The sequence below is a fragment of the Novosphingobium acidiphilum DSM 19966 genome (assembly GCF_000429005.1).
Classification (GTDB): Bacteria; Pseudomonadota; Alphaproteobacteria; order Sphingomonadales; family Sphingomonadaceae; genus Novosphingobium; species Novosphingobium acidiphilum.
Window position 1 is genome coordinate 1 of sequence record NZ_AUBA01000024.1, and the last position, 43,679, is coordinate 43,679.

A 43,679-nucleotide genomic window follows, 5' to 3' on the forward strand; every position below is an offset into this window, starting at 1 on the left:
CGTGCCTATCCGCTTAAGGCATACACCCACTAGATATGGTATGATGGGTCCATTGGCCTGAGTAGAGTTCGGCAAAGGTCGGCGCCTCGATATCACTGGCGATCCCAAGGAGGGATCGGAAGGCGTTGAACGGGTAGAAGCGGCGATTGAAGCGGAAAGTGAATTCGTTGAGGTAGGCTTGCAGATGCTTGGCGCTGACGCCGTGGTGGATGCCGTTGAGCCACGCTTTGAGGTTTGAGAACACCAGATGGACGATGGGCAGGAACTCTTCGGACACCTCCGGGTCGCCACACTGGGCGATGGCGTGATGGTCGTAACCGCCGCCCTGCAACCCGCTATAGCCGCTCCAATCATCGGTGATGACCAGCGTTCCCGGCTCGACCGCGCTCTGTACAAAGCCACCAAGGGCACCGGCACTGCGGTCTGCACCGATGGCCAATCGAACCCTTCCGGCATAGCGTCCGTTCCGGCGGCGGTCTTGGCCAGTGCCAGGCTCCCGGTGACGAACTTCGACGGCGGCGACCACCAGCGTTTTGTGGTGGGTTCCCCGGCCTTCGCCGCGCGTTCGCCCGCCGATCCAGGTCTCATCGACCTCGACATGCTGACCGCTCTGCCCGCCGATCCGATCCTGATCGGGGCGCACCATCGCGGCGCGCAGTTTATGGAGCAGGCCAAAGGCCGTCTCGTACCGGGTCAGGCCAAGCTGGCGCTGCAACTGGACGGCAGATATGCCGGTCGTCTGACTCGCAACCAGGTAAGCGGCCCAGAACCACACGCTGAGCGGGATGTGGCTTCGTTCCATGGCCGTGCCGACCATCAGGCCGGTCTGACGGCGACACGAGCGGCACATCAGGATGACAGGCCGAGTGGTGAAACGAAACGGATCGCCGACGACGCCACAGCGTGGGCACGCAAATCCATCAGGCCAGCGAGCTTTTTCAAGCCAGGCCGCGCAAGCGCCATCATCCGGGAAAAGCCGCTGGAACTCGGGGAGGGATTTCGGGAACGGCAGCTTGTCGCGGTCAAGAACGTCCACAATCCCCACCCTTTACAACCGCTTTGGGTGGCGCCAAGCCGCAGGAAAAGTCAGGCGCGCGCCACAAGGCAGCCACTAGATGTAGTGGGTGTATGCGTCAAGCGGATAGGCACGGAAAATATGACGCCAACAGATGTCACTTTCGATATCATGGCCGCAGCAGCAACCATTGGGCGTAATGTTAGAGCCCTTCGCTTGGACGCGAAGCTGAGCATTGAAGCATTGGCTACCGTGAGCGGCCTTGAAATTACGAATATTCAAATGATCGAATGCGCTGAAAAAAGATTTATAGATCTCGATGAAATGAATATTATCTGTTCAGCGCTCGGATGCAAAATGTCTGAAATCATAGATGGCGTCTAATCGGTCGGCTTGTACTTTGCAATGTATTTATAAAGTGTAGATTTTGTTACGCCAAGCTTTTCGGCAACCTCGCCTCGGGTTAAATTTACATCGTCAAGCAAACTTTTCACATACCCGTATTGTTCGGCTGCTAATCGGCGCGGGCGCCCAAGTCTTATGGCCACTTCAAGTTTTCTACTGGTTGTTGCGCCGATTGCATGGCGCCGCTGTTGCTCATAGCCATCAATCAATCGGAACAGATCATTGCTAGGCTCGTTTTTTACAACCAAGTCCTGATACGCTATCACGACAGTAACTCCGCGCCTTGATAAACGCCATAGCGCTGTATTTATCGTTGACGTTTTGAATGGCAGCGCGCTCAATGAATAGATAACAAGCATATCGCCGGTCTTTAATGAGTCGGGCTCTTGTGGATTGACCAAGCGGTTCCATTCGTTCGGGGGCTGTCCCGGAGAAGTGGGGCCCTCTACCACATAACTATCAATGCGCCACTTTTTGAAGGCTTGATGCTGCTCAACTTCAGTAGGTTGGTTTTGGCCTGTAGCCAAATACGCGATACGCCGTGTCATCTTCCAGAGCCAATTCCAGGAGCGATCCGAAGTTCAAAAAGAATAATCGTTACGCGGGGTTGCGAACCCCGTGCCACCAAATGCGTATATAGGGGGTTGCCAGTCGAGTCAAAACCGGATACTTTTTACACTCAAGAGAATTTTTTGAGTTTATCCGATGCACCGCGACGCTTCTGCCGAATTTGGCTTAACCGTGAGATCCGCAGCCAAATTTTCGAATGGGGCAGCGGTTCGCAGCCCCATTATTGGCATGTTTTGGGATGGCTGTAGGATGTGCCGAAGTGTACCGCGCCGTTTGTATATAGTCTGTGCGGTTCTAGCGCTGGGCATGGCGGCTCCGGCGCGTGCAGATGACGACAACACCTATGGTTGCGAGGTTATATTATGCCTTGCTACCCCAGGCAGTCCGCTGACCTATGCTGAATGCGTCCCCCCCATCGAAAAATTCTTCGCGTCGCTGTTGACGGGTGGTGGCATGCCGACTTGCGCGGGCTCTGGCATCACCATGACCCCCGCTGGTGGCAATTTCGGAAATCAGCTGTTTGCCGTGAGCACGCCCGGCCAGGCACAGCCCACCTGGTACTACCTCTACAAAGATTTCAACAATCAGGTGCAGGTGGTCCAGCTGAGCGCTGACCAGGTACAACAGTTGCAGGCATGGGCGCAGATGCTGGCCGCAGATTTATGATCTACGCCGCCGCCACACTGGCCGCCCTTGCGAACCAATGCGCTCCTGCGGTGGCAGTGTCCGCACTGTTGCCGGTTGTTCAAGTGGAAAGCGGTGGCAATCCGCTGGCTTTGCACATCAATCATGGACCCAAGGTTTCTGCCCGTACCCTGGCCGAAGCGGTGGCACTTGCAGATCGGTATATTGCTGCGGGTTACAGTGTTGATATCGGATTGGGACAGATCAACAGTCGCAATCTGGGCTGGCTTGGCCTTGGAGTTGAACAGGCATTCGAGCCATGCACAAATCTCGGGGCGGCAGCGCGGATTTTAATGGCCGCGTACACCCGCGCAACCAGCGTAGCCACAGGACCTGCCGCGATCGCGGCGGCGTATTCGCTTTATAACACCGGATCGATGAGCGCGGGGCTCGCAAATGGGTATGTCGCCAAGGTCTGGCGTGCGGCGGGTAACCCGCAAGCCGTTGCCATGATTGGCCCGACAGATGCACCCGACAAATCCGCAATCTCGTCGTCTGACATCCTCGCAGTCAATGAATATGCCGATGTTTTCGCCCAAGCCAATTCATCATCACATGGTGCAGTTTCACCGCGAGAGCCGAACGCACCAGTGCCAACGAACGCATCACCTGCGCCAGCGCAAGTCCGTTCAATTCTCGATCAGCGAGCAGCGTCCTCGACGTCCACCGATGGCTCGCAGTGGGTGCTTGGCGAGGTACCTGCCAGCAAAGTCATGGTGTTCTGATGTCCAGCGCACACGTCCAATTTGCAATCTGCCTGTATGGGAGCTGCTCATGAACTTCGGTCTTCAGATGTGGCGCGCTCGCCGTCAGCTGCAGATGATCAGCGCGTCTGTCACTCGCCAGCACGTTGCCGGTGATGAGGGGGATTTTCAGCAATGGGCCGAGGAGCAAATAGATTTGGCCCGCCAACAGCCCCCCAGGCCTCGCCCGGCGGCGGTGGCATTGCACTGAAGCTTCCGCGAGTGCGCTGCACGACTTTGAATTTCTAATTTCTACCCAGATTGAACCCACGCAAGCCAGACAGGAGACGAAGCCAATGCGTTCTACCAATTTCCATAGCGTTGTGACCGGATTGCGCGACATTGCACGCAACCCGATGGTCAAACAGGCCGCCCTCGTCGGCGCAGGTTTAGCTCTTGTTGCGCTGGTCGATCCGGCGTTTGCTCAAAGCACAGCCTCCGGATCAGGCTCCGACGCGATCACGTCCGGGCTCAACTCGATCAAATCGTGGCTGACCGGTATCACCTCTGTAGTGGGCATTCTGGCGGTGATGGGTGTTGGCTATATGAAACTCACGGGCCGGATGCAGTGGCCAGCGGTCATTTCGGTAATGGTCGGCCTGGGGATCATTTTCTCTGCGTCGACTATCGTCGGTTGGTTTTCCAGCGGGAGCTGAGGTCCCGATAGATCACCGCAATTGGTTGGTGAGTAGCCGCCTGTCGGGTCCTCCTGGCTTGCAGACATGAAGGGGATTGATGATGTATTGGACGCAATATCAATCAGCGCGCACGTTGGGCGAACGTTTTGCCCGTGGGCTGTTCAACATAAACTACTGGCTGATTGCCTTGGCGATCGCCGGTGTTTTGTTGCAGGCACTGCCGCCTCTCCATCATACTCTGACTGAAAGAGACGTGAATAGCCTCCGCGGAATTTTTTATCTGAGCTTACCCGTTTCATTTTGTTTGTTTGTGGCATGGTTTTTTTTCTGGGTCCGCTGCTTTCGTCACCTCGTTTTTGTTTTATGTTTTGGCTTACTAGCGGTCAGCCCATTCACAGTCACGTTTATAACTGGCATTCCGTACGCTGCCCCTCCTGTCGGACATCACCACCATCACCATATCCAGGCGGAACCTGGTCGATGACGGCCGAGACTGTTCAAGAGCGTCTCGTGGAAGACAAAGTCTATCTGGCGCTGACGCGCCCGGCGGTCTTCATGGGGTTGCCGCTGGAAGCCCTGATGCCGATTGGCATGTTGTGCATGCTGGTCTGGGCGCTGCTGCATAACCCGGTCTATCCGGCGCTGATCTTTGCCGCCTTGTATTTTCCGGCGCGACTGATCGTCCACTATGAAATCAACGCATTTCGCCTGATCGGGCTCTACTGCCAGACCACCTATCTTGCTCGCAATAAGCAGCACTGGGGAGGCGGCAGCTACAGCCCGGTGGCGGTGCGGGGCGCCAAGCGCAAGACGTTCGCCCATGGCTAAGTCAGCGCTCAAATTTGGCGCCCAACTGGCCCGCGAGGTCGATCACGTCAAATGGCTCCCGTATTTGCGCCATGTCGATGACACAACGGTGTCTCTGGAAAGCGGCGCGTTGATGCGTATGTACCGCGTCGAGGGTCGTCCGTTCGAGACGTGCGATCCCGGCGATCTCAACGCCTGGCACCAGAAAATGAACATCGGTCTGCGCCAGATCGGCGATGACCGCTTTGCGATGTGGACCCATCTGGTGCGCACCGCAGTTGATCCATTGCTGGCCGGGGAATTTACCTCCGGCTTTGCCCACCACCTCAACCAGAAATATGCCGACCTGCTTGGTGCTGCGGTTCTTTACGCCAACGAGTTTTACCTGACCGTTCTTGCGAAGCCGTCGCAAGCCGCCGGCTCCGAGCTCCAGCGGATATTTGGACGTAGCAAATCGCAGAACGTAGACGGGAAGACGCTCGCACTGCTCAACGAGAAATGTCGCGAGCTCGAACGCCAGCTGGTCGATTGCAAGCCGAGCGTTCTGGGGTTGTACGACAAAAACGGGGTTGTTTTTTCGCAGCCGATGGAAGTGCTGCACTTCATCATGACCGGGGACAGGCTACCAGTCCCATTGATCCGCGGGCAGCTTGGACAGGCGCTCTATTCGTCGCGGATCATTTTTGGTCGTGAACTGATCGAAGTACGCACTGCGAGCAAATCCAAGTTTGCGGGCATATTTGGCATCCGTGAGTATGTCGCGACCACTCGACCTGGTCAGTTCAACGATCTGCTCAAGCTCGATTTTGGATTTGTCCTGACCCAGTCCTTTGCGCCCGAGGTCAAGGCAACTGCGGTCGACCGGTTCACAAAGAAATACCGGCAAATGGCCTCTTCGGATGATCTGTCGCTGAGCCAGACCGAGGAACTGCTCGTTGGGGCGGATCGGTTGATGGCCAATGACTGGATTTTGGGGGAACATCACCTTTCGCTGATGGTTATGGACACGAACCATACGCGCCTGCTCGACCGGCTTGCACAGGCGCGCGTAGCTGCCGGCGACACCGGCATGGTCATGGCACGCGAAGATTACGCCCTGGAAGCCGCATTCTGGGCACAACTGCCTGGCAACTTTTCCCTGCGAGCCCGTCCGGCGCGGATCACGAGCCGCAATTTTGCCGCGCTCAGCCCGTTCTATACCTACCCCGCCGGGAAGAAATCCGGGAACCATTGGGGTGAGGCGGTCACGCTGCTCAAGACGCGCGCAGAGTCCTCGTACTCGTTCAATTTCCACCTCGACGATCTTGGCCACACACTGATCATCGGCCCGAGCGGGGGTGGCAAGACGGTCTTGCAAAATTTCATGATGTGCCAGTTGGAAAAGACCGGCGCCAAACGGATTTTCATCGACAAGGATCGCGGCGCGGAAATATTCGTGCGCGCGTGTGGTGGCACCTATCTGCCGCTCAAAAACGGCAAGCCAACCGGTTTCGCCCCACTGAAGGCCCTGGAGAATACGCCCAAAGACGTGGCGTTTTTGCAAGGTTTTATCCGTGTACTCGTGACCGACGTGAACAAGCCGTTCACCGTGAGTGACAATCTGGCGATTGACGAGGGCCTGCAATCTGTGATGCGTCAACCGGCGCACCAGCGGACGCTTGGCTCTTTGCGTGAAATTCTGGGCTATGAGGATCCAGAAGGGATCGGAGCCCGGCTAGAACGTTGGTGCGCCGGCGGGACGCTGGGTTGGGCCTTCGACAACAGGGCCGATGAAATATCGCTCGAAGCGAATTTCTGCGGCTTCGATATGACCGATTTTTTGGAAAACGCGGAAATCCGTGCGCCGACAATGGCCTACCTGTTTCAGCGTATTGATGCCTTGCTCGATGGCCGCCGGGTGGTGGTTGATATCGATGAATTCTGGAAGGCATTGGGAGACCAGACTTTCCAGTCTTTCATCAAGGATGGCCTCAAGACCTGGCGCAAGCGCAACGGCTTTTTGATATTTGGAACACAATCTCCCGAAGATGCGTTGCGCTCAGAGATCGCTGCCACCATCGTTGAGCAGACAGCGACGCTGATTTTGCTGCCCAATTCGCGCGCACAGGAAGAACATTATATCGGCAGGCTGGGTCTGACCCGCGCCGAGTTCAAGCTGATCAGGGAGGATTTGACCCCTGAGAGCCGCTGCTTTCTGGTCAAACAGGGTCACGTCAGCGTGGTGGTCAGGCTCGATCTGGCCGGCTTGAAAAATGAGCTCGATGTACTGTCCGGGCGCGAAGAAACGATCAAGGTCATGGAAAATGCAATCAACCGGCACGGCGCCAATCCCGATGCCTGGCTTCCCGCCTTTTATGCGAGCGAAAGGAAAAGCTGACATGAAACAGACCAAGCCTCATCGATTTGGAAAAGCGAATGGGCTGGCTCTGCTGGCGCGCCGATCGCTGCCTGGCTTGTGCGCAGCAGCAGGCATTGTGTTGGTGCTCGCAGCATCAGATGCGCGCGCTCAGGGCATTCCGGTCTTCGACAGTACCAATTACATTCAAGCCCTGGCGACGGTTACGAACACAGCACAGCAAGTGCAGCAGGCAGTTATGGCGGTGCAGACGGCTCAGCAGCAACTGGCGTCGTTGCAGCAGCTTACCAATGTCAATTCGATCGGGACAATTCTCAGCGCCGCGCAAAATCGCGATATTATGAACGGCGTCACCGATCTGACATCCCTTGCTTCGGGAAATACCACCCAACTCGGCGCGATTGGCCAGCAGGCCAAGCAGTTGCAATCAGGCTATCAGATTACCTCCAGCGGCAATTCGACCGTTGACCAGCAATACAACCAGCTGGTTCAGCAGACTACCGGTCAGGTTGCCACGCAGGCCGCCTATGCGCAAAATCTGCAACAGGTGGCCGCGAACCGCACGACCGGTCTGGAGCAGTTGCGCTCAGCACTCGATACCGCATCTGATCCCAAACAGGTCATGGACCTTCAGGCGCGTATCGCGGTTGAGCAAGCGCATCTCCAAAACGATATGCTCAAGTTGCAGGCGTACAAGATGGCGCAGGACGCGCAGAACGCGGCTGCGGCACAGAATGCCTTTGCATCGCGTGCCGCTGCCACCAGCGCGACATTGGCGGCACAGGCGCAGGCCTCAAATCCTTCGCAGCCCGCTGGAAATTGAGCATGGTGCAAGCATCCGTGATCCGCTCCAAAAGAAAGTAAGGGACCATGGCCGCGTTCCCGACTATCTCTGTCTTTTCGTCAATGTACAATGCGTTGCAAAGTACAATCACAACCAGCACATCGTCCTTTGGCAATGGGTTGGCTGGATTGGTTGTTGGGCCGCTGACGATGGGTGCGGTTGTCTATTTTTTGATTTTGGGCTTTGGCGTGATGCGCGGTGTGATCCAGACGCCGCTTAAGGAACTGGCCTGGCAAATAGGCAAAACGGCGCTGGTTTTTATGGCAGCAGGGGCAACGTTTTATTCGAGCGTGATTGTCTCGGGGGTGCCGGCTATTTCTACAGCGATAATCAGTGCGGGCAGCGGGACAGAAGTCAGCAACGCCGGTGCTCTGTTTGACACCTATGTCAACGAAGTTGGCCAGATTGGCCAGGCGATACTGGATCCTGTCAACAAAGAAATTTTACAGTCTCAAGGATTTATGGGTGCGCTCACTGGCGCAGCGATGGTTGCTCTCGTTGATGAAGCCGTAGCGTATGCTTGTATTATCTTGCTATATATCTTTGCCGGCTTGAGCGGACTGATCGGATTTGTGATTATTGCGTTCGCGTTACTTGGGACGCAGATTTGCGTGGCGCTTGCGCCACTGGCGTTTGCCAGTTTGTTATTTCCATCATCTAGATTCTTCTTTGATGGCTGGCTTCGCCAGACACTTAATTATTCCCTATTGAATGTTATTATGTCAATTGTGACGGGAATAATTACAACACTTATAAAAAATCAAATACCAGTTATTTTGCAGAGCTTGGGCGCGACCTCAATGGTTTCGAGTAACGCCATTGCAACTGTCATCATAATGGTAAATGGTGTTATTTTGTATTGCATTGGCACCATCTTCTTCTTCGAAACGCCCAGCATCGCTGCGGGTATCGTCGGCGGGACCGCTTCCGGTGGACACGGCGTGCTTCAGGCCGGGCTCAACAGGGCGGTTTTCGGCAAGCTCGGAGGCCGGAAGCTTGGCGGTGGCGGTGCTGGCGGAAGCGGTGCCAAAGGTGGGAGCATCCGGAACTAGCGGGCGGCATCGCTCAATGGCCGCGCCAAGGGCAATTTTCGAACAGGATCAGGTATGAAGCACTGGCAAATTATCGCGCTCGGGGCACTGGCCCTGAGCGCCTGCACAGGGACTCCGCTCAAGAAGCTGCCGGTGTGTGACGGCAAAAGCCGGCGTCCCGCCAACATCTATGGCAGTGTGCTGCCGAGCTTGCCCGTGCCGATGTTGCCGCGTGAGCAAGGTGTTGACGCGGCCGCAGTGCCGCTCCTCGATGCACAACCGGCACCCGCGGCATCCTCACCTGGCCGTAGCAAGCCTTTGGCGGAGCCGCACAAACCTTCCCCCGAGGAGCCTGACGATGCCATCGCTAATTGAGATCGGTTTGCCCGTTCGATGTGGGCGTCACTCTGCTTCGGGGTCCCGGTGCGCAATTTGCTTTGCTCCCAATGATGCGGGCACCGCCAGGGGGAATCCTGCATGATGAAACGTCCGCAAGTTCATCAAGGTCCTACCGCCGGTGCGAAGCTTGTGACACCGGCCGAGAAAGACGATTATTTCAGGGGCGCTGCCAGTTGGGAAGCCGACCGTGTCCGCAGTGCGCAGCGCAGCGAGGCTGTTGCCTGGATCGTTGCTGGTTGCTCTGGTTTGTGCACGATGGGCGCGATCGTCGCTCTGGTCCTGATGACGCCGCTCAAAACCGTTGTGCCCTATGTCATCAAGGTCGACAAAAGCACAGGCGAGACCGAGATCGTCGACGTGCTCAAAGGGCCGCCAGGCATTTCAGATATGGATGCTGTCACCCGTCACTTTCTGGGCCAGTATACGCGCTTGCGTGAAGGGTGGCTGCCCCAGGCGGCTGACCAGAACAGTTACGCCGTTGGGGCGATGAGCGATCCCACTGAGGCGGCCCGCTATCGCGACGCGATGATCCCATCCAATCCGTCCAGCCCGGCAGTGTCTGTTGGCAACGCTGGGTTCGTCGAGGTTGCTGTCAGATCGGTGTCGTTCCTGTCATCCAGTGTGGCACAGGTTCGCTACACCAAGATCACAACCCGCGGTGCAACGCCCCCGGTCGCAGTCAATTGGGTCGCCACCATGACGTTTCGCTATACGTCAGCGCCGACCAAGGAACGTGATCGGCTTCTCAACCCGCTGGGTTTTCAGGTTGAAAACTGGCGCGCGGATCCGGAGGTTTGAAATGCTGCTCTGGCTCTTCAAGAAAACCTGGACTGTCATGCCACGTGGCGCTGCGCAGCAGATCGCTGAAGGTGATAGCGCTGATATCGATGCTGCGCCGGCGGTTGCATCGGTCAGGGCCTCGCGGCCGCCAAGCCAACTGGTGCTGACCGAGAAGGGTGAGCGCAGTCGGTTTTGGCGGATGATGGTTCGCATTTATGCCCGCTTTTATGCCTTTTCAATCGGCTGCGTGGTAATTGGCGTGTCCGTGTGTTTATCGGCCACTGGAGTTCCTGTCCGTGCTGCTGAGACACCCAAGGTGGGTGCGGCGGATTTTCGAGTCCGCGATGTGGACTATGATCCCGATCAGGTGGTGGTGCTGAGCGGCGCGTTTCGCCATGCGGTAGAGATCCAGTTTGGTCAGGGTGAGAAAGTGAGCCAGGTGGCGCTGGGCGACACGGTTTCCTGGCAAATTGCTCCGGTCGACAACGTCATTTTTCTCAAACCCAGAGAAAAGGCGCAGGATACCAATTTGATCGTGCTGACGCAGACTGCGTTCGGGCCGCGCACGTATCATTTTCAGCTGACCATGCAGCCTTCAGCGACGATTTTTGCCGTGCGGTTCCGCTATCCGGGCGATGCCGCGCGGATAGCGCAGACGGTCGTTGCGACACAAGCCGCGCTCAAGACACAGAGCGCCGAGACCAGTGTCATGCTGCAAGCGCTCGATCATGCGGTCATCGAGGGCCAGCGCAATTTTCGGTATACCAAACAAGGTGATGATACGCTGGCTCCAACCGAAATCAGCGACAACGGCGAGTTCACCGTGCTGCGCTATCCGGGGCATGCGGATATTCCGTCGATCTTTGCGGTCAATGGCGATGGGGCTGAGGAAATCGTTCCCTTTGATATCCGCGAAGACTTCGTGGTGATCCATGCGGTTTACCGGCAGCTTCGGCTGCGCCGCGGCCAGCAGGTGCTGTGCATATGGAACGAGGCACCGCCCCGCAATGATCGGGCATTGCGGACAGGTACGGTGAGCAATGTGGTGGAGCGCGTGGTCAAACCGCGCCCCGCAGATCCCGTTGGCAACAAGGGCGACGGCGCCAGGGTGGACGGCAATGACGGACAATAATGATCATAGCCATGAACAGGGCGAACCTGAAGGTCAGCGATTCCAACAGCATTTTGGCATGGCTGATGGCGATGATGAAGGCGAAGTGCGCGGTGAGCGCTCACGGCTCAATCCAGATGCCGTCCCCGACGAGATCTCGGGACAAAATGCTGCGAAGCTGGGTTCGGGCATCAGCCTGTATTGGCTTGCGGCGGCCAGCGCTGCAGCGTTGATTATTGGCTCTGTGGGTACGTTGGTACTTAATTACTCCAATGCCTCAAAGGTCAAGCCCCAGACTACATCCCAAGGTACTGCCGTCGATCCGAACAAAACCAATAAAGAACCGCCCCCGCCGCCGCCGCCGCCTGGTAATCCGCAATCTCAGATCGCTGGTCTTTTGGGCCCCAATTCAGGCGCCATTCCGCCTCCGGTAAATTGTCCTGGGGTTCCGGCCGGGGTTGCGGTCGGTATCGACTGCAAGCCGCTTCCGCCCGATCAGACGACCATGACCAACACACCGGGCGCACCAGGCGCCGGTAAGCCGATCACGCCTGCGATGCAGCGCGCCGCCGCCCGTCAGCAGATGGCGGATGCCGCCCGCCGCGCCCCCGTCATGGCATTTTCTGCGAGTTATCAACCTGTGCCCCAGGCAGGAGGTTCTTCTGAAGGTATAGTGCCCGCTCCAACATCTGTCCCAACCGCTCGCCCGGTTTTGCCTGTCGCGCCCGCAGCCTTACCTGGTGGAAGCGCTCTTCCTGGCAATGGCCTTTCTGTGGGAGCCACAGATTTCACCAGCAAGCTTGGGCACGCCAGGATCGAGACCGTGCGCGCGACGATGGTGGCAAACCGGTCCTTCCTGCTGGCGGCAGGGACACTCATCCCGTGCACCATGCAGACCGCGATTAACAGCACCCAGGCCGGATTTGTCGCGTGCGTGATCAATCACGACGTCTATAGCGAAGACGGCAAGGTGGTCCTTCTTGACAAGGGCACCAAAGTCCTGGGGCAGTATTCGGGCGGTATCCAGCAAGGGCAAGCGCGCTTGTTTGTGGTCTGGATACGTGCGCTCACGCCGCGCGGTGTCGCAATCGATCTGGGCTCGCCAGCTGCTGATGAGCTCGGCCGCGCCGGCGTTGCGGGTGGAGTTGACAGCCAGTTCTGGGCTCGCTTCGGGGCGGCGCTGATGCTCTCGGTGATCGAGGATGCGACCAACATCGTCGGCCGGTCTGTCGCCAGCTATGGATCGAACACCACGCAGGTTCCCAGTTCAGCGGCGCAAACCGTTTTGCAGAACACGATCAACATTCCACCGGTCCTGAAGAAGAACCAGGGTGATCTGGCGAGCATCTTCGTGGCAAAGGATTTCGATTTCAGTTCGGTCTACGGTGTGAGGCTCCGCCGGTGAAACCCGGGGCGGCACACGCTGGATCTCTGGAGCATGATGCACGCCATCATGCGTCGGATCACGCCAACTATGATTTTCACGCTCTTCCGCTTGCGCCGTTCTTGGCGCGTGACGACGTCAGCGAAATTACCATCAACCGGCCGTTCGAGGTGGCTGTCGAGACCCGAAATGGGTGGGAATTTTTCGAAGTACCCGAGTTCAGCTACGATTGGTTGATTTCGCTGGCGAAGCTCTCCGCCGCGTTGACCAAGCAAGACGTCAACGATGTGTCGGGCGTCTGCTCTTCGGTGCTTCCTGGCGGCGAGCGTGTGCAGATTGTTATCCCGCCATCGGTCGAGGCCGGCACTGTCTCGATTACGATCCGCAAGGCGTCGAAAACCGATATGGATATCGACGATTTTGCCGGGGCCGGGCTCTTCAATGAAGTGCGCGGGTTTGGTGACGGTCGCTCGGGTGATGATGAGCTTCTTGCCTTGCGAGCACAGAATGATTGGCCGGGGTTTTTCCGGACAGCCGTCAAGGCTCGCAAGAATATATTGATCAGCGGCGCTACAGGGTCGGGCAAGACCAGCCTTTCCAAAGCCCTCATCAAGCTGATTCCCGACTACGAGCGGGTGCTGACGATTGAGGATACCCGTGAGCTTGTGGTTGGCCACCGCAACCGCGTGCACATGATGTATTCCAAGGACGCCAAGAGCAAGTCGAAGGTCGGTGCCAAGCAGCTGCTTGAATCGGCGCTTCGCATGCGGCCGGATCGGATTTTGCTCCAGGAGCTGCGCGACGAGGTGGCGTTCTTCTATCTGCGCAATGTCAATTCCGGACACCCCGGCTCGATCACCACCGCGCACGCGAACACGGCAAAGGGCGCGCTGGAACAGCTGACCTTGCTCGTCAAGGAATCGGATGCCGGCAAGAACCTGGCACGCGAAGACATCAGAGCCATGCTGCACAGCCTGATCGATATCGTCGTCCAGATGCACAAATTTCCGCCGGAGAATGGCATGCCTGCACGCTATCGCATGACGGAAGTGTGGCTGATCCCTGATTTGTGAAGGGCCTCTGAAATGGACGCACTGCATGCAGACCCGATATCAGCGTAGCGACTTCTCGATCGGCGAGGCGGTTTTTTTGGGAGCCGCCGCCAGCGCCATTCTTGCGCCGATCATCGGCGTGCTGTTGGTGCTCTACAAACTCCACCTGCTCAACCAGTTTTTCAAGTCAGGTCCAGAGAAATTCCCTGCCGTTGCGCTGATGGTGTGGAAACTGTCCGGGTCTCCCGAGGTCTTTGCACCGCTTGTCATGGGCAGTTGCCTCGCCGCCGTCCTGGGTGTTGCGCTGGGATCCAGCTTGCTGTTCGAGCGCCAGAGTCTGCACGGCAACGAACGGCTCGCTAACAACCGCGATGTCCAGCGCATGGGTTTGTTCGATGCGGATGGGCCGATCCTGGGCTTGTGGAAGAACCGGTATCTGCGCGCGTCGATGCTCAAGGGGCAGCATACCTTTGTCTGTGCACCAACCGGTGAAGGCAAGGGCGTCAGCTTCATGATTCCGAACCTGTTTAGCTGGCCGGGCTCTGCGCTCGTCACGGACATCAAGCGGGAAAATTTTGAAATCACTTCGGGTCATCGCAGCAAGGTGCTCAAGAACCGGATTTACATTCTTGATGTGCTCAATGAGGACGGGCGCAGCCACAGTTTTAATGTGCTCGGCTATATCAATCGTGATGATCCCATACAGGTTGTCAGCGAATTGCAGGTGGTGGCCGGCCAGCTGATTCCCTACACGGATGGCACCAACCCCTTTTTTACGGATAGCCCGCAAGCCTTGTTCGTGGCCATCGGCGCCTATGTCGCGGCTGAATCGTCCATGCCCTGGACGATGGGCTCAATCTACGAAGTTCTGAACGTCGCGCCGGGCAAGGCGTTGCGTGAATTCTTGAGCTTGTGTGACAAGGACGAAGAGGTACGCCGTAGGGCCACCCATCAGGCCAGGGTGATCATGGCTTCAATGGTTATGCTGTTCGAAGCGGGCAACGGGGAGACCGCGCGCAATGTGGCAGCTACGCTCAATTCGCGGATGACGCTGTGGTCGGACGCACGCGTCGACTATCTGACGCAAAAAAGCGATTTTGATCTGCGTGACATGCGAAGCAAACGGATGACCATCTATCTGTCTTCGCCCCCTGGTGAGTTGGTCAAGGTCGCCCCCCTTTACAGTCTGATTTTCCAGCAGCTGGCCGCGCTCAATACGCTCCAAGAGATTGAACGGCCGATGAACTGGAAGGGGCGCGTTAAGTTTGTGCGCGAGCACTGGCGCCATTTTTGCCCCGCCATTGGCTGGCCGCTGCTGTCGCCGTTCTGGTGGTGGTTCCGTGGCAATCCCGCTCGGTGGTGGTCTTTGAAAGGTCGTTATTGGGCTGGTTTCAAGGCAGCTTGGTCGCGTTTCCACATGGTTCGGAGTCAGTGGCACGACCTTAAGTATGTTGCTTCGGAGTTGTACCGCACGGGTCGCCCCCTCTATCTGGACGCTAAAAGCGAGAGCAAGGCTATCCCGGTCATGCTGCTGCTCGATGAGTTTCCTCAGTTCGGGGAGATGCCGTCGATCCGCCGCGGGCTTTCGTTTTATCGAAGCTATGGCTTGCTTATCAATGTGATCTGCCAGAGCCCTGCCGACATCGAGACCATCTACAAGGCCTCTTCCGAGGTCATGATGGACAATCTCAAGATGAAACTGTTCTACGCGCCATCCAGCAGGAAACTGAGCGAGGAAATATCCAGCTGGATTGGCACGTATACCGCCGGGTCGAAATCACGTAGTGACAACCGATCCGCTTTGTTTGCGAGCCCGCAGAGTAACCTGGGTTCGTCGAGTGCTGGCGAAGCGGCGCGCGCGGTTATTCTGCCCCAAGAGATCCGACAACTCGATGAACGTTTCGGGCTATTGCTGCCCGTACGCGGGCGCGCGGTCAAACATCACCGGATTGTTTGGTACAAGGACAAGCGTTTCAACAAGCTTCGAATCGCGCCAGTTCCAGTCAAGGCTTATACCCGTGCACAGTTGGAAGCTCATGCGTTCCGCGATGCGTTTGTCACGCTGACCAGCGGCCTCATCCCACAGGGTGGCCCCCCCGTTCGGCAGGTCATCACCGATATGGGCGAGACCGCTGATTACGCATCAGGATCTTTGGCCGCAAAGCTGAGCAAAATGCAAAAGCGGATTGATTTTCAGGCAGTCCGCGAAAAATTGACCAGAGAATTGGGCCACTATCGTTAACGCAGGAGGTTGGCATGGCTAAAGAGCAAAATATTGCGCTCACTGTACCGATGGAAGACAGGTTTGCCGTGCAGGACGCCGGCGCGGTATTCAATAGCGAGACCTTGTCGTGGATCGTGCCCGAGGGTGCTGACCCAAGGTCGTTTGTCCGCTGGATGTCGGAGGCTGACCGGCAGCGCATCGAGTCAGGCACATCGGCAGCGGCTTCGTCTGGGTCTGCTGACGGCAGTGCTGACGCTGATGGCAAGGATGGCGGTGCAGAGAGGATCACCGCAGCGGAAGTGTTCGATCATTCTGCTCTGCTGGCAGAATTTTCGGACGAGTGCCGGAGTATCGGACTGACTGTACCGGAAGGTGGGCTTGTGGCAGACGGCTCGCGCCACCCGGTAGGTGTAGACGGCCACCGCACTGGCGGAAGCTACACCGTTTCGATGGCAGGTGTACCCAAGCTGTCTGCAATCAATTTTCGGACAAATGCCAAGATTACCAAGTATGCCGACACCAGCAAACTCGATGATCAAACGCTGGCACGCATGCAGCAAGTGTCTCGGGAGACCGCCCAGCGCGAAGCCGCGCGGATTGACCGTCAACGCGATGGTGTGGCTTGGCGTCAGCGCGAAATTCTCCACGAGTGCGCTTCGGAAATGGTCGAAGAGCTTGCAACGGATTACATGAAGCGCAAGGCCATCGCCCCAACGCCCAACAGTTTCTTTTTGGAAATTCCCGATCCGGTCCAGATCGCAGCCGGCATTGCTGCTGCCAAGGCGGCCGTCATTCCGGCGATTGCGCTGCCGGCGCAGAAGATCACTGGTGAAATTCGGATGCTCCAGACGATTTATGATACATCCGAGGAAAAGGGAGTGAAACATTTCCCCTGGGGTGCGCAGAAGGCCGGCACCATGCATGTGATGGCGTCCGAAGGTGTTCATGCACTGCGCGACGCCAAGGTTGCGATTATCACGCAGGGCTATGCCACCGGCAGCAGCTTGTACAAGGCGCTCGGCGATCGTGCGAAGGGCGACAAGCCTGAAGCTGTTGTGGTGGTGGCCTTTGATGCAGCCAATACTGTCAACATCGCCCGCGCAATTCGTGCGGCGCATCCTGATATTGGCATTGTTTTGGCGGCAGACGATGACGTCAAGAACGTTCCCCGGGGCTTGGGCAACATCGGCTATGACAAAGCGCGCGAAGCGGCGCGCGATGTTGGAGGCATAGCGGTTCGCCCGCAATTTTCCCCTGGCGAGCAGCGCTATGAGGAATTCGCTGCGAAGTTTGAGGAATTGGCGGGTACACCCGACAAGGCTGGGCGCCGTCGTGTGCGCGCCAATATTTCGCAAGCCGATCGGGCGGAATACGAGACCCTGCTCGCTGCGGTATCAAGCCACAACGATTTCAACGATGTTGAATTGAACAGTACACTGGGTCTGACCGCCGTCCGAGACCAGCTGGAGCCCGCAGTAGGCCAGGCAATTGCGCTCGCTGAGCACCGTACTGAAGAAAACCGTCAACCGGAGACATCCGCCCCTGAGGGCAAACCGTTACAGGCGCCGCAGACGGTTGACCCGAGCGGCACTTCAACGGTCAGCACCCCGGCACCTTCTGCCGCGAGGACACAGACCAGTTTGCAATCTGGAGCGCCGCCCGCTCCGGTTCAGGTGGATCATTTTGCCAATAGCATTGCTGACGCCGCGCCCCAGACACGGTGGCTGGTCGAGGCGTGGGATTCGCAGACGCAGGTGTTCACTGAAGTGTTGCGAACTGACAGCGCGATCGAGGCCCGCGATACCATCGCCTATTCTGCCGCTGGCATGGGCCGTGTCCTGGAGGTGAACACCGGTAAGGAGATGGCGGAAGCTTGGGGACAGGACGTAAGACAAGCGCCCAGCTTTGATGCGGCGATCGCAGCCGAAAGTGCCGCCAAGGTGGCTCCTGCTTCGCAGGGTCAACCGCTGGGTACATCAGAATCGGACCAAGCGCACAGCGTACAAGAGACTCCGGTCACTCCCCCTGAATGGGTTGTGAGTTCGTCGAACAGCCGGGGTGCTGGCGAGACGATTTTGAAAACGAAAGATCCCGTCGAAGCCTATCTCGCGTTTGAAAAGGCTCTTCGCGAAACGAATGATGGCTCGCCCTCGATCATGGAAAACAAGACCGGCGCTTATGCTGCGGGAACATTCAAACGACCCGACCGGGATAATCCTGAGATACAGATGTCTTCCGAATTTTCTGCGGCATTGCGCCAGGGACTGAAGGCCAAGGGCCGTGAAATCGGACCCGATGGAGAGGAAAGGAATCAGCCCGGCAAACCTGGCGAAGCGCAAGCCGCCGATCATGCACCTGGTATGTTTGATCGGTTCAAGCGGATGTTGAAGCGTGGCGACGGACCGGCGCCGAAGTGGCCTGATCACATGGACCACGATGCCATCCCCGAAGGCCTGCGCAAGAGGTATGTGTTGGTTGCCAATGAAAAGGCGCGGCAGCTTGAATTTCACGAGCCTGGTCCGGCGAACAAGCCGCTGTTTGTATCGGCCGCCCGGAAACTGTCGACCGACGTTGAGACAGTGGGCGTAGTCACGGACATGGTTGCGCTTGCGAAGGAGCGGGGCTGGAAGTCGGTGACGATCGATGGCACCCCGGAGTTTCGTGCCATGGCGTGGCTTGAGGCGCGCAAGGCAGGTCTTGAGGTGACCGGAAATCCGCCTTCACAGAAGGTTTCGGCCGAATTTGAAAAGTGGCGCGAGGCGAACCGCAACAAGGTTGAGGAATCGTTGGGTGAGCGCTTCATGCGGATGAAGCCGGAGGAGCGCCTGAAAGACCCCGAGATGAAGGCTGCGGAAATCAATCGCTCGCTCTTGCTGCAGGATCTGATCATCAAGACGAAGGGCACCGATCTGAACGGGATCGATCTCAATCGGATGGTGACCAACGACGTGGCGCGACTTCTCGATGGGCGACACGAGTTCAAGATACCAACGATCCGTGTTGCCAACGAGAACACGATCAAATTGCCTGACCCGCCGAAAGAAGGCGTAAATCAGCAGCAGGCTGTAAGCCAGTAGACACCGGAGAGCGGGTTTGGGCGCTGTGCGCTCTGATGTGCGCGCGCCTTAATACCCCGGAGAATTATGATGAAATCGATCATGTTTTATGTGAACAAGGGCGGAGTTGGAAAATCGACATTGTCGGTTTTGTTTGCATGGTATTTACGACGCCAGAACCAGCGCGTTTTGTTCATCGACTTCGATCCACAGGCAAGTGCTACAAATATTTTACAGGACTACAAGGCCTCCCCGGTTGAGTATGCAATTCGCACTATACGGCCTGCCATTGAGCTGTTTACACCGCAATCGCGTATTTTCAGTTCCGGGCAGTCTGCAACGGCGTTTGATTTGCTTTCGGGGAAAGACATAAGAACACCACCCACTGACTATCTGCCCTTTGTGGATGCGATCGACGCCATTCCCCCTGGGACGTATGACTATATTGTCGTCGATAGCCAGGTTGCATACGGGACTCTGGTGGAGGCTTCGGGCCTCTTTTGCGAGAATATTCTTCTGCCTTACAAGCCAGGCAAATCAGAATTCGATGCGCTCGATCGCACATTCAATTTTGTGACAGAGTTTAACGCATTGCGTGTCAACATGGGGATGCGTGCGTTGAACCACTGCGGAGTTGCGGTGACTGATTTCGACAACAAATCCCAGCAACAGACTTATCTGGATATGGCGCGTACAAAGTACCCCCGCATGTTGCTCGAACCGGAACTGCGTCACTCGAACCTGATACAGGCGACCAACAATGCGTCTGTTCCGCCATGGCTTGGCCTGGGCAATGGGCAATTTTACAAAAACCGCGATACGATATTGAGATTGATGGAAGAGATCAGGGAGCGCATCTTGTGAGCAGCGATCTGGACGAGCAGCAGTACGACCCGTCGTCTTTGGCTGGAAAAATTGCCGCCATGAAGCGGAGAAAGCAGGCTGAAGGGAATCCCACCGGTTTGCTTGCAGGCGTTGGAGGCCAGTCTGTTGGTAGCGAGCGTATCGTCCATCTGCCGCTCGAAGACATCGAGCCCGATCCTGATCAGCCGCGCAAGGAGTTCTCGCCGGAGCGCCTTGAGGCGTTGGTCGAGTCTATCCGTGAGATCGGCGTGCAAGAGCCGATTCAGGTTGTCAGCAGGGTCGACGGCCCCGGCTATGTTATCCGGAGCGGAGAAACCCGCTGGCGTGCTTCGAAGCTCGCCGGCAAGACTACGATCCCGGCGATCGTGAAGGAACGCCTCGATGCAGCTGAGACGCTCTTGCGCCAGCTGGTCAGCAACGAGCAACGGGCGGATCTCACGGATCTCGAACGGGCCCAGTCATACAAGCGGCTGATGGAAATGGACCCCAAGCGCTTCTCGATCCGCCAGATCGCAAAGCTCGTGGGGAAGAACCATGCGACGATCATTCGTATCATGAAGTGTCTGGAGATGGCGCCAGAGCTTCAGGTCTTGGTCCCGCTGATAGGATGGATGGCCGCCGGTCTACTCCATGACCTGTCAGCAAAGGAGCCGGAGCTAGTCGCAGACTATCTGGCACGCACCCCGCCAGATAAGATAACGAGAGCAACAATTGAAGGGCTGTCAGCCGCGCTGCTGCCAAACACGGACCAGACTGGCGCTCAGGGCGATCAAAGAGAACAAACCGAGAAAGTGGTGCGCAGCGCACCACTTTCACCTTTTGTTCCCCATTCCGCCGAAACACCCGAGACCGTTCAACCGACGATGAAAGACCCCCAAGAGACCCCGCAACCCGCCCCCCAAGCAGGCCTCGATCTGCCCAGTGGTGATGGCACGGAGCGCTCACAACCCACGCGCGCCCAGCCTCCTGTTACAGTGGCCGACCTCGTCGGCACCACCGCGCCAATCGACATCAGCAAGCGACGCGGCCAGGTCACGGTGATGACCAGTGACGGCTACGAAGGACAGCTGCTGTTCGAAACGAGGGTGGAAGCCGGACTTGCGGCAGTGCTCATCGATGGCGTGATCCATCTGCGTGAGTTGGCTTCACTCAAGATCTGCGGCTTCAGACCGTAGCGCGGTTGGTCTCCGGCGCTCTTCGGGAGGCCCGGCAGATCATCTGGCCGCAAGTCAGACACGAGGGCAGGGAAGGGGGCCGCGATGGCCCCCTTTTCCGTTCAATCCCTGGGCGCACTTGCGCGATCACATCTGCGGCCCCTGATCGCCACCGGGACTCTGCTTGGGTGGATCAGGCAAATACGACGCTCGCCGCACTGTCTGGCCGGACTGCCTGTATGCCGGCACTTCCTTGAATTCGTGTCCGTCATTGATCATCCGCGCGACAGTGATTGCCGCCATGTCCTCGATCGATGTCAATCCTTCGCGTACGTCCTCACCAGGCGCCATATTGTTTTCTTCGCGCGCGTAAGCCGCGAAGAGGACACGGGTATCTTCTGCCCTGGCAAACTCTGCAGAGTGCATTTTGCGTTCGTCAGGCGTCATCATGTAGAAGGCTGCACCCAATCCGTCCTGGGCGAAGACGGCGTCAACCTCAGCATGATGCTCACGGACATTTTCAGCGACATACTGACGCCACTCTTCTGCCAGTCGCTGCTCTGCAGCCTCGCGATCGCGCGCCTCCCGCGCAATGCGCTCCTGACTTTGACGCTCGAACCTTCGTGAGGACTCGGCCCACATTTCCTTTTCGCGCTCGTCTTCGGCTTGCCGGCGTGCAGCACGCACGTCTGGATCGCGGGAGATAGGATCGAGGAAGTCGGTTTGAATCAGACTGCGCACATCCGCGGCGAGCTTGTGATCCTCAGGGTCTGAGCTTCGCATCAGGGCATTGGCTAGATCCTGGTACGCATTTGTCACCCGTCGGTCGATGTAACTCGGGCGGTCCCGCCTGACGCGCCGCACGTCCTTGCCGAGGGGAGCCGAGATGCCTTTGCGTTCCCAAGTCTTGCGCTTCCAGTGTGTACGGTCATTTTCACGCTTCTCGACCGGGCCACGAGCGATCTTTGGCGTTGCGTCCGCTGCCACACCGCGCTCGCGCAATTCATGCGCGAAGCTCATGCGCAGCTTGTGCAGATCGGTGGGGGCAAAGGTCAGCTTTTCACCATTGTGACCTGTAGCGCGGACCGTGAGGTGAACGTGGGGCCGCGGCGTATCGGTGTGGAGCACCATGACGTAATCGAAATTTTCACCAAAGTGCTCGCGCGCGACGGCAGCGGCCGAATTGCGTACCGCATCAGCCGGCGTCCCTTCGGGCATCGAAAAGATCAGGGCCCGGGCGTCCACGGCGTTGTCCCGCCGGGGATGAAGGCTGCTACCTTCGTTCTGAAACATCCACTCTTCGGCCAGCGCTTTGAGCTCGCGGTTTGACTGGTAGACCTGGCCGTCCTGGTCGATGAATTCGAGCTTCGAGTTTCGCGACAGGTACGTCATGTGGCTGTAGAGATGGATGGCTCCCCTCTTGGCCCCGGTGATCTTGACCACGACCTGAGGTGCCCGGCTTGTGATCCGGTTGAGCTGGGCGCGTGTTGTGCCTGCGGTAATGGCACGAGCACTTGTGGTAGAACCACCGCCACCCATTCCCCACCGAGGTGATCGTGCATTTCGGCCAGGCCGCGATGTGGGATCCCAATGGAACCACGCCGCTTTCATTTCTGCGTCGGTGAACATGACGGATCAGTCCAGCGGTGATTGGCGCGCAAACGCCATCAAGGTATCATCGGGCACGTGCCAGCGCGCACGTTCGGCCACGAAATGGCCGGCTAGCATCTCCACGGCACTGGCTGTTTCTCGGGCGGCGGTGTGCAGGGCACTGCGCATATCATGGATCGCATCGACATCGAGGACCTGGCGGCGGTTCTGGCTCTGGGCCAGCGCGATCGCGTTGAGAGCATGCTGTGCCTGGTTGATGTTGTTTCCGGCTTTGCGAGCAAGCGCCTCGATCCGCTTCAAGCTTCGCTGGTCATCTCCGACCGGTTCCGGTTTGCTGCCAAGCCAGCGGCGAATAACGGACGTGCACACTTCGACATCTTTGCACCCGAGATCAGCAGCTATCGCGCGAATGGCAAGGCGCTCGGCCGCGTCCACGGTTATCGCCAGTCGCATCTCGGCGGGGCGTTTGACAGCATAGTCATGCTCATGAAGAGCCTTTGCGTCGCGCCGGCGCACTTCTTTCCCCGTGGCATGGGTGACTGAAGCGTAGGCCTCTATCGCGAGCCGCGCCTTCTGCTCCTTGGGAGTTTCACCCAGGGTGTGCCCGTTCTCCCTCAGGTGAGCCCGCAACAGGGCAACTACGGTGGCGGTAAGGCTGGTTCCCCTCTGCGAGCATTCGGATTCCAGCGCTGAGCGCAGGTCATCGGTCAGGCGAAGGCCTACTCTGGAGGTTCGTTCGCGGGTCATTTTGGGGTTCTTTGATTCATTTTGTTCAACATTCGCGCCGCGAGGCATATCCTGTACTAGTAGATTTGATGGTTTTTTGGCCTTACCCCCCTCATCTGTCAAGCACCATTCGAGCGCCTGGATGGCTCGCAGGGGGGAGTCGGTTTGAGGGTCGGGCGGACCTCGATGTTGTGTCTGGGGCAAGGGCAGGACCGAGCTCGCAGAGGGGGGTCGGTCCTGGTCGACCGTGCCGATGGAACGCTGTTCGCAGCGGCACGGCCAAAAAGGTGCTCGGCCCACCGGGCCGGCAACTCTGTGCGCGTCAGTCGGGCAGGGGACCTGCCCGGGTGGTGTTGGCCGCATGGCCAACACCACCGCCAGGCGGCGCAGCGGAGCAAGGCGCTTCAAGGGTTGTGCGCGCGCAGCGTGCACCGGCACCGGGGCGGCCGCGAAGTTGGCAGTTCCGGCACAAAGGCGCGTGCGTTGTGCATAGGCCGGAGCGCCCGTCCCGCGAAGGCTGGCGTAGGCCTGTGTTCAACGCATTCAACATAGAGCCGGCGCTAGCCGGCGACGGCGCAGCTGCGGCAGGCAGCGAGCATGATCTCCCCTCGACCAGGCGCAACGCAGCGAAGCCGGTGGGGCACCGTGTCGCGCGCGAAGCCACGCACACGGGCACCGGCGAGCGGGGACGCCCATGGCACACCGAGCGATGCAGTCGCGGGCGACGGCCCGCGCTGCGGCGAGGGCGTGCCGGGGCGCTTGGCACTCCGTCTCCGATCGCGCGCTCGCAACCTCTCGACCAGGCGCAACGCAGCGAAGCCGGTGGGGCACCGTATCGCGTGCGACGGCACGCGGACGGGCACCGGCGAGCGGGGACGCCCATGGCACGCCGAGCGATGCAGTCGCGGGCGACGGCCCGCGCTGCGGCGAGGGCGTGCCGGGGCGCTTGGCACTCCGTCTCCGATCGCGCGCTCGCAACCTCTCGACCAGGCGCAACGCAGCGAAGCCGGTGGGGCACCGTATCGCGTGCGACGGCACGCGGACGGGCACCGGCGAGCGGGAACGCCAGAGGCATGCTGTGTCGGTTGAACATGGATCGAGGGGCAGCACCAGCTGGTGCTGCCCCGTCGTGGCCCGTCAGTAGGGAATATCGTCGTCGAAGTCGTTGGCGTCGTAGCCGTGGTTGGTACCGGCCTGGTTGGTGTCGCGGTTTTTGCGGAAAAGTGTTCCGATCCGTTCTGCGACCAGGTCGACGGTGTATTGCGTTTCGCCGTTCTTTTCGAACCGGTTCTGGCGGACGCGGCCGGTGATGTGGACGAGATCGCCTTGCCCGATTTTTTCGGCACGGTCGTGGAGTTTCCCGAACAGCGTGACACGATTCCAATGGGTGTCGTCGGCCCACTGGTCATTGACCTTGCGGGGATAGTTTGCGGCGACTTCGATGAAGCTGACCTTGTCCAGCTGGGTGATTTTGCCCACCCGGCCGATGATGCGAAATTCTGCGATGTTCTGCATGGTGCGTACCTTTCCTGATTGGTGTCGATGCTGACGCACTTCGAGGGGGCAGCCGGTCGACGCGGGCAAGCTGAAAAACGGAGGGTCCACACAGTGGAAACCGTAGGCCGCTTGCGGCCGGTTTTCTGCTTGAGGGCGAGCATGCTCGCCCGGCCCGCACTAGTCGGCCGAGCGGCCCACGTGCGTCAGACAGCAACGAGGCCATCCAGGAAGGGCTGTACCTTTGTATCGCATCCAGGGCGTAAATGACGGCCGGGTGGCAACATCGAGTGCGGTGTATCAGCGCGAAGTCATGTGCCGCGAATGTCCCGAACCGGAGGCGTTGGCCAGCGGACCGATGGCGCCCTAAGGAGAAAGGCAAGGTGTTTCGTCGTGGCGGTTCGGTTACGAGCATGGATCGGGCAAGACGATCGAGGTTCCCGCCAAAGCTGCTATGCCGTGAGGTGTTCGTAATAGGCGATACCAAGGACCAAGTAGCGTCCACCTGGTGGAGGGTGGTTTCGGGCCGGGTTGGGCCATTGCGCCGAGGGCAGCCAGTGCCAACCAGGCGTGTGATGATCAAGCCGCGCGGGGCTGTTATCAGTGTGCGGCGCGGCACGAGCAGAACAAGTTGGTGCTGGAACGCGTGGTGTGCCGCACGCGGCCTGACTTGAGCGCTACCGATGTTGCGTTGGCTGCGGGAGCAGGCGGCAGTGCGAGATGTGGGGCGCAGTCCCACAGGATCCGCGCAGCCCTGCGAATGCGATCGTCGCACCAGGGGGCGGGACTGAAGCGCTGGGCCTCGGTCCCGCCCGGGGGGGTGGTCAGACGATGTGGAGCGCCTTGCCGATGGCGATGTAGACGCCGGGTACGGCGACGATGAGGCCGCCGATCCAGAGGATGATTTTGTTCTGCGAGGTGATGATTTCGTTACGCAGTGTTGCAACCTCGATTTCGATCTTGTGATCGAGGCGCTCTGCTACGGCATCGATCTTGTGATCGAGGCGCTCTGCTACGGCATCGATCTTGCGATCGAGGCGCTCTGCTACGGCATCGATCTTGTGATCGAGGCGCGTGCCAAGCTCGGCCAAGCTGCTCTGAAGCTCGTCTTTCGTCGCGAGTGTCTCGAAGGCTTCACGATCGTTGACGGCTACGAGCGCTACAACGGCTTTGGCCGCTTGCGGATCGAGGCCGGCGGCCTGAAGCTTTTCTGATTCGGCGAGGGTGTCGATAGCGAGCATGATGGTCTCCATAGCATGAAATGGTTCACGAAGCGACACCGTGTCGATTTCGTGGTCTTGCATGACGGGACGTTTGGCGGAGGTGAGCGCGGCTGCGGTCAAGGACGGCGCAGCCGCCGCGCTGCGGGCGGTCTTGCCTGTCTATTTTTTCGCGTTGCGCGAGGGGCGAGGGCCTGGTCGGACTCAAGCGAAAAAATCGATGGGCTGGACCGATCCTTGAGGGCAGTCGCGCCCGCCTCCACAATGGGAGGACAACAGCACAGCCCAATACAGATGTTGGCTGCGGGAGCAGCCGGCGGGGCGGGATGTGGGGCAAGGCCCCACTTGACCTGCGCTGCCCCGCGCCAGCGATCGCGACCCGGCAGGGCGGAGACCGCTTGCGGGCTCCGGGAGCTTACGCCGTGGGTGCGCTGAAAAGCGCGACCGGGGCGTTAGCGAGTAGAGCGCGGCGCTGGCCGGGCATGTTCCGGCCAGCGGGCGTCCGAGCTTTCGTCGATCGGGATAGAAGTCGGGATAGAAGTCAGGATAGTAACAGCAGCAACAGCAACAGCATGAGTCTCATAGACCAAGTTCACCAGCACGATCGGCCAGAACACGATAGCAGGCGGTGGCGGGACAGGGCGCGAAGCGCCCGGTTCCGCCACCGCCTGCTATTCTTCATCAGCCTTTGGCCGTCCGCAGGACGGCCGGCGCGCGGGGCTGGTCCGGGAGGGCCAGACGGCCCCCGCGCGCCCTGGCCGCCGTTGGCCTGCGTGGGGGTGGTGGGAAAAGGTGCCCGGCCAGCGGGGGGAAGTGCTGGCCGGGCAAGATGGATCAGATCACCTCCTTTCGCTGCGGTTGCGTGGCAAAGTCGCTGTTGCGAAAGATGGTGACGGGCAGGCCAGCGGCGCGGGCGGTCTGCGCAAGATTAACCTGCAATCCTGAGCCTTCGCAAATGATCGCTTCGACGGGGCAGAGCGCAAGCAATTGTTCGTTGCGCTTGAAGCCTGCGCGGTTGCCGTGGCGGCGCTCCAGAATGAAGGGGACCGATTGCACGCCACGGCTTGCCGCCCATGCGGTGGCGATGGCGTCGGTGCCTGTGCGCTGTCCGGTGGTGGCAATCCACAAGCTGGGCACGCGGGCGCGGATAGCGTCAAGGCGCTGCCAGATGGGTTCATGGTGCAACCAATGCTTGCCGCCTGATACCACAACGGGCAGGCCGGTCGGCAAATGCCGCGCGCGCTGTTCGGCCTTGCGGGCTGCCAGATAGTCGCGCGCCTCGATCTGCGATGCGGTCAGCACGCGGCTTGTGCGGCTGCCGCTGGTGGCCATCCACGGCTTGCCGGTGTTGACGCGGTACACTTCGGCGGCGTGGTCCCGCATACATTCGATGGCGGCGATTGCTTCGTGCAACGATTGGCAACGGCGCTGCTTGTCCTCCAGATCGTAGGCGTGGATTTCTGACGGGTCATTGATGCGGGCCAGTTCGCCAAGGTCGCGCGCGGCGTCGTCTTCCTCGCGGGCGAGCTGCTGGGCGACTTTGTGCAGTGAATTGACGATGCCCCAAGCGATGCGGGGGGCAAGCGGCGCAAGGCGGGTTTCGGCAAAGAGCGCGAACAGGTCGCCGGTCATTTGCTCGACACATGCGCGGGCGGCCTCCTCGTCGGGCATGTCCTCACTGGTGGGTTCGTCGGCAATGGAAAGCTGCGCGGTGCCGATCTCTGCGCGAAAGGCTGCGGGGAAGGCTTCGGCGCTGGTCAATTCTGCGTAATGACTGGCGAAGTCTGCAAAGCTGTCAAAGTTTGCCATGGTGTTTTGCCTCTTGGCTTTGGTGCCCGGAATGGTTTAGCGTCGGGCTATCCGATATCCATGATGGGAGCCGGGGAGGCTGCATCCCCCCCGGCTCTTTCATTGTCAGGCTGCCGCTGCGAACGGGTTGCCTTCGTCGGTTGGCTTGCCGCGCTTGCCCTTGGGAGCGGTTGCCCCGTTCAGAAAGGCGGCATCGTCTGCGGTGCTGTCTCCGAGTCCATCGCCCCCATTGGTGCCGGTATCGTCGGGCAGTGCCTGGGATTGATCGAACGCGCGGCGCGGACGCTTGCGGGTCCATGCGATGTTATACCCGCCTTGGTCGTCGTCGAAAAACGCCACATTCATCGGGCCGGTCAAGCTGGGGTCGTCAATGGTGCCCTGATAGAACACCACGCCGGTTGCCTTGCTGGCCTGCTCGAACGCTGCACCAATCTTGACCCAGGTGCGACCGTCTGCGGCGCGCGCCATGATGTCGAATTTGGGCGCATTGGGGTTGTTGGTGCGTGACTGAAACGGACGCAAGCCGACAACATTACGGAAGGCAAGCGTTTCGATCCTGCCAACAAAGCCACCGTTTCCGGTTGCATTCAGATATCCAATATTCATGAAAATATACTCCATTAGGGCGGTGCCCAAGTCTAGAACCCTACCCGGAACCCCCGGTTAGGGACGGTGCGGCGTCTCCGCCCCGGTGATTACTTAATAACGCCCCCTGCCTCTACGGTCTAACGCAATGATTTCTTGACACAAAACCCGATCATCTCTGGTGAGCCGGAGCACAAAATACCGCGCGGTAGCGCGGGGCCAGACCATCGCCCGGCCCCGACCAGGGGCCGGATCCACTCCGGGCCATCGAGCACGAGGTTCCGGGAGCCTGTCCATCACCTCCGGAGCCGCCGTCGCAGGTCCTGAGGCGCACGGGGGGCTCTTGGCAGGCAAGAGGCACGGGAGGGTTAGTGGAGCTGGGCCCCGCAGCCCCGGCCGTCCGCTTGGCGGACGAAAAGCCGGACGGGGCTGCGCGGCTTAGCGCAACTTGCCCGACGCAACTCCTTGCCTGCTGAAACCGCTGTGCAACGCGAGGATCCTGAGACGGCGCGTAGGGGGCGATGGACAGGCGGGTGCGAGATGGCCGCCCTGCCGGGCGTCCTCGACCGGCAGGGCTTTTCGGCGCGTGTGGTGAGCGCTTGCGCGAGCGCGCGCGCCGCGTGGGGACGCGCGGGCTGCAAGTCCGCTCTGCAACTCCCATATGACAAAGAACGCGCGGGCGGCGCCCGCTCTGCATCGTGGTCTGCCAGACCTGACCGCCTGGCAATGAGCCGGACGGTCAGGTGTTGGTGTCAGTGCTGGGCGAACTCGATCGGGAGGACCAGCTGGTCGGCGTTGCGCTGTGCGATTTCGGCGCGACGGTATGCGGCATCGATGGCGGCGGGCAGACGGCGATCGCGGTCCAGGCGAGCGATCAGGTCGAGGGCGGTGGCGAAAAGAGTTTGCATGGTTGAAGCCTTTCGGATGGTGTTGCTGATGCTCCCGGAAGGGGCGGTCTGCCAACGCGTGCAAATTCAAAAGCGGAGGGTCCGCGAAGTGGAAACCGCAGGCCCGGCAGGGCCGGTTTTGCGTTTGAAGGTCGCAAAGCGACCTGGCGCGCAGAGTTGGCTGCATCGCCCAGGGGCATCAATCGGCGACGCCACCGGAGAGACGTTCACCCATGTTTGATGACATGATCCAATTGGCAATGGCTCCGGCAGGGACTTGTAGCCGGCGCCTCAGGATTTGCCGTCCGTCTTCTGATCGAGGTCATTGAAATCGCATCCCGCGGGCGGCAGCATGGCATCGACGGTGCTTGCGCCGACGCTGCGCCAACGCGCCGCGCTCAGCGTGGCACAGCGCTGGGCACGTTCTTCACCCGATAACGCACGCTTGATAAGCGGTGCGCCTTTGGCTTCCTGGACCCAGATCGGTGCGGTGGGTTTCATGTCATTGTCGACGCCGATCGCAACGTCACCGGGCTGATCGAAGAGGAAGGGCGTACCATGCGCGCTGGGGCCTGAGCGCCACAGCGGGATTGCGCTGCGATCGTCCACGACAATAGGCTCCTGCGACCCTTCGAGGTTGCCAAGACTGAGCGTTGCGCAGATCAGGCGCGGATTGGAGAGGCGCGCAGCAAAGCTGAGCGCGGATTCAATTCCTTCCCCAACGGCGCATGGACCTGGCGCATCGAGGTGGCGGATGATTTGCGCAGGAACATTATCCCATGGGTCGAAGAGTTTGCCCGGGATCAGCACAGCGCCGTGGGCAAGGTTGCCCCAAATGCGCCTGGCCGCAGCCTGGCCGAGATCGGCCTTGGTGCGGCCGTCAGCTGACAGATAGGTGATGTGGATCCCTTGCAAAGTCAGCTTGCGATCACCGCGCTGCCCGCTCACCGCGATGATGGGGGCGATCATCGCGGGGGCGGTGCGGGTTATGCGACGGTGATCGGTATCGGCGGGCCAGAGGTTGATCGGGCAACGCGGATGGAACTGGAGGACCGACAGGGCAGCGGTGGCGGCCGGATTGATGCCCCGCGATTTTAGCCAAGCCTCGACCGGTGTCTCGTGTGCGCCACCGGCTTCGCGCCAGATGATACGGGCTGCCGAAGCGCTATCGATGCAGGAGTTTGTCGCAGCGGGTTTGGCAGACCGGGCGCGCGTGCTTGCAGAGCTTGCTTCGAGGCTGGCGTTGCTCTCCAGCATAGTCAGCGCTTCGTTGAAGCTGGTGTTGTGATATTCCATCACGAAACGGATGATGTCGCCGTGCCAACCGCATCCGAAGCAATGGGCGAAGCCCTTGTCTTCAACGACGGTAAAGCTGGGCGTATTTTCGGTGTGGAAGGGACAGCAGGCGGTGTACTCGCGGCCGGCGCGGCGCAGTTTGACCACGCGGCCGACGACGGCCGTGATGGTGATGCGTTGCTTGACGGCATCGATGCGCTCGTGAACCGGGCGTCGGATCCCGCGCGGCGGCGACGCCGGACGCGCGCCCGCGACGCTATGAACAGCAGTACGGGGATCTCCCGATTCACCAGTGTGGGCATTCATGGTGCAAACTCACGAAATTGCTCAAAAAATATCCCAAAAGCTGGCAAGAAAGTCAACATTTATCGCAATATTTCGAGCCGCGAAGGCGTAAAAACGCCGAACGGCTTGCGGACTAAATCAATTGCCGCATAATAGATGATGCGTCGCTCGCAGATTGGTTTGAGGAGGATTTTGGATTCAATTTCAAAGCGTCATCACACACACAATGACCACCGGTCAGGTGCGAGATGTGCCCAGTATACTTTTCGGCGTTCGGAGATGATTTAACCAGTCTCCTGCAATCAGACTGAAAACAGATAGTCCCATACGCAGGCGGTTGCTGACTCAAATATTTGCCGATGGCCCACTAGACACAATATGTTGCGCGAAGCGCCAAAAACGGGCATTTATTTGCGCGTGCGATCCAGCGTTTTGGCGGTCGCACCGGAAGTGAGGCCTGCCCGTGGCAACTTACCAGATCGAAGACAAGGCACTGGGTCCGACGGAGCCAGCGCGGTTTGTTTCACCGGGCGACACCTCTTACGATGCCGATCTGGAGCGCGCGTATGCCGCCAAAGTGCGGCCATTGTGTCAATGCCGTACTGATGTTGCGTTGCCGCTCTACATCGCCCGGCGCAATGGCTCGCTTGTCCTTGCCCGCATGCCGGGCACGGGAGCGCTCCATGATCCGGAGTGCGATCATTTTGATGCCCCGCGCGAATTGAATGGCCTGGGTGCGGTTGAAGGCCGTGCGGTTAAGGAAGGCGAAGACGGTATCACCGAGCTGTCGCTCGGTTTTCCGCTCAAGCGCGGGCCTGCGCGGGCTGCGCCCGAGGCACTCACATCCGACAAGCCCTCGCTCAAGTCCAATGGCCAGAAACTGTCGATGCGGGGACTCTTGCACGTCCTGTGGGATCAGGCGCAATTGACGCGCTGGCATCCCAGGATGGCGGGCAAGCGCGACTGGTTTGTCGTGCGGCGCGAGCTGCTCAAGGCGGCCGATGGCTGCGTAGCCAAGCGTGACAACCTGGCGCACCGCCTGTTCATCCCGGAACGCTGGTCCGATCGCGAAAAGGATGCGATTGCCCGGCGCCAGCACGAGACGCTTGGCCCGGTGCGCATGTCGCGCGACGCGATGATGATCGTCATCGGCGAGGTCAAGGAAATCAAGCCCGGCATGCGCGGCGAGCGGATTGTCCTGCGCCATCTGGGCAATTGGTCGTTGTCGCTCGATCCCGAAATGACCACCCGTTTTTACAAGCGCTTTGAAGTGGAACTGGCCCTGTGGGATGCCCATGGCGACAAGGGTCGGCTGATCATCGCTGCGAGCTTTGCTCTCAACAAGGCAGGCTATGCCGATATCTGCGAGGTCGCCTTGATGCCGGTGACCGAAACATGGCTCCCGTATGAATCCGCCGCGGAATTTGGGCTGGTCAATCAGGCGGTCCATGAGCAGCGGCACTTCGTGAAGGGCATGCGCGTCGATCTGTCGCGCGATGTGCCGATTGCGAGCCTGTTGCTGAAAGACACTTTGCCGCCCTGCGCTGTGCATGTGCACTGTGCCACAGGGGAGGAGGATTACGACGCGGCCCGCGCGCTGGTTATGACCGTGCCGGGGGTGGCCCATGCCGAATGGGTGCCCGGCACAAGCCTGCCTTCCACCGCCATTTCGGGGCACGGCGCATAACGCTGCTGTGGAGTGCGCATCCAGGTTTATTTAGCGACGGCGATCAGACAAGCCGACCGTGGCGGTCGATCGCAGGCGGGGTGTCGGGGTGGGCATTGATGTCGGTCGTATGGAACGGATCGAGGCATCGCCAGATCCGCTCGCACGCGTGGAAACGGAACCAGCGGCCGCCCTGGCGATGATCGCGCCAGTCATGCGCGAACCACTGAAGATCGCCGTTTTCGGGCGGGACATATCCGTCAGCGATGCCGCATAGCGACGTGCCGCCGCGCCAACATGGCTTGCGCGGCGACACCATCCAATCGAGCAGCGTGCGTTCGGCCATCACCAGTCGCTCGGCAGCATCACGGTCAGGACGCGTGTGGTCACGCTGGGGTCGGCAGGATCGTCCGATCCGAATTCGAGATTCCGATCGAAGCAGTCAATCTTCACCCAAACGACCGTCCCGCGGACATCCATGATGCCAAGATCCCGCTCCGGGCTGTCTTTGCTGAACGTGGAGGTGCGCATGGCCTTCACGAGCGCGGCCTGGATCAGCACACGCTCGATGCCGTCAGGATCGCCGAAGGCAGCCAGACACGAGCGGGTGAATACGACGCGCGCGGTGCGATCGAGGCCGAGCCGGGCGCGGTCATTGAGACGGGCGATGATTTCTGTTTGGGGGACGTTTGGTTGCGTCGCCATGATACATTCCTTCGTGCTGCGGTTCAGGCAGATGGCGGCAGCAGGCCGTCTTCAACGCTCGTGACCAGGCCATCGAAGTCCTCGTCGGCCCCAAGCAGGTCGGCCAGCTGGATCAGCGCGGCGAGGTCGACGCCATGGTCGCGCGCGAGATCGCGCAAATACCCAAAGCGGTCGAAGCAACCGTCTTCCTCGTAGCGGGCGATTGCAATGGTGCGCGCGCGGTTGAGGCGTTCGATTGTGGGCATGGTGATGCCGTCGAGCATGAGCATGCGGGTTGTCATGGGATGGCCTTTGCGCGGGGCGGGGTCGGGAGGTGCGCCGCGATCGCGGGATCGATGTCAAAGCCGAGCGCGGTGGCCAGCTGGCAGGCATCGAGGATGTCGTCGACGGCAATCGAAAATCCGTCAGCCATTTGTGCGAGCGTGTCGTCAGGCCTGGGCTGGATGCGGTGCAGATTGCCGCTCTGGCGCGTGACCGCAAACGGCCAAGTGTAGGCGATCGCGACAACGCGTTCGTCAAGGATCAGCAGTGTGTCGCCGGAGCGGATGCTCTCGTCGCACTGCGTTGCATCGTAGGCGTTGCCGGTGGAGCTAAAGGAATGGATCCGGCGCGTGGTAAACGCGAAACGGTCGGTGTCGGTGAGCACGGGACAATCTCCAGATGAGCAAATTGCTCATCCCTCACCCTTCCCGCTCCTCTTTGATCGGCCATGTGCGCCGTGGCCGCCAATTGGGTCGGTGCCCTCAAATGTCGGCGGGCAGTGCTGCGTCATAGACGGGCAGGATCGACAGTGGCGATGTGTCGCCGTCGAACATCACCCAGTCGCAGCGGTTGGCGCGCGCCAGCGCAAAACATTCAGCCAGGTCGTCCGGTATGTCGGCAACGTTGGCATCGGGCACCGGCACGAACCAACCCTGATCGCCTTTGGCAAATGCCACGAGCGTGTCGCCGGCGAGCCAGGCATCGCATGTGCTACGGCGTAAATGCGCTGTCGACAGCGTGAGCATGGTTTCGATCACGCAGCGTTCCTTATGTTGGTTTGGATGAATTACGATCGACTGTCGGCATGTTTTGGCAAAGCCGTGCCCCTCTTCCATGCTCGGCAATGCGCGCAGGCAAGTCAATGCCGCTGTTCGCCCCGGTTGACCCGACAGTCTACGAATGCGCATACCCGTCCTTTTCTATGCCGATCCACATACCCGACCATGGGACGAGGATGCAGTCATCGAACGATGCGCGCACGACAGTTCGCCGCAATGCAATGTAGCGTCGCCACCAGGCTGTCAGATTGCGGGCATGCGCCGGTTTCGGATCGTTGCGGGAGAAGAGACGCAACAGCGCTTCGGCCTGTGGCCGCGTGATTTTGGACATGACGGGATCCACTCCGAAGACTTAACGACCGTTCGGCCCATGGCGCAGCATCATGCGCCAGTGGATCCGCCACGCGAGGCCCGACAGGGTGCCGCCTTGGCGGATCGATCCCGATGCATGTCAGGCGGCCAGCGGCAGCCTTGGCGCGGCCGGCGTTGCCACATGGCTTGCAAAGGCAGTGGACGCGGGGGTGCCCGGCAAGAGGTGGTACGCAGGCGCGCAGCCCAGTTGCGTCAGCACGCTGTCGAAGCGTCCGCTGGCTCCTGCAAGCCAGTTCACTGCTGAAGGTCGCAGGTCAGGCCGGATGGCGCGGATGCAGAATTCTCGATCGGCGCGCAGGGCCATCCAGATCAAGGCCTGCTCCCCTGCCAGCGTCACACCAATATCGGCATAGGCATTGCGCAGGAGCGCGCCGCCGGCGCGCCCGCGCCAGTGCGGAACGGTATCGAAGCTTTCGAACGCTGTGGCCACTTCGCGCACAACGCGCGCTATCAGCACATCATAGGCTGCAGGCCACAGGCCGGGTGCACCGCGCTCGAGCGCGATCACGCCGGCGTAAGCGGGAAGAATGGACCTGGTCATGGAACCACCTCAGGCGGCAATGGCGAGCGGTGCAGCCGCAACGCCGGCGTTCGCATGGATCCAGTCGGCCGCGGCCTGCGCCTGTGCAGCGGCGGTGAAGATGGCACGCGTGTCGGACTTCAAGGCGTTGAGCCAGCTCGCCAGGTACGCCGCGTGATCGGGGCGCGGGGTATAGGCGAGACCAAGGTCGGCCATCAGGAAACTGGCGCCGAGCTCGGCGACCAATTCTTCGTGCTGCCTCGCCTTGCGATCCTTGTGGTAGTCGCGCAAGCTGTCGCGATCGAGACGACCAGGTGTCCCGCAGGCATGGCAGGATTCATGGGCCAATGTGCTGACCAGATCGAGATCGCTGTCGAACGCTGAGCGCTCGGGCATGAAGATCTTGTCGAGGTCCGGCCGAAAATAGGCGTCGTGCAGGCCATATTCGACCGGCACGCCGATGCTTTCGAGAAAGCGCAGCGCGTCGCCGATTTCGGTGGTGACGGGCGCCACCTCCTTGATCGCGTCCCCGGCGCTCCCATCCACCTGGTCCCGGTTGAAGACGACGAAGCCGCGCGCAAAAAACCGCGCCTTGCCCTCGCCTTCACCGCTGTCAGCGACGTCTGCGCCGTCCTGGCGTTCGATCTTTTTCCAGAGGATGACATGGGTGCCGCTTTCACCCTTGCGGACCTGGGCCCCATGCTCCTTCCACTGCTGATATGTGGCCCAGGTGCCCGAGGCATAGCCAAGCGCGTCGGCCGTGGCCCACAGCACGAGGCGGTTTATGCCGCTATAGCGCCTGCCGGCGGCACTGGTCGGACGCATGATCGGCGCACCGTTATGGTGCCAGCACATCTTCCAGTCGCCTGCACCGGCTTCGATGGCGGCGATGATCTGGGCGGTGACAGTGCTGTAAATGTCGTGACGCTGGGACATGGGGATATGCTCCTCTTTGGGCGAGCCACTCGCTCGCTCCTCCTGCGTCCCCCTTCCCTCCCGATCCTGTAAGGGACGCGCGCGATCGCGCGCGTTGCTCGCAAAAAAGGAGGCTCGCAAAAAGGGGCTGACAGCGGCCACGTGCAGCGTTAGGAAATCCGTGGGGAAGGGTTGTTGAAAGCCCCAAACCGTCGGCCCTTCCCCACCCAGGCAATCGCCCGATGAGCGACCGCGTCAGGCGGGAACGGCTTGCCGGATGTCCGCTTCGTAATACCGATGAACGAAACCGCAGATGCTGTCCGGCGAATGCCAACCTGCGGCCGACATCAGCGTTCCCATCTTCGGGGTAACCGTAACATCCGGCACCGACACGGCATCGTGAAACGTGCCATTCCAGGGGTCCCAGCTGGCCAGCGCCGCCTTGCTGAAGGTCAGGGGCCCGGAGGGATCGAGATCGATCAGCTGGGCGATCGGCACCATAGCGTAGAGGACGAAAAGGAAATTGGACGAGCAGGCATTGTCGACGATCTCGCGGATCGCGTCCCAGCTGCAGAGCGGAGCGGAGCGGCGGGGAAAGTCGGGCCTGGGGATCCGGCAGCGGCCGCGCGGGATTTCGGTGGCATGGCCATTGTTGCTTGCCTTGCGGTACTGCCCCAGCGTGTAGCCCATGGCCGCTAGGGCATGGGCGAGATCCTCTGTCACGTAGAGTTCGGCAAATTCCGGCCACGGCTTGTGACTGGTGATGCTGGCATCGAGCGCGTGCTTGCCCCTGGGTGACAGCACGAAGACGATTTCGGCGCGGTCGTAGCTGGAGAGCGCATCGGCAGGGCGCGAGGGATCGGCCGCGATCAGCGCGGGTTCGATCCGCTCGGCAAGCGTCACCGTGAGATCGGCATAATCGGCCCGCGTCAGGTCCTCGAGCGCGTCATCGTGGCGGTGGAGGATCTCGCGGGCGAGTTCGAGTGCAACGCTCCATACGTCATAACGGGGCAGCAGGCAGGACTGGATGAGCGCAGCGTCGGTGTCTTGTCCGTCGGCATGGGCATCGAGGATGATCCGGGCGATGGCATTGCCTTGCTTGAGGCTGAGGGCATCGCGTTCGGGTTCATAGGCACGGAACCACGCACCGGCTGCGGCCTTTGTGACCAGATGATCAATGTGTTCTTGCTGGGCAGCGCTGAGGTCGCAATCGGTTGCCATCGCAATGAGGGCTTCGGATGCGGCGGTTGACGCAGTTTGAACGAGAGTGGGCATGGCGCGTTCCTGAAAGATCGAAAGCCCGGCACCGCAAGAGGGGGCACCGGGCTGTTCGTGTGAGATTTGGGGGGCGGTGTGCGATGATCAGGCGGCTTGTGCGAGATCGCTCCCTGCTGCATCAGCGTCAGCTTTGACCGTCTGCCAGGCACCCCGGTCGTAATCCACGTCATCCTCGTCCGCGATTGCCTCGCCTTCGGCGTTGTCGTCGGCTTCGGTGATTGCCGGATCGGGCGTATCGTTGGCGGTGTCGGTATCGATGTCGCTGCTGACATCATGACCGGTATCGCCAAATGCCATGACATCGGGCACCCAGGTGAGCGCGCGCTGCTTGATCGCCGGTTCAACAATTGCTTCGCCTGCGCACAGCTTGGTTGCCGCGCTCGCCAGTTCGCCCTTCTTCGCCGTGGCGTAGCGTCCAGGCATGGCCGGATCGATATGGCCGAGTACGGTGAGGATCTGGCTCTTCTTGAGCCGGTCAAAGAACCGCTCGGCGCCAGGCCGCCAGTGCTGGCACGTATCGATCCCGAGCATCGCACCAAGCTGGCTCTGGAAACCGTTAGCAAAGCTGCCACTGGCAAGGCTGGCCTTGAGGCTTTGGCTGACGGCATAGGCCAGCCATGCCGCCCGTGTCTCTTCGTCGAGCGCGCGGAAAGCGAGGAAGCTCGCAAAGCTGTCATCGTCCTGCGTCCAGTCATCGGGCAATGCGCCACGCAGCGCCGCCACATCGTCCGCGGCTGTGCTGGCCGGAATATCCCTCAATCCTGCGGGTTCTGCGCGGTCGGTGATGCGGATTGAACAGCCGGTGTCGTTATAGCCCCAGTGGCCGGCATGATCGCGCGCCAGACTGAAGATCGCCAGATCGAGCGCGAGCGCGGGGTTGTGCGCGACATGGAGCGCCAGAATATCCCGCCGGTCTTTGGCCAGTTGTTCCTCAAGGCTGCGCGGCAAAGCCGCATGCCCGTCAGCACCATCGCCCTGCGCAGCATCATCCTGTCCGGCCTCTGCCGTGTCTGTCTGCGAGCTTTTACCCTGCCCGCTGCGCGCAGGCTTGGCGGGCGCGTAATAGCTGTCGAGCAGCACCGGTTTACCGTCCGGCGAGAGGATCATGAACGTCCCCAGCGTCGGCAGCACCTCATCAGGGATGATCGGCGACGCCTTGGCGATCCTGGTCAATTCGATGCTCAGCGCCTCGCGCTCGTCGCACAGCGCATCGTAGGCGGTGCCGGTCTCATCGTCTTCGATGCCGGCGTCTTCCATGTCCTGCACGGCATCATCGATCGCATCGATCCGGTCCTCGATCTGCACGATCCGGTCCGCTGCTTCGCCGGTCGGCTGCGCATAGTCGGGATAGTATCCCGACAGGTCCCTGGTATCGTCATAGGACACACGGGTCGTCAGCAGCGGCTTGACCCAGCCCAGCTTTGTCGCAAGCTGCGCCACTTCAGCCTCGAAAGTCAGTTTTTGCATGGCAAGGTTTTGCGCCAGCGCGACATCGAGCCAGGTTCCTGCCCCTTCGCCTGCAAACAGATCGCGCTCGATGCGCCCGCCGGCGGCGAGATAGTCCGCCTCGCCCACCAGCAGCGCAACCGGATCGGAGGCCGACAGGCTTTCTGCGTTGATCGCCCGGCGAATGGCCTGGGGGTTGTCGCCCTGCCAACTGGTCGACAGGCGCTCCCATGCGGCGATCTGGCAGGCATGGTCGCTGACCGAGCCATAGGCCATCGCCACATCGAGCGTGATCGCGCCATCCGACAATGCCGCAAAGATCGGCGCTGCCAGATCGGCAAGCCGCAGCCGGCCATGGACATGGCGCACCGTCACCCCGAAGCGTCGCGCGACATCTTCAGCGCTTGCACCGCTCGCCACAATGTCACGATAGGCCGAGGCCTCATCTGCGGGCGTCATGTTTTCTCGCAGCAGGTTTTCCGCAAGGCTGATCTCGCGCGCGGCCGCTGCCTCGCTGTCGACGATCCTGACTTCGACCGCGTAATCTTTCGGCAGCGTGCCGGCTTCGATCAGCATGCCGATCGCGCGCCAGCGGCGGCCACCGGCGTGGACGGCGTATTTGGTCTTCTTCGGCGTGGCGGCACTGACGATGAGGGGCTGGATCAGGCCGTGCTCGGCGATCGAGGCGGCCAGCGCAGCGATGCCGGTGTCGCCATTTGTCTTGCGGACATTGGTCTCGGACAGAGTGAGTTTGGCATAGGGGATTGTGCTGGTGCCGGTCAGGGTGTTCGTGGTCATGATCGTTACTCGCATTTTCGCGCGAGACCCGGATCAAGAGAGCTTCAACTCCCAGGGGGTCTCACCCCCTCCCTGCCCCCTTCCCTTTTATCGCGCGGACGAAGGCCGCGCGGGGCAGCCATGGGACAGCTTCGGGTTGGGCATGGCCGAATCGTTCATGGTTTACGCCTTGTGATTGTCGCTCGTGCTTCCATGATTTTTGTCCGCGCAAGGTCACGCAGTTTCTCTGCAAACGGGGCTGGCACAAAGCCGTATACCCATTGATTCGGCCTTGCCGGAATAATCCCGGGATCAGTCCAGTCGATTTCGTTGAACTCGGACAGAATGATCCATGACCGGTCACTGTCGAGGCCCAGATGCCGTTTGATCGCCGCAGGAATTTCAACGCCTTCGTGCAACTGTGGTTCGCTGTGCGTGATCGCACAGACAAGCGCCCGCTTACGGCCATCGGTTTCGGTAACGGCAACAATGACTGCACAAGGGCGGTCCTTTGAGCCATCGATCTGTCCGCGCCTGGCCGCATTAAGCCGCGATCTCGGCAATCACCTGATCGGCCACCTGCACGGGCAGGAACAACCGTGTCTGGAACTGGATCACCTCCGTATAGGCGCCGCGCGCCTTCCAGCTGGCAAGCCCGCGCGGATCAAAGCCGATCACTTCGAGCCGCTGCTCGCCGTTGACCCGGGCCCGCTTGAGCGAAAGCCCGCGCGCGGCATCGATCGGCACGACCTTGCCCGCCAGAGCCGCGCCGATGATGTCGGATGCAGAAAGGGCGATGGCACCGTCGAGCCCGAGCCTGGCCAGGAGATCGTTGACGGCATCGGTCGGTACGATCCGGCCCAGATAGGACCTGCCGTCCTGGGTGATCAGCCGGCGCACTTGTGCATCATCACCGAGCAGATTCCATATCGGCAACAACCGCCCGGTGGCAAGGTAGAAGCGCTCCACCGCAGGATGCGCGGCCGCATCGTCGGCTTCGGCCTGCCATTGCGCCTCGAACGTTGCCGCATCGATATCGGCCCAGTGCGATTCATCGAGATCGCCTTGCGTCACGTAGCCGCTCCGGCCCTGCCGGTGGACTTTCCATACCGGCATGGGATGCCCATCCTCATCCAGCCAAGGCCGGTCAGGAACAAACAGCGCCAGCTTGCCCGAGCGCGCGTTGCGCATCATGCGCGCGCGGCCTGCCGCACGGGTCAGGCGCGCGGTGATGTCGGCAAGGGTGGTGATCTTCGGGGCCCATTGCGCCTCGATCGTCAGCAGGCTGGTGACAGCACCGTTCTTGTCGCGCAGGCATTCACGCTCCTCGATCACGGTCAGCTTGTCAGCCAGCAGGGTTTCGACGCCGGCATCGTATGTGCCCGCCTTCCTTGCGGCCTCGATGCGGGCTTCGACCAGCCCCATGAATTCATCGAAGATGGCGTTCTGGATGGCAATCGGCAGGGCGAGGATGCGGTTGAGCCAGCGCTGGATCGGCGGAAGGGCGTCGACCAGTTCGCCCTCGTGTTCGAGCTTGAGGCCGGAAAGCTCGCAGAAAGAGGTGAAGCCGATCGAGGTCAGTTTGCCGGCATGGAGCAGGCGGAACCATTGGCCGAGCGCTTCCTGGGCATATGTGCTTTCCAGACTGTCGGCGGGGTTGAACAGGTTTTGGCCGCCGGTCTGGCGCTGCCCGCGTGTGAGGGCACCGAGCGCATCGAGGCGGCGTGCAATTGTCGAGATAAAGCGTCGTTCACCGCGGCAATCGGTCGTGACGGGTCGGAAGATCGGCGCACTGGCCTGATGGGTGCGGTTGGTGCGGCCGAGCCCCTGGATCGCCTTGTCCGCGCGCCAGCCAGGCTCCAGCAGGAAATGCACCCGGCGCTGCTGGTTGGCTGCGGCCAGGCTCGCATGATACGAGCGCCCGGTGCCGCCCGCATCGGAAAACACCAGAATGCGCTTCTTGCCCGCCATGAACAGGTTTGCATCCGCCACGCCAGCAGAGGCCGAACGCGCTTGCAGTTTTTGCGAACCATCGGGCAGCGTCAGCAGGCGTTTCGTGCGCCCGGTCACTTCGGCCACGGCGTCTGCGCCAAAATGGCCGATGATGCCATCGAGCGCGGGCACGATCGGCGGCAGCGCGGCGAGCATTTCGATCATCTCGTCGCGCATGCGGCAGGCCAGAGGGCACAGCACGGGATTACCGTCGACATCGAGCATCGGGCGTGAACGCTCGGTGCCGTCCTCTTCAAAATATGATTCCATCGCACGGGTGGGAAAGGCGTGCTGCAGATAGGTCAGCATGGCCTGACGCGGCGAAAGGTCGATCGCCAGTTCGGCCCGGTCCTCGGCATCGAGATCGGCAAGACGGCGATCGAGCAGGGCTTCCGATGTCGAGACCAGCTGGATCACCGCCGACATACTTTGATCGAGCGCCTGCTGTATGGCGGGCAGCAGGCTCGGCAGCTTCATCGAGAGCAAAAGCTGTGCGAAAAACCGCTGCACCGCACTGGCAAAGCGGCTGCGTGCAGCGGCCAGCGCCTGACCATTCAGCGTCTTGCCCTCAAGCGGATCGACCACACCGGCGGCGGCAAGCGCTGCTTCCATGTGCCGGAATATGATCGACCAGCCTTGCGAATAGGCGTCGAAGTCGGCGATCTGTCCGGGTGTCAGCTTGTGTTCGAGCACGTCGTATTCGACGCCGGCATAGGACAGCGAGCGGGCGCAATAGACGCCCATGCACTTGAGCTCGCGGGCAACCAGTTCGAGCGCGGCTATACCGCCTGCCCGGATGCGTTCGATAAAGCTCGTCCGATCAGGAAACTGTGTCCCCTCACCCCACAGCCCAAGCCGTGTGGCATAGGCAAGGTTGCCGATGTCCGTGGCACCTGTAGCAGAGGCATAGACAATCCGTGCCCGCGGCAACCGGTTCTGCAATTCCACTCCTGCGAGCCCCTGTTGCGAGGCCTTGCCGGGCCCGAACCGGACATCGCCTGTTCGCCCTTGTCCTGCGGCAATGCCACCCATCCCGTGGGCTTCATCGAACACGATCAGTCCGTCATAATCCGCTCCACACCATTCGACGATCTGCTGGAGACGGCTCTTGCCGCCTGCGGCGCTGCGCAAGGTGGCATAGCTCGCAAACAGGATGCCGGATGTCAGTGCGATTTTGGTCTCGGGCCTGAATTTGCCCAGCGGCACGATGTCGATCGCCATGCCGCCCAGCGCTTCCCAGTCGCGTACCGCATCGGCGATCAGCGCCGAATTCTCTGAACCCACATTTCCCAGATTGGAATGGAAAAATCTGGCAATTTCGGTGGTATAGTGTAGCAATATCAGCATGATGGGCGGTCTTGAGGGCTGATTTTATGACGCACCCGGCGGGTGAAACGGAAACGGGTGATTTGCGGGTCGATTTTGACCGCCGCCTGAGATTGGAGTTTCACGGATCGCGGATCACGTCGGATGCCGGCTTGCTGGCCTTTCGCGAACTTGATGACGCGCTGGGCCTGACAGGGATGGCCGGGGAGATATTGACTGACAGCAGGACGGGTCGGAATGGCAGGCACAGCCTGATGGCGCAGTTCCGGCAATCAGTCTTCGGGCGGCTCGCAGGCTACGAGGACGTCAACGACGCCGACCGGCTCGGCGCTGACCCGGCGATGCGCTGGATCGTGGGTGGGCAGGCCGTGATGGGACAGGCTGCCTCGACCAGTCAGATGGGGCGGTTCGAGACCGAGGTTCTGGCCAAAGAAGCCAATGTCACGGCGCTCGCCGATCTGTCGGGCCGGTGGATCGACGTGGTGCATGCCCGCCGCCCGGCCAATGTCGTGGTGCTCGACATGGACAGCAGCGTCAGTCCCACGCATGGCGAGCAGGAAGGCACCGCCTACAACGGCCACTTCGGCTGCACCTGCTATCACCCGTTGTTCG

The 43,679-nt window shown here is 60.3% G+C and carries 43 protein-coding genes; 21 read left to right on the forward strand and 22 right to left on the reverse strand.

Features of this window, described 5'->3' with window-relative positions; genetic code table 11:
- Positions 1-13 precede the first annotated feature (13 nt).
- Complete coding sequence (locus G404_RS0116040) at positions 14-1,036, reverse strand: IS1595 family transposase (RefSeq protein ID WP_028641860.1); 1,023 nt, start codon at positions 1,034-1,036, stop codon at positions 14-16.
- Between the two features lie 150 nt (positions 1,037-1,186).
- Here G404_RS0116040 and G404_RS0116045 point away from each other — a divergent pair, with 150 nt between their 5' ends.
- Positions 1,187-1,399 carry a helix-turn-helix domain-containing protein gene (locus G404_RS0116045; RefSeq protein ID WP_156906337.1) on the forward strand — a complete coding sequence of 71 codons (213 nt, stop codon included), beginning with the start codon at positions 1,187-1,189 and terminating at the stop codon, positions 1,397-1,399.
- Here G404_RS0116045 and G404_RS20195 read toward each other — a convergent pair.
- Entirely contained in the window at positions 1,396-1,968 is a 573-nt protein-coding gene (locus tag G404_RS20195; protein ID WP_084601409.1) for a helix-turn-helix domain-containing protein, read from the reverse strand. The genes G404_RS0116045 and G404_RS20195 overlap by 4 nt on opposite strands.
- Positions 1,969-2,296: 328 nt before the next feature.
- On the opposite strand from G404_RS20195, the gene G404_RS19945 reads away from it, so the two are divergent.
- From G404_RS19945 to G404_RS19955, 17 genes are all read left to right on the forward strand, one after another.
- Positions 2,297-2,656, forward strand: coding sequence for a hypothetical protein (locus G404_RS19945; protein ID WP_051280870.1), 360 nt, complete (start codon positions 2,297-2,299; stop codon positions 2,654-2,656).
- Positions 2,653-3,399, forward strand: coding sequence for a lytic transglycosylase domain-containing protein (locus G404_RS19950; protein ID WP_051280872.1), 747 nt, complete (start codon positions 2,653-2,655; stop codon positions 3,397-3,399). The genes G404_RS19945 and G404_RS19950 overlap by 4 nt, the downstream gene beginning before the upstream one ends.
- A 314-nt stretch (positions 3,400-3,713) precedes the next feature.
- On the forward strand, positions 3,714-4,073 hold the full coding sequence (locus G404_RS0116065) for a TrbC/VirB2 family protein (RefSeq protein ID WP_245584562.1): 360 nt from the start codon (positions 3,714-3,716) through the stop codon (positions 4,071-4,073).
- A 79-nt stretch (positions 4,074-4,152) separates the two neighbouring features.
- Entirely contained in the window at positions 4,153-4,539 is a 387-nt protein-coding gene (locus G404_RS20435; RefSeq protein ID WP_156906338.1) for a hypothetical protein, read from the forward strand.
- Complete coding sequence (locus tag G404_RS0116070; RefSeq protein ID WP_028641983.1) at positions 4,536-4,883, forward strand: VirB3 family type IV secretion system protein; 348 nt, start codon at positions 4,536-4,538, stop codon at positions 4,881-4,883. Before G404_RS20435 ends, G404_RS0116070 begins: the two co-directional genes overlap by 4 nt.
- Complete coding sequence (locus G404_RS0116075; protein ID WP_028641984.1) at positions 4,876-7,239, forward strand: VirB4 family type IV secretion/conjugal transfer ATPase; 2,364 nt, start codon at positions 4,876-4,878, stop codon at positions 7,237-7,239. Before G404_RS0116070 ends, G404_RS0116075 begins: the two co-directional genes overlap by 8 nt.
- A 1-nt stretch (position 7,240) precedes the next feature.
- Positions 7,241-8,041, forward strand: coding sequence for a type IV secretion system protein (locus tag G404_RS19445; RefSeq protein WP_051280874.1), 801 nt, complete (start codon positions 7,241-7,243; stop codon positions 8,039-8,041).
- Between the two features lie 47 nt (positions 8,042-8,088).
- Entirely contained in the window at positions 8,089-9,114 is a 1,026-nt protein-coding gene (locus G404_RS0116085) for a TrbL/VirB6 family protein (RefSeq protein WP_084601413.1), read from the forward strand.
- Positions 9,115-9,168: 54 nt separating this feature from the next.
- Positions 9,169-9,468, forward strand: coding sequence for a hypothetical protein (locus tag G404_RS20440; RefSeq protein WP_156906340.1), 300 nt, complete (start codon positions 9,169-9,171; stop codon positions 9,466-9,468).
- A gap of 102 nt (positions 9,469-9,570) precedes the next feature.
- On the forward strand, positions 9,571-10,290 hold the full coding sequence (locus G404_RS0116090) for a VirB8 family type IV secretion system protein (protein ID WP_245584563.1): 720 nt from the start codon (positions 9,571-9,573) through the stop codon (positions 10,288-10,290).
- A gap of 1 nt (position 10,291) precedes the next feature.
- Positions 10,292-11,404, forward strand: a complete 1,113-nt coding sequence (locus tag G404_RS19450; RefSeq protein WP_245584564.1) for a TrbG/VirB9 family P-type conjugative transfer protein — start codon at positions 10,292-10,294, stop codon at positions 11,402-11,404.
- Complete coding sequence (virB10, locus tag G404_RS20200) at positions 11,391-12,788, forward strand: type IV secretion system protein VirB10 (RefSeq protein ID WP_245584565.1); 1,398 nt, start codon at positions 11,391-11,393, stop codon at positions 12,786-12,788. Before G404_RS19450 ends, virB10 begins: the two co-directional genes overlap by 14 nt.
- Before the next feature lie 101 nt (positions 12,789-12,889).
- Positions 12,890-13,840, forward strand: a complete 951-nt coding sequence (gene virB11 / locus G404_RS0116110) for a P-type DNA transfer ATPase VirB11 (RefSeq protein WP_245584566.1) — start codon at positions 12,890-12,892, stop codon at positions 13,838-13,840.
- A 25-nt stretch (positions 13,841-13,865) separates the two neighbouring features.
- Entirely contained in the window at positions 13,866-16,061 is a 2,196-nt protein-coding gene (locus tag G404_RS0116115) for a type IV secretory system conjugative DNA transfer family protein (RefSeq protein ID WP_028641989.1), read from the forward strand.
- Between the two features lie 14 nt (positions 16,062-16,075).
- Positions 16,076-19,120 carry an LPD7 domain-containing protein gene (locus tag G404_RS0116120; RefSeq protein WP_156906341.1) on the forward strand — a complete coding sequence of 1,015 codons (3,045 nt, stop codon included), beginning with the start codon at positions 16,076-16,078 and terminating at the stop codon, positions 19,118-19,120.
- Positions 19,121-19,189: 69 nt separating this feature from the next.
- The gene (locus G404_RS0116125) at positions 19,190-19,963 is read left to right on the forward strand and encodes a ParA family protein (protein ID WP_169719725.1); all 774 of its coding nucleotides are present in this window, start codon (positions 19,190-19,192) and stop codon (positions 19,961-19,963) included.
- Positions 19,960-21,138, forward strand: coding sequence for a ParB/RepB/Spo0J family partition protein (locus G404_RS19955; protein WP_051280880.1), 1,179 nt, complete (start codon positions 19,960-19,962; stop codon positions 21,136-21,138). The genes G404_RS0116125 and G404_RS19955 overlap by 4 nt, the downstream gene beginning before the upstream one ends.
- Positions 21,139-21,264: 126 nt before the next feature.
- Here the strand turns inward: G404_RS19955 and G404_RS19960 are convergent, their stop codons facing one another.
- The 7 genes from G404_RS19960 to G404_RS20445 all read right to left on the reverse strand — a co-directional run bounded on the left by G404_RS19960 (position 21,265) and on the right by G404_RS20445 (position 29,470).
- A complete protein-coding gene (locus G404_RS19960) occupies positions 21,265-22,560 on the reverse strand; it encodes a relaxase/mobilization nuclease domain-containing protein (RefSeq protein ID WP_169719726.1) in 1,296 nt (431 codons plus the stop codon).
- A 192-nt stretch (positions 22,561-22,752) separates the two neighbouring features.
- On the reverse strand, positions 22,753-23,475 hold the full coding sequence (locus tag G404_RS0116140; protein ID WP_028641992.1) for a hypothetical protein: 723 nt from the start codon (positions 23,473-23,475) through the stop codon (positions 22,753-22,755).
- Between the two features lie 1,116 nt (positions 23,476-24,591).
- The gene (locus G404_RS19470) at positions 24,592-24,969 is read right to left on the reverse strand and encodes a single-stranded DNA-binding protein (protein WP_084601422.1); all 378 of its coding nucleotides are present in this window, start codon (positions 24,967-24,969) and stop codon (positions 24,592-24,594) included.
- 803 nt (positions 24,970-25,772) lie between these two features.
- Positions 25,773-26,291 carry a hypothetical protein gene (locus G404_RS19965; protein WP_156906342.1) on the reverse strand — a complete coding sequence of 173 codons (519 nt, stop codon included), beginning with the start codon at positions 26,289-26,291 and terminating at the stop codon, positions 25,773-25,775.
- Positions 26,292-27,002: 711 nt separating this feature from the next.
- Positions 27,003-27,977, reverse strand: coding sequence for a DUF2493 domain-containing protein (locus G404_RS0116155; RefSeq protein ID WP_028641993.1), 975 nt, complete (start codon positions 27,975-27,977; stop codon positions 27,003-27,005).
- Between the two features lie 105 nt (positions 27,978-28,082).
- A complete protein-coding gene (locus G404_RS19480; protein ID WP_084601423.1) occupies positions 28,083-28,598 on the reverse strand; it encodes a DUF736 domain-containing protein in 516 nt (171 codons plus the stop codon).
- A gap of 716 nt (positions 28,599-29,314) precedes the next feature.
- Positions 29,315-29,470 (reverse strand): hypothetical protein, encoded by a 156-nt coding sequence (locus G404_RS20445; protein WP_156906343.1) that lies wholly within the window; start codon positions 29,468-29,470, stop codon positions 29,315-29,317.
- Between G404_RS20445 and G404_RS20450 the strand changes: the two genes are divergently transcribed.
- Positions 29,469-29,690 (forward strand): hypothetical protein, encoded by a 222-nt coding sequence (locus tag G404_RS20450; protein ID WP_156906344.1) that lies wholly within the window; start codon positions 29,469-29,471, stop codon positions 29,688-29,690. The genes G404_RS20445 and G404_RS20450 overlap by 2 nt on opposite strands.
- 50 nt (positions 29,691-29,740) lie before the next feature.
- Here the strand turns inward: G404_RS20450 and G404_RS0116170 are convergent, their stop codons facing one another.
- Positions 29,741-31,051: a CHC2 zinc finger domain-containing protein gene (locus G404_RS0116170; protein WP_028641994.1), complete on the reverse strand. Its 1,311-nt coding sequence runs from the start codon at positions 31,049-31,051 to the stop codon at positions 29,741-29,743.
- 442 nt (positions 31,052-31,493) lie between these two features.
- On the opposite strand from G404_RS0116170, the gene G404_RS19485 reads away from it, so the two are divergent.
- On the forward strand, positions 31,494-32,717 hold the full coding sequence (locus tag G404_RS19485) for a DUF1173 family protein (protein ID WP_169719727.1): 1,224 nt from the start codon (positions 31,494-31,496) through the stop codon (positions 32,715-32,717).
- Between the two features lie 43 nt (positions 32,718-32,760).
- On the opposite strand, the gene G404_RS0116180 is transcribed toward G404_RS19485, so the two are convergent.
- The 12 genes from G404_RS0116180 to G404_RS19510 all read right to left on the reverse strand — a co-directional run bounded on the left by G404_RS0116180 (position 32,761) and on the right by G404_RS19510 (position 43,088).
- A complete protein-coding gene (locus tag G404_RS0116180) occupies positions 32,761-33,042 on the reverse strand; it encodes a hypothetical protein (RefSeq protein ID WP_028641995.1) in 282 nt (93 codons plus the stop codon).
- The gene (locus G404_RS0116185; protein WP_028641996.1) at positions 33,042-33,401 is read right to left on the reverse strand and encodes a DUF3768 domain-containing protein; all 360 of its coding nucleotides are present in this window, start codon (positions 33,399-33,401) and stop codon (positions 33,042-33,044) included. The genes G404_RS0116180 and G404_RS0116185 overlap by 1 nt, the downstream gene beginning before the upstream one ends.
- A 23-nt stretch (positions 33,402-33,424) precedes the next feature.
- A complete protein-coding gene (locus G404_RS0116190; protein ID WP_245584567.1) occupies positions 33,425-33,670 on the reverse strand; it encodes a hypothetical protein in 246 nt (81 codons plus the stop codon).
- A gap of 8 nt (positions 33,671-33,678) precedes the next feature.
- On the reverse strand, positions 33,679-34,047 hold the full coding sequence (locus tag G404_RS0116195) for a hypothetical protein (protein WP_028641998.1): 369 nt from the start codon (positions 34,045-34,047) through the stop codon (positions 33,679-33,681).
- A 97-nt stretch (positions 34,048-34,144) separates the two neighbouring features.
- Complete coding sequence (locus G404_RS19490; protein ID WP_036521780.1) at positions 34,145-34,498, reverse strand: DUF5983 family protein; 354 nt, start codon at positions 34,496-34,498, stop codon at positions 34,145-34,147.
- 58 nt (positions 34,499-34,556) lie between these two features.
- Positions 34,557-34,772, reverse strand: a complete 216-nt coding sequence (locus G404_RS20455) for a hypothetical protein (protein ID WP_156906347.1) — start codon at positions 34,770-34,772, stop codon at positions 34,557-34,559.
- A gap of 120 nt (positions 34,773-34,892) precedes the next feature.
- Entirely contained in the window at positions 34,893-35,321 is a 429-nt protein-coding gene (locus G404_RS19495; RefSeq protein WP_156906348.1) for a hypothetical protein, read from the reverse strand.
- A gap of 42 nt (positions 35,322-35,363) precedes the next feature.
- Complete coding sequence (locus G404_RS0116210) at positions 35,364-36,269, reverse strand: ArdC family protein (RefSeq protein ID WP_028641999.1); 906 nt, start codon at positions 36,267-36,269, stop codon at positions 35,364-35,366.
- Between the two features lie 234 nt (positions 36,270-36,503).
- Positions 36,504-37,523: a hypothetical protein gene (locus G404_RS19970; RefSeq protein ID WP_156906349.1), complete on the reverse strand. Its 1,020-nt coding sequence runs from the start codon at positions 37,521-37,523 to the stop codon at positions 36,504-36,506.
- Positions 37,524-37,610: 87 nt separating this feature from the next.
- Positions 37,611-39,770, reverse strand: coding sequence for a ParB/RepB/Spo0J family partition protein (locus G404_RS19505; protein WP_084601425.1), 2,160 nt, complete (start codon positions 39,768-39,770; stop codon positions 37,611-37,613).
- 155 nt (positions 39,771-39,925) lie between these two features.
- On the reverse strand, positions 39,926-40,312 hold the full coding sequence (locus G404_RS20460) for a growth inhibitor PemK (RefSeq protein WP_156906350.1): 387 nt from the start codon (positions 40,310-40,312) through the stop codon (positions 39,926-39,928).
- Positions 40,293-43,088: a strawberry notch family protein gene (locus G404_RS19510; RefSeq protein WP_051280889.1), complete on the reverse strand. Its 2,796-nt coding sequence runs from the start codon at positions 43,086-43,088 to the stop codon at positions 40,293-40,295. Before G404_RS19510 ends, G404_RS20460 begins: the two co-directional genes overlap by 20 nt.
- 26 nt (positions 43,089-43,114) lie before the next feature.
- Here G404_RS19510 and G404_RS0116235 point away from each other — a divergent pair.
- A partial coding sequence (locus tag G404_RS0116235) for an IS1380 family transposase (RefSeq protein ID WP_028642001.1) occupies positions 43,115-43,679 on the forward strand: 565 nt, incomplete at its 3' end.

Bases quoted from the DNA above. Each gene is read 5' to 3' on its own strand.
- G404_RS19450 (WP_245584564.1), top strand. From the start codon at position 10,292: ATGCTGCTCTGGCTCTTCAAGAAAACCTGGACTGTCATGCCACGTGGC.
- G404_RS19470 (WP_084601422.1), bottom strand. From the start codon at position 24,969: ATGCAGAACATCGCAGAATTTCGCATCATCGGCCGGGTGGGCAAAATC.
- G404_RS19950 (WP_051280872.1), top strand. From the start codon at position 2,653: ATGATCTACGCCGCCGCCACACTGGCCGCCCTTGCGAACCAATGCGCT.
- G404_RS0116085 (WP_084601413.1), top strand. From the start codon at position 8,089: ATGGCCGCGTTCCCGACTATCTCTGTCTTTTCGTCAATGTACAATGCG.
- G404_RS0116090 (WP_245584563.1), top strand. From the start codon at position 9,571: ATGATGAAACGTCCGCAAGTTCATCAAGGTCCTACCGCCGGTGCGAAG.
- G404_RS19505 (WP_084601425.1), bottom strand. From the start codon at position 39,770: ATGACCACGAACACCCTGACCGGCACCAGCACAATCCCCTATGCCAAA.
- G404_RS19490 (WP_036521780.1), bottom strand. From the start codon at position 34,498: ATGGAAGAGGGGCACGGCTTTGCCAAAACATGCCGACAGTCGATCGTA.
- G404_RS0116185 (WP_028641996.1), bottom strand. From the start codon at position 33,401: ATGGCGACGCAACCAAACGTCCCCCAAACAGAAATCATCGCCCGTCTC.
- G404_RS0116045 (WP_156906337.1), top strand. From the start codon at position 1,187: ATGGCCGCAGCAGCAACCATTGGGCGTAATGTTAGAGCCCTTCGCTTG.
- G404_RS19445 (WP_051280874.1), top strand. From the start codon at position 7,241: ATGAAACAGACCAAGCCTCATCGATTTGGAAAAGCGAATGGGCTGGCT.
- G404_RS20435 (WP_156906338.1), top strand. From the start codon at position 4,153: ATGATGTATTGGACGCAATATCAATCAGCGCGCACGTTGGGCGAACGT.
- G404_RS19945 (WP_051280870.1), top strand. From the start codon at position 2,297: ATGGCGGCTCCGGCGCGTGCAGATGACGACAACACCTATGGTTGCGAG.
- G404_RS0116210 (WP_028641999.1), bottom strand. From the start codon at position 36,269: ATGTCCCAGCGTCACGACATTTACAGCACTGTCACCGCCCAGATCATC.
- G404_RS0116125 (WP_169719725.1), top strand. From the start codon at position 19,190: ATGAAATCGATCATGTTTTATGTGAACAAGGGCGGAGTTGGAAAATCG.
- G404_RS0116170 (WP_028641994.1), bottom strand. From the start codon at position 31,051: ATGAATGCCCACACTGGTGAATCGGGAGATCCCCGTACTGCTGTTCAT.
- G404_RS0116180 (WP_028641995.1), bottom strand. From the start codon at position 33,042: ATGGCCGAACGCACGCTGCTCGATTGGATGGTGTCGCCGCGCAAGCCA.
- G404_RS20445 (WP_156906343.1), bottom strand. From the start codon at position 29,470: ATGCAAACTCTTTTCGCCACCGCCCTCGACCTGATCGCTCGCCTGGAC.
- G404_RS20195 (WP_084601409.1), bottom strand. From the start codon at position 1,968: ATGACACGGCGTATCGCGTATTTGGCTACAGGCCAAAACCAACCTACT.
- G404_RS0116190 (WP_245584567.1), bottom strand. From the start codon at position 33,670: ATGCTCATGCTCGACGGCATCACCATGCCCACAATCGAACGCCTCAAC.
- G404_RS0116115 (WP_028641989.1), top strand. From the start codon at position 13,866: ATGCAGACCCGATATCAGCGTAGCGACTTCTCGATCGGCGAGGCGGTT.
- G404_RS19510 (WP_051280889.1), bottom strand. From the start codon at position 43,088: ATGCTGATATTGCTACACTATACCACCGAAATTGCCAGATTTTTCCAT.
- G404_RS20455 (WP_156906347.1), bottom strand. From the start codon at position 34,772: ATGTCCAAAATCACGCGGCCACAGGCCGAAGCGCTGTTGCGTCTCTTC.
- G404_RS20450 (WP_156906344.1), top strand. From the start codon at position 29,469: ATGGTTGAAGCCTTTCGGATGGTGTTGCTGATGCTCCCGGAAGGGGCG.
- G404_RS19480 (WP_084601423.1), bottom strand. From the start codon at position 28,598: ATGGAGTATATTTTCATGAATATTGGATATCTGAATGCAACCGGAAAC.
- G404_RS0116140 (WP_028641992.1), bottom strand. From the start codon at position 23,475: ATGACCCGCGAACGAACCTCCAGAGTAGGCCTTCGCCTGACCGATGAC.
- G404_RS0116155 (WP_028641993.1), bottom strand. From the start codon at position 27,977: ATGGCAAACTTTGACAGCTTTGCAGACTTCGCCAGTCATTACGCAGAA.
- G404_RS0116065 (WP_245584562.1), top strand. From the start codon at position 3,714: ATGCGTTCTACCAATTTCCATAGCGTTGTGACCGGATTGCGCGACATT.
- G404_RS19970 (WP_156906349.1), bottom strand. From the start codon at position 37,523: ATGCCCACTCTCGTTCAAACTGCGTCAACCGCCGCATCCGAAGCCCTC.
- G404_RS20440 (WP_156906340.1), top strand. From the start codon at position 9,169: ATGAAGCACTGGCAAATTATCGCGCTCGGGGCACTGGCCCTGAGCGCC.
- virB10 (WP_245584565.1), top strand. From the start codon at position 11,391: ATGACGGACAATAATGATCATAGCCATGAACAGGGCGAACCTGAAGGT.
- G404_RS0116075 (WP_028641984.1), top strand. From the start codon at position 4,876: ATGGCTAAGTCAGCGCTCAAATTTGGCGCCCAACTGGCCCGCGAGGTC.
- G404_RS0116120 (WP_156906341.1), top strand. From the start codon at position 16,076: ATGGCTAAAGAGCAAAATATTGCGCTCACTGTACCGATGGAAGACAGG.
- G404_RS0116070 (WP_028641983.1), top strand. From the start codon at position 4,536: ATGACGGCCGAGACTGTTCAAGAGCGTCTCGTGGAAGACAAAGTCTAT.